The 56501-nt window shown below is 34.7% G+C and carries 71 protein-coding genes (2 of these 71 cut by a window edge); 55 read left to right on the top strand and 16 right to left on the bottom strand.

Translation table 11 applies throughout. The features are described 5' to 3' along the window. Both ACRBBL_RS00960 and ACRBBL_RS00955 read right to left on the bottom strand, forming a co-directional pair. Positions 1-26 carry the 5' end (the start) of a glycoside hydrolase family 2 TIM barrel-domain containing protein gene (locus ACRBBL_RS00960; protein ID WP_431367155.1) on the bottom strand. The gene continues 1792 nt to the left of window position 1, outside the view, so 26 of the gene's 1818 nt are visible here — the first part of the coding sequence; it begins with the start codon at positions 24-26; its stop codon lies off the left edge, out of view. A gap of 253 nt (positions 27-279) precedes the next feature. Further along, the gene (locus tag ACRBBL_RS00955; RefSeq protein ID WP_431367154.1) at positions 280-738 is read right to left on the bottom strand and encodes a hypothetical protein; all 459 of its coding nucleotides are present in this window, start codon (positions 736-738) and stop codon (positions 280-282) included. Between the two features lie 240 nt (positions 739-978). Here ACRBBL_RS00955 and ACRBBL_RS00950 point away from each other — a divergent pair, with 240 nt between their 5' ends. The 3 genes from ACRBBL_RS00950 to ACRBBL_RS00940 all read left to right on the top strand — a co-directional run bounded on the left by ACRBBL_RS00950 (position 979) and on the right by ACRBBL_RS00940 (position 3918). After that, a complete protein-coding gene (locus ACRBBL_RS00950; protein ID WP_431367153.1) occupies positions 979-2334 on the top strand; it encodes a UDP-N-acetylmuramate--L-alanine ligase in 1356 nt (451 codons plus the stop codon). Positions 2335-2432: 98 nt separating this feature from the next. Continuing rightward, positions 2433-3077 (top strand): hypothetical protein, encoded by a 645-nt coding sequence (locus ACRBBL_RS00945; RefSeq protein ID WP_431367152.1) that lies wholly within the window; start codon positions 2433-2435, stop codon positions 3075-3077. Between the two features lie 199 nt (positions 3078-3276). Next, positions 3277-3918 carry a hypothetical protein gene (locus ACRBBL_RS00940; protein ID WP_431367151.1) on the top strand — a complete coding sequence of 214 codons (642 nt, stop codon included), beginning with the start codon at positions 3277-3279 and terminating at the stop codon, positions 3916-3918. A gap of 99 nt (positions 3919-4017) precedes the next feature. On the opposite strand, the gene ACRBBL_RS00935 is transcribed toward ACRBBL_RS00940, so the two are convergent. Both ACRBBL_RS00935 and ACRBBL_RS00930 read right to left on the bottom strand, forming a co-directional pair. Then, on the bottom strand, positions 4018-4692 hold the full coding sequence (locus ACRBBL_RS00935; RefSeq protein ID WP_431367150.1) for an FMN-binding negative transcriptional regulator: 675 nt from the start codon (positions 4690-4692) through the stop codon (positions 4018-4020). Then, positions 4635-5090, bottom strand: a complete 456-nt coding sequence (locus tag ACRBBL_RS00930; RefSeq protein WP_431367149.1) for a DUF1569 domain-containing protein — start codon at positions 5088-5090, stop codon at positions 4635-4637. Before ACRBBL_RS00930 ends, ACRBBL_RS00935 begins: the two co-directional genes overlap by 58 nt. Before the next feature lie 162 nt (positions 5091-5252). Between ACRBBL_RS00930 and radC the strand changes: the two genes are divergently transcribed. The 6 genes from radC (at position 5253) to ACRBBL_RS00900 (ending at position 11293) form a co-directional block, all read left to right on the top strand. Continuing rightward, positions 5253-5972, top strand: a complete 720-nt coding sequence (radC, locus tag ACRBBL_RS00925) for a RadC family protein (protein ID WP_431367148.1) — start codon at positions 5253-5255, stop codon at positions 5970-5972. A 220-nt stretch (positions 5973-6192) separates the two neighbouring features. Then, complete coding sequence (locus ACRBBL_RS00920) at positions 6193-7488, top strand: polysaccharide deacetylase family protein (protein WP_431367147.1); 1296 nt, start codon at positions 6193-6195, stop codon at positions 7486-7488. Beyond that, positions 7472-8155: a YjjG family noncanonical pyrimidine nucleotidase gene (locus ACRBBL_RS00915; protein WP_431367146.1), complete on the top strand. Its 684-nt coding sequence runs from the start codon at positions 7472-7474 to the stop codon at positions 8153-8155. Before ACRBBL_RS00920 ends, ACRBBL_RS00915 begins: the two co-directional genes overlap by 17 nt. A 193-nt stretch (positions 8156-8348) precedes the next feature. After that, a complete protein-coding gene (locus ACRBBL_RS00910) occupies positions 8349-8903 on the top strand; it encodes a hypothetical protein (RefSeq protein WP_431367145.1) in 555 nt (184 codons plus the stop codon). A 14-nt stretch (positions 8904-8917) separates the two neighbouring features. Continuing rightward, positions 8918-10345, top strand: coding sequence for a DUF5723 family protein (locus tag ACRBBL_RS00905; RefSeq protein ID WP_431367144.1), 1428 nt, complete (start codon positions 8918-8920; stop codon positions 10343-10345). A 141-nt stretch (positions 10346-10486) separates the two neighbouring features. Continuing rightward, positions 10487-11293 (top strand): hypothetical protein, encoded by an 807-nt coding sequence (locus ACRBBL_RS00900; RefSeq protein ID WP_431367143.1) that lies wholly within the window; start codon positions 10487-10489, stop codon positions 11291-11293. 266 nt (positions 11294-11559) lie between these two features. Here ACRBBL_RS00900 and ACRBBL_RS00895 read toward each other — a convergent pair whose 3' ends face one another. After that, complete coding sequence (locus tag ACRBBL_RS00895) at positions 11560-12837, bottom strand: replication-associated recombination protein A (RefSeq protein ID WP_431367142.1); 1278 nt, start codon at positions 12835-12837, stop codon at positions 11560-11562. Between the two features lie 91 nt (positions 12838-12928). Here ACRBBL_RS00895 and ACRBBL_RS00890 point away from each other — a divergent pair, with 91 nt between their 5' ends. Beyond that, positions 12929-13684: a rhomboid family intramembrane serine protease gene (locus ACRBBL_RS00890; RefSeq protein ID WP_431367141.1), complete on the top strand. Its 756-nt coding sequence runs from the start codon at positions 12929-12931 to the stop codon at positions 13682-13684. A 3-nt stretch (positions 13685-13687) separates the two neighbouring features. Here the strand turns inward: ACRBBL_RS00890 and rlmB are convergent, their stop codons facing one another. The 10 genes from rlmB to ACRBBL_RS00840 form a co-directional block, all read right to left on the bottom strand. Then, positions 13688-14425 (bottom strand): 23S rRNA (guanosine(2251)-2'-O)-methyltransferase RlmB, encoded by a 738-nt coding sequence (rlmB, locus tag ACRBBL_RS00885; RefSeq protein WP_431367140.1) that lies wholly within the window; start codon positions 14423-14425, stop codon positions 13688-13690. Positions 14426-14498: 73 nt separating this feature from the next. Continuing rightward, positions 14499-15344 (bottom strand): hypothetical protein, encoded by an 846-nt coding sequence (locus ACRBBL_RS00880; protein WP_431367139.1) that lies wholly within the window; start codon positions 15342-15344, stop codon positions 14499-14501. Between the two features lie 11 nt (positions 15345-15355). Then, on the bottom strand, positions 15356-16198 hold the full coding sequence (locus tag ACRBBL_RS00875) for a DUF1735 domain-containing protein (RefSeq protein ID WP_431367138.1): 843 nt from the start codon (positions 16196-16198) through the stop codon (positions 15356-15358). 18 nt (positions 16199-16216) lie between these two features. Next, complete coding sequence (locus tag ACRBBL_RS00870) at positions 16217-17638, bottom strand: RagB/SusD family nutrient uptake outer membrane protein (RefSeq protein ID WP_431367137.1); 1422 nt, start codon at positions 17636-17638, stop codon at positions 16217-16219. Between the two features lie 13 nt (positions 17639-17651). Then, complete coding sequence (locus ACRBBL_RS00865; protein ID WP_431367136.1) at positions 17652-20765, bottom strand: SusC/RagA family TonB-linked outer membrane protein; 3114 nt, start codon at positions 20763-20765, stop codon at positions 17652-17654. Positions 20766-21124: 359 nt separating this feature from the next. After that, positions 21125-22756 carry an aryl-sulfate sulfotransferase gene (locus ACRBBL_RS00860; RefSeq protein ID WP_431367135.1) on the bottom strand — a complete coding sequence of 544 codons (1632 nt, stop codon included), beginning with the start codon at positions 22754-22756 and terminating at the stop codon, positions 21125-21127. A 140-nt stretch (positions 22757-22896) separates the two neighbouring features. After that, on the bottom strand, positions 22897-23802 hold the full coding sequence (locus tag ACRBBL_RS00855; RefSeq protein WP_431367134.1) for a hypothetical protein: 906 nt from the start codon (positions 23800-23802) through the stop codon (positions 22897-22899). 10 nt (positions 23803-23812) lie between these two features. Further along, a complete protein-coding gene (locus ACRBBL_RS00850; protein ID WP_431367133.1) occupies positions 23813-25498 on the bottom strand; it encodes a SusD/RagB family nutrient-binding outer membrane lipoprotein in 1686 nt (561 codons plus the stop codon). Between the two features lie 11 nt (positions 25499-25509). Further along, positions 25510-28749, bottom strand: a complete 3240-nt coding sequence (locus tag ACRBBL_RS00845; RefSeq protein WP_431367132.1) for a SusC/RagA family TonB-linked outer membrane protein — start codon at positions 28747-28749, stop codon at positions 25510-25512. 113 nt (positions 28750-28862) lie between these two features. Continuing rightward, positions 28863-30548 (bottom strand): ShlB/FhaC/HecB family hemolysin secretion/activation protein, encoded by a 1686-nt coding sequence (locus ACRBBL_RS00840; RefSeq protein ID WP_431367131.1) that lies wholly within the window; start codon positions 30546-30548, stop codon positions 28863-28865. Positions 30549-30731: 183 nt separating this feature from the next. Between ACRBBL_RS00840 and rpsL the strand changes: the two genes are divergently transcribed. From rpsL to ACRBBL_RS00630, 42 genes are all read left to right on the top strand, one after another. After that, complete coding sequence (gene rpsL, locus ACRBBL_RS00835) at positions 30732-31106, top strand: 30S ribosomal protein S12 (RefSeq protein ID WP_007094992.1); 375 nt, start codon at positions 30732-30734, stop codon at positions 31104-31106. Positions 31107-31129: 23 nt separating this feature from the next. Continuing rightward, positions 31130-31606: a 30S ribosomal protein S7 gene (gene rpsG / locus ACRBBL_RS00830; RefSeq protein WP_431367130.1), complete on the top strand. Its 477-nt coding sequence runs from the start codon at positions 31130-31132 to the stop codon at positions 31604-31606. 21 nt (positions 31607-31627) lie between these two features. Next, positions 31628-33760 (top strand): elongation factor G, encoded by a 2133-nt coding sequence (fusA, locus tag ACRBBL_RS00825; protein ID WP_431367129.1) that lies wholly within the window; start codon positions 31628-31630, stop codon positions 33758-33760. A gap of 10 nt (positions 33761-33770) precedes the next feature. After that, positions 33771-34076 (top strand): 30S ribosomal protein S10, encoded by a 306-nt coding sequence (gene rpsJ / locus ACRBBL_RS00820; protein WP_007094989.1) that lies wholly within the window; start codon positions 33771-33773, stop codon positions 34074-34076. Positions 34077-34232: 156 nt separating this feature from the next. Beyond that, on the top strand, positions 34233-34850 hold the full coding sequence (gene rplC / locus ACRBBL_RS00815; RefSeq protein WP_431367128.1) for a 50S ribosomal protein L3: 618 nt from the start codon (positions 34233-34235) through the stop codon (positions 34848-34850). Beyond that, positions 34850-35479 carry a 50S ribosomal protein L4 gene (rplD, locus tag ACRBBL_RS00810; RefSeq protein ID WP_431367127.1) on the top strand — a complete coding sequence of 210 codons (630 nt, stop codon included), beginning with the start codon at positions 34850-34852 and terminating at the stop codon, positions 35477-35479. Before rplC ends, rplD begins: the two co-directional genes overlap by 1 nt. 8 nt (positions 35480-35487) lie before the next feature. Next, a complete protein-coding gene (rplW, locus tag ACRBBL_RS00805) occupies positions 35488-35778 on the top strand; it encodes a 50S ribosomal protein L23 (RefSeq protein WP_431367126.1) in 291 nt (96 codons plus the stop codon). 13 nt (positions 35779-35791) lie between these two features. Beyond that, the gene (rplB, locus tag ACRBBL_RS00800; protein ID WP_431367125.1) at positions 35792-36616 is read left to right on the top strand and encodes a 50S ribosomal protein L2; all 825 of its coding nucleotides are present in this window, start codon (positions 35792-35794) and stop codon (positions 36614-36616) included. Between the two features lie 3 nt (positions 36617-36619). After that, positions 36620-36898: a 30S ribosomal protein S19 gene (gene rpsS / locus ACRBBL_RS00795; RefSeq protein WP_072303192.1), complete on the top strand. Its 279-nt coding sequence runs from the start codon at positions 36620-36622 to the stop codon at positions 36896-36898. A 9-nt stretch (positions 36899-36907) separates the two neighbouring features. Then, complete coding sequence (gene rplV / locus ACRBBL_RS00790) at positions 36908-37315, top strand: 50S ribosomal protein L22 (RefSeq protein ID WP_431367124.1); 408 nt, start codon at positions 36908-36910, stop codon at positions 37313-37315. A 10-nt stretch (positions 37316-37325) separates the two neighbouring features. Continuing rightward, positions 37326-38048 carry a 30S ribosomal protein S3 gene (rpsC, locus tag ACRBBL_RS00785; protein ID WP_420574690.1) on the top strand — a complete coding sequence of 241 codons (723 nt, stop codon included), beginning with the start codon at positions 37326-37328 and terminating at the stop codon, positions 38046-38048. Positions 38049-38067: 19 nt separating this feature from the next. After that, on the top strand, positions 38068-38487 hold the full coding sequence (gene rplP, locus ACRBBL_RS00780) for a 50S ribosomal protein L16 (RefSeq protein WP_431367123.1): 420 nt from the start codon (positions 38068-38070) through the stop codon (positions 38485-38487). 13 nt (positions 38488-38500) lie between these two features. Next, positions 38501-38692 carry a 50S ribosomal protein L29 gene (gene rpmC / locus ACRBBL_RS00775; RefSeq protein WP_298514336.1) on the top strand — a complete coding sequence of 64 codons (192 nt, stop codon included), beginning with the start codon at positions 38501-38503 and terminating at the stop codon, positions 38690-38692. Positions 38693-38710: 18 nt separating this feature from the next. Then, a complete protein-coding gene (rpsQ, locus tag ACRBBL_RS00770; protein ID WP_007094979.1) occupies positions 38711-38968 on the top strand; it encodes a 30S ribosomal protein S17 in 258 nt (85 codons plus the stop codon). Between the two features lie 2 nt (positions 38969-38970). Further along, positions 38971-39339, top strand: coding sequence for a 50S ribosomal protein L14 (gene rplN, locus ACRBBL_RS00765; RefSeq protein WP_161416048.1), 369 nt, complete (start codon positions 38971-38973; stop codon positions 39337-39339). Between the two features lie 13 nt (positions 39340-39352). After that, positions 39353-39679 (top strand): 50S ribosomal protein L24, encoded by a 327-nt coding sequence (gene rplX, locus ACRBBL_RS00760; protein ID WP_431367122.1) that lies wholly within the window; start codon positions 39353-39355, stop codon positions 39677-39679. Between the two features lie 2 nt (positions 39680-39681). Further along, positions 39682-40233: a 50S ribosomal protein L5 gene (gene rplE / locus ACRBBL_RS00755; protein ID WP_431367121.1), complete on the top strand. Its 552-nt coding sequence runs from the start codon at positions 39682-39684 to the stop codon at positions 40231-40233. Positions 40234-40235: 2 nt separating this feature from the next. Then, positions 40236-40505: a 30S ribosomal protein S14 gene (rpsN, locus tag ACRBBL_RS00750; RefSeq protein WP_411129529.1), complete on the top strand. Its 270-nt coding sequence runs from the start codon at positions 40236-40238 to the stop codon at positions 40503-40505. Positions 40506-40565: 60 nt separating this feature from the next. Beyond that, complete coding sequence (gene rpsH, locus ACRBBL_RS00745) at positions 40566-40964, top strand: 30S ribosomal protein S8 (protein WP_431367120.1); 399 nt, start codon at positions 40566-40568, stop codon at positions 40962-40964. 18 nt (positions 40965-40982) lie between these two features. After that, positions 40983-41525, top strand: coding sequence for a 50S ribosomal protein L6 (rplF, locus tag ACRBBL_RS00740; RefSeq protein WP_431367119.1), 543 nt, complete (start codon positions 40983-40985; stop codon positions 41523-41525). 9 nt (positions 41526-41534) lie between these two features. Next, on the top strand, positions 41535-41888 hold the full coding sequence (gene rplR, locus ACRBBL_RS00735) for a 50S ribosomal protein L18 (protein ID WP_431367118.1): 354 nt from the start codon (positions 41535-41537) through the stop codon (positions 41886-41888). A 6-nt stretch (positions 41889-41894) separates the two neighbouring features. Beyond that, positions 41895-42419 carry a 30S ribosomal protein S5 gene (gene rpsE / locus ACRBBL_RS00730; protein WP_430412041.1) on the top strand — a complete coding sequence of 175 codons (525 nt, stop codon included), beginning with the start codon at positions 41895-41897 and terminating at the stop codon, positions 42417-42419. 12 nt (positions 42420-42431) lie between these two features. Beyond that, positions 42432-42611 (top strand): 50S ribosomal protein L30, encoded by a 180-nt coding sequence (gene rpmD, locus ACRBBL_RS00725; RefSeq protein WP_290683561.1) that lies wholly within the window; start codon positions 42432-42434, stop codon positions 42609-42611. 15 nt (positions 42612-42626) lie between these two features. Continuing rightward, a complete protein-coding gene (gene rplO, locus ACRBBL_RS00720; RefSeq protein WP_431367117.1) occupies positions 42627-43079 on the top strand; it encodes a 50S ribosomal protein L15 in 453 nt (150 codons plus the stop codon). A gap of 15 nt (positions 43080-43094) precedes the next feature. Continuing rightward, entirely contained in the window at positions 43095-44435 is a 1341-nt protein-coding gene (gene secY / locus ACRBBL_RS00715) for a preprotein translocase subunit SecY (protein WP_431367116.1), read from the top strand. 2 nt (positions 44436-44437) lie between these two features. Further along, positions 44438-44653, top strand: a complete 216-nt coding sequence (gene infA / locus ACRBBL_RS00710) for a translation initiation factor IF-1 (protein WP_007094967.1) — start codon at positions 44438-44440, stop codon at positions 44651-44653. 4 nt (positions 44654-44657) lie between these two features. Continuing rightward, the gene (ykgO, locus tag ACRBBL_RS00705) at positions 44658-44774 is read left to right on the top strand and encodes a type B 50S ribosomal protein L36 (protein ID WP_008992256.1); all 117 of its coding nucleotides are present in this window, start codon (positions 44658-44660) and stop codon (positions 44772-44774) included. 2 nt (positions 44775-44776) lie between these two features. After that, on the top strand, positions 44777-45151 hold the full coding sequence (gene rpsM / locus ACRBBL_RS00700; RefSeq protein WP_431367115.1) for a 30S ribosomal protein S13: 375 nt from the start codon (positions 44777-44779) through the stop codon (positions 45149-45151). A gap of 11 nt (positions 45152-45162) precedes the next feature. Further along, positions 45163-45552: a 30S ribosomal protein S11 gene (gene rpsK, locus ACRBBL_RS00695; protein ID WP_108115112.1), complete on the top strand. Its 390-nt coding sequence runs from the start codon at positions 45163-45165 to the stop codon at positions 45550-45552. Positions 45553-45634: 82 nt separating this feature from the next. Beyond that, complete coding sequence (gene rpsD / locus ACRBBL_RS00690) at positions 45635-46240, top strand: 30S ribosomal protein S4 (protein ID WP_431367114.1); 606 nt, start codon at positions 45635-45637, stop codon at positions 46238-46240. Between the two features lie 25 nt (positions 46241-46265). Beyond that, positions 46266-47258 carry a DNA-directed RNA polymerase subunit alpha gene (locus ACRBBL_RS00685; protein WP_007094962.1) on the top strand — a complete coding sequence of 331 codons (993 nt, stop codon included), beginning with the start codon at positions 46266-46268 and terminating at the stop codon, positions 47256-47258. 60 nt (positions 47259-47318) lie between these two features. After that, positions 47319-47789, top strand: coding sequence for a 50S ribosomal protein L17 (gene rplQ, locus ACRBBL_RS00680; RefSeq protein WP_405300125.1), 471 nt, complete (start codon positions 47319-47321; stop codon positions 47787-47789). A 169-nt stretch (positions 47790-47958) separates the two neighbouring features. Next, the gene (locus ACRBBL_RS00675) at positions 47959-48789 is read left to right on the top strand and encodes an FkbM family methyltransferase (RefSeq protein ID WP_431367113.1); all 831 of its coding nucleotides are present in this window, start codon (positions 47959-47961) and stop codon (positions 48787-48789) included. A gap of 4 nt (positions 48790-48793) precedes the next feature. After that, a complete protein-coding gene (gene carA / locus ACRBBL_RS00670; protein ID WP_431367112.1) occupies positions 48794-49906 on the top strand; it encodes a glutamine-hydrolyzing carbamoyl-phosphate synthase small subunit in 1113 nt (370 codons plus the stop codon). Positions 49907-49923: 17 nt separating this feature from the next. Continuing rightward, positions 49924-50526 (top strand): hypothetical protein, encoded by a 603-nt coding sequence (locus tag ACRBBL_RS00665; RefSeq protein WP_431367111.1) that lies wholly within the window; start codon positions 49924-49926, stop codon positions 50524-50526. Between the two features lie 155 nt (positions 50527-50681). After that, on the top strand, positions 50682-51971 hold the full coding sequence (gene eno / locus ACRBBL_RS00660; RefSeq protein WP_431367110.1) for a phosphopyruvate hydratase: 1290 nt from the start codon (positions 50682-50684) through the stop codon (positions 51969-51971). A 478-nt stretch (positions 51972-52449) separates the two neighbouring features. Beyond that, positions 52450-52614: a hypothetical protein gene (locus ACRBBL_RS00655; protein WP_431367109.1), complete on the top strand. Its 165-nt coding sequence runs from the start codon at positions 52450-52452 to the stop codon at positions 52612-52614. Between the two features lie 77 nt (positions 52615-52691). Beyond that, the gene (locus ACRBBL_RS00650; protein WP_431367108.1) at positions 52692-52856 is read left to right on the top strand and encodes a hypothetical protein; all 165 of its coding nucleotides are present in this window, start codon (positions 52692-52694) and stop codon (positions 52854-52856) included. A 61-nt stretch (positions 52857-52917) separates the two neighbouring features. After that, positions 52918-53094, top strand: a complete 177-nt coding sequence (locus ACRBBL_RS00645; RefSeq protein ID WP_431367107.1) for a hypothetical protein — start codon at positions 52918-52920, stop codon at positions 53092-53094. Between the two features lie 103 nt (positions 53095-53197). Beyond that, a complete protein-coding gene (locus ACRBBL_RS00640; RefSeq protein WP_431367106.1) occupies positions 53198-53383 on the top strand; it encodes a hypothetical protein in 186 nt (61 codons plus the stop codon). 27 nt (positions 53384-53410) lie between these two features. Then, a complete protein-coding gene (locus ACRBBL_RS00635; RefSeq protein ID WP_431367105.1) occupies positions 53411-53587 on the top strand; it encodes a hypothetical protein in 177 nt (58 codons plus the stop codon). Positions 53588-53690: 103 nt separating this feature from the next. Further along, a complete protein-coding gene (locus ACRBBL_RS00630) occupies positions 53691-53900 on the top strand; it encodes a hypothetical protein (RefSeq protein ID WP_431367104.1) in 210 nt (69 codons plus the stop codon). A gap of 86 nt (positions 53901-53986) precedes the next feature. Here ACRBBL_RS00630 and ACRBBL_RS00625 read toward each other — a convergent pair whose 3' ends face one another. Further along, positions 53987-54253, bottom strand: a complete 267-nt coding sequence (locus tag ACRBBL_RS00625; protein WP_431367103.1) for a hypothetical protein — start codon at positions 54251-54253, stop codon at positions 53987-53989. 189 nt (positions 54254-54442) lie between these two features. Between ACRBBL_RS00625 and ACRBBL_RS00620 the strand changes: the two genes are divergently transcribed. The 3 genes from ACRBBL_RS00620 to ACRBBL_RS00610 all read left to right on the top strand — a co-directional run. Further along, complete coding sequence (locus ACRBBL_RS00620; RefSeq protein ID WP_431367102.1) at positions 54443-55483, top strand: hypothetical protein; 1041 nt, start codon at positions 54443-54445, stop codon at positions 55481-55483. A 12-nt stretch (positions 55484-55495) separates the two neighbouring features. Next, a complete protein-coding gene (locus ACRBBL_RS00615; protein ID WP_431367101.1) occupies positions 55496-56017 on the top strand; it encodes a DUF350 domain-containing protein in 522 nt (173 codons plus the stop codon). A gap of 207 nt (positions 56018-56224) precedes the next feature. Then, positions 56225-56501 carry the 5' end (the start) of a leucine-rich repeat domain-containing protein gene (locus ACRBBL_RS00610; protein ID WP_431367100.1) on the top strand. It continues 3902 nt past the right edge of the window, so the window shows 277 of its 4179 coding nt (coding positions 1-277); its start codon is at positions 56225-56227; its stop codon lies beyond the right edge, outside the window.

Genomic DNA, 56501 nt, shown 5'->3' with positions numbered 1-56501 from the left:
AAACTAGAATAGTTTGTTGATTTCATAGGAAAGCTGGTATACGTTCGTTTTTATAAAGTTATGACTTTTTTTAGGATGTTTTTCAAATTCCAACTCGCGATACAGCGCTACAAAGAAAGTGATTATGATTTCAGAGACTTCAACCGTTTGTTCAGATACGAATTCAAAAAGAAACTTGTTCAGTGAATCTATAGGTTTTTAGAAGTAAAAATTCAGAAAAAGTATAGTTATGTAACCTAATACTCTTTCTGAATTTAATGTGTAATATACTATATTGTATTAGTCTTTTATTCTGCTTTTTAAGTAGTGTAAATACAAGAAAAGTCCACCTAAAACAAAGAGCACAAATTTTAGAATGATTAAGAAAACTCTTGTTCCGTTCATACTTCCTCTATAATCAAAATAACTTAAAACAGATTCTATATCAATCCAAAATAGACAGGCAATTAGAATACTGATTCCAACTTTACCAAATAATAAATTTAGATTTTCGTTTGATGTAAATGCTTTTCCTTCGCGTTTAGCCGTATACGCTTTTTTGAAAAAAATCATTTCTAATAAAATTCCCAAAACCCATGAAACTGAAGTTACTATTAAAAATATGGTCAGCCCTTGACCTGTAGAAATGCCAATAAATGTGCTGAGTACAAAGAATAATATGAGTCCAGGGATAAAGTTAAGTATGAATTTATCTAAGATAATTTCATCAAAAAAGACTTTGATTTTGTTGTTGTCCATGTTGGTTAGAGTTAATGGTTATTATTGGTTTTCCCTTTAAAAGTAAGAAATTACAATTTAACTATGGAGGTTAAGTAATAATAAAAGCGAAGAAGTAAGTGTTTTTAAGGTTCAATTGCGTTCAGTTTACTTGTAATTTTTGAATATGTCTTTCAGATTTTTTAAAATGGAGTTTCATTAATAAAATTCCCAAAAACCAAAAAAGCGGTTTATCTTTACACTTTTAGAACTCTACAAAACATGCGAATACATTTTATAGCAATTGGCGGAAGCGCAATGCACAACTTAGCACTAGCTTTACATGCCAAAGGATACCAAATTACAGGAAGTGATGATGTTATTTTTGAACCTTCAAAAGGTCGATTAGATGCAAAAGGATTGTTGCCAGAAACTTTTGGTTGGTTTCCTGAAAAAATCACGACCGATTTGGATGCTATTATTTTAGGAATGCACGCCAAACCTGACAATGCCGAATTGTTGAAAGCACAAGAATTAGGTTTGACTATTTATTCGTATCCTGAATTTTTATACGAGCAATCAAAATATAAAACACGTGTTGTAATTGGTGGAAGTCATGGAAAAACAACCATTACTTCGATGATTTTGCATGTGTTGAATTACCATGAAATCAAAGTTGATTATATGGTTGGTGCGCAATTGGAAGGTTTTGATACGATGGTGCATCTTACAGAAGAAAACGATTTTATTATTTTGGAAGGAGATGAATATTTATCTTCACCAATTGATCGTCGCCCAAAGTTTCACTTGTACAAACCTAATATTGCTTTGTTAAGCGGAATTGCGTGGGATCATATAAACGTATTTCCAACATACGAGAATTATGTAGAACAGTTTCAAATATTTGTAGATTCTATCACCAAAGGCGGAAGCATTAATTACAACGAAGAAGATGCAGAAGTAGTTCGTGTTGTAGAAGCTTCCGAAAATCCAATTCGTAAGTTAAGTTATAAAACACCAAATTACACTATTGAAAATGGAGAAACTTTGCTAGAAACTCCAGATGGTTTTATGCCAATTGAAGTATTTGGAAAGCATAACCTTAACAATCTTGCGGGAGCAAAATGGATTTGCCAACATATTGGTGTAGATGAGGAAGATTTTTATGAAGCCATTTCCACTTTTAAAGGAGCAAGCAAACGTTTGGAGAAAATAGCTGAGAAAAATTCTACAGTAGTATATAAAGACTTTGCACATTCACCAAGTAAAGTAAAAGCAACGACACAAGCAGTAAAAGAACAATATACAGACAGAACCGTTTTTGCTTGTTTGGAATTACATACCTATAGTAGTTTGAATGCCGAATTTTTAAAAGAATACAAAGGTGCTTTAGACGCAGCAGACAAAGCTGTTGTATTCTATTCGCCAAGCGCAGTAAAAATTAAACAGTTAGATGTAGTTTCGGAAGCGCAAATAGCGGAAGCTTTTCAACGTGATGATTTAATTATTTACACAGATCCAGCGGCATTTAAAGAATATTTATTCAATCAAAATTTAACTGAAACAGCAGTATTATTAATGAGTTCGGGGAATTATGGCGGATTGAATTTCGAAGAATTTAAACAACATATACACTAAAATAAAAAAAGCTTCGTTTAGGAATTAACCGAACCAATTAAAACCAACGCGCATACTTCATAATTACTTTTTACCAAAAACAATAAATCCGATTAATTATGAAAAATTACCTTTTATTGGCGGGTCTTGCGCTATGTTTTATTTCCTGTTCTTCAGACGATGACAATACTATTCCTGAACCAGAAGAAAATTTTTATGCCTTAACCGTTGGAAACTCTTGGGTGTACGAGCAATACCAGAGAGAAAACCAAGCGACAGCAGTATACAACCCAACTGGCGTTATTGACTCTGTAAAAATTGTAGCTACGGAAATGATCGATGGATACGAATTTTATAAATATCGAATTCGCAGATCTGGGAACGATAGTAACAATCCTATTCATGGACAAAATGGCGAACGTTTCAACTACTTTAGAGATTCTCTCGGATACTTAGTCTCTCATGACGGAAAAATGGTGTTTTCAAGAGAAGACGATCAAGAATTTTTCTTGTATGACGGTCCAGTGTATCCTGTATATACGAAGCGTGGCGAAAATACTGAAATCATCACAGCGGAAGCAGGCGAATTTGAATGCGGGTATATGGAGATATATGCACGTATGGAACCAGGAGGAGAATTGTTGCCAGCACTTGATAAAATACACTATGCTGAGGGTATTGGAGAAGTTAGGAGAACAATTTCGTTTGCCAGTAGTTCAATTCCTGTAATAGAAAGGCGTTTAATTTCCTATAGCATAGAATAATATAGAACCTTCTATTTTAAAAATTACATTCATTAAAGTCGTAATATTATTACGGCTTTTTTGTATATATAACTACATTAATTAAACAGCATATACACTAAAATGAAAAAAGTCTCGTTTAGTAATTAACCGAACCAACTAAAACCAACGCGCATACTTCATAATTACTTTTTTTACCAATCAAACAAATTAACTAATTATGAAAAAACCGTTTATACTAGCATGTCTAGTCTTATCTTTTATTTCCTGTTCTACCGACGATACTACAACTTCAGAAACAGAAGAAAATTTTTATGCCTTAACCGTTGGAAACTCTTGGGTGTATGAACATCAACGTAGATTAAATGGCGCATCCACTGAATTTGAAAATATCAATGTTATTGATTCTGTCAAAATTGTTGGCACAGAAGAAATCAATGGAGAAACCTTTTTTACATTTAGAACGCGAACTTCCGGAAACGAAGCCAATCAAGCCTTCTGTTCACCTAATGGCGAACATTTTAAACACTACAGAGATTCTTTGGGATATCTTATAAATGAATATGGAAAAGTCTTTTACTCGAGAGATGACAATCAAGAATTCTTAATAAAAAGTAACAATTCATTCTATTTATACACTGCATTGGCAGAAGGAAATGAAATGATATCAACTACTGTAGGCGATTTTGATTGTCAATGGATGGAAGTATATGCGAGAGAAGCGCCAGGTACAACGCCACACGATGGACGTGACCGTTATTATTTTGCTGGAGGTATCGGGTTTATATTTAATACATCATCTTATGCAAATAGCTCGTTGCACACTGTCGAAAGAAGTTTAGTGTCTTACGAAGTTCAATAAATCGTATAAATATCAGTTTAGTTTATAAGTCATTGCTAGGGTAAAGTACACTGTATTTTTTGCCATAAAATACAGTATGCTTTGCAATGATATATAGTGTTATTTTTTTAAAAGACCGTCAATAAAAGCCGTAATATCATTGCGGCTTTTTTGTATCAATTCTTCTTTAGCAAGATTGGTGTCTTTGGGCAACTTATCTTGCGAAAGCTTAAATTTTCCTTCCCAAGCAGTAATTTCCAACTTCACACCTACAATATAATCTGCCAGTGTTTGCGCTCTTGGATTTTTGGTGTCTAATACGTATGGATGCTCAGAAGATTCCAAAGTGGAAGTCATGTGTGCAATAGAAGTTAATACATCGTCATTATTAGGTATTCGTGTGGCTTTCGCCGAAATATGTACTTTGACGTAATTCCATGTGGGAAATTGTGTTGTGCTGTACACATTTGGAGAAATGTAGCAATTGGGTCCGTGAAATATCGTTTGCGCGGGAATGTTTTCTTGTAACAACTCAATATGCGGATTAAACTTGTCTATATGTCCAATCAACGAGCCAAATTCACCGTCAGAAGCATCATAAATTAATGGAACATGTGTGGTGAAAATTTTGCTGTCTTTTGCAGAAATCAATGTTGCCAACGGATACTTCTTGATCGTTTCAACAATATTACGAAACTTAGTTTCTTGGTGATGTTTTGGTGGATAGTTCATACTAATTAGACGCCAAACTGACTTAAATGATGATGTAAGTGTTTGTACTGCATTTTTCCCCATTGTTCGTGTGTAAATTTTCCAAACATTGGATGTGCCGGCCACTCAGTAGTATCTTTAAGTCCGTGAAACGAAGTAACCAATTCGGCTAACTTTGCTTTTTCGGTAATTACATCTTTTTCATCGCGAATAATAAAATCGCGTGCAGTTGGTAAATTTTGACTCCAAGCTTTATCGTTATACATTAACGGTTTGTAAATTTTAAAAACCAATCGTTTCATAAAACCAGGTCTCTTTCCGCTGAGGTTCATATTTCCCATGGCTAGTTCCAAAGGTTTTTGACAATGTGTACACATTTGTCCAACTGACATTTTTCCCCAAGATGCTTTAGATTCAGTAGTTAAATTCTCAATGCGATTCTGAATTTCTTCATGAGCATCTGCGTCAAATAATGATTTCATGTTTGGTGTTTTTTAATGATATAAATACAAAAATTAGATGTGATATAAAGGTACAGCAATCGTTATACATCTGAAAATAATTCAAAAAAAATAACGCTTATACATTTTTTTCAACGCTTACGAAGTCATTTCAAGGTTCAATCATAAAAAAAAGTAGCTTTAATGAAATTGAGATTCGTAATGAAAGAAAACTATGTACATCTACAATCTATAAAATATTGGTCAGAAGACGATCGACCGAGAGAAAAATTAGAACTTAAAGGAAAAAAAGCTTTAAGTGATGCTGAATTACTTGCCATTTTAATCCGATTAGGAAGTAAAGACGAAAGTGCAGTGTCGCTTTCCAAACGTATTTTGGCTTCCGTTGGCGGGAATTTGAACGAACTTGGAAAACTATCTTCAGAACAACTCAGAAAGTTCAAAGGAGTTGGTTTAGTCAAGGCAATCACTATAATTGCAGCTTTAGAATTGGGCAAACGCAGACAAATAGAAACCAAAGTAGAGTTAAAAAAAATTACGTCAAGCAGAATGGTTTTTGAAATAATGCAACCAATTATTGGCGAATTGCCACATGAAGAATTCTGGATCATCTATTTAAACAATTCAAACAAAGTCCTTAAAAAAATAAGATTAAGTAAAGGTGGTATTACAGGAACATTGGTTGATATTCGTTTGGTGCTTAAAACAGCGATAGAAGTTAGTGCGGTAGCTATTATTTTGGCGCACAATCATCCGTCAGGAACTTTAAAAGCGAGTGCGGCAGACAAAGCTATAACCAAGAAATTGAGCTTAGGTGCGGAAAATTTAGATATAAAAGTACTAGATCATTTAATTATCACAGAAAAAGAGTATTTTAGTTTCGCTGATGAAAACTTACTTTAATGTGGGTTTAATATAAGAAGTTACTAAGTGAATAAAATCATTACTTGTCACTTCGAGGATTATTGAGATTAAAATATTTTTTAATTGAAAATACTTAGCGAAGCTATCGAGAAGCTTAGGAAACTGACTGCTTTTATTTGATCTCGACTGCGCTCGATTTGACATTTAGATTAAAAAAACAATATCTCAGCAACTAAAAATAGTTTAAAAGAGTTCTATAATGCTGTTAGTATACACCCAAAAAATTACGCCAAGATTACGGTATACATTCAAACATGTACTAACACGTGTTTTAGGAATCCCTATTGATTTTACGACAAAAATTGAAACCTTTATTGCGCACAATGAAGTGAAAATGTCGTATGTAAAACAACCGCTTGGCGACGAGTTTTCTGTGAGAAGTCACGATTTGTTATTTGAACAAGGTATTGGAGAAGTAGACATTACTATTCAGCAATGGGATAGCACACCGTGTTTTTTCCCTGCGGGCGAAAAAAGTTCCGTGCCATACGATATTTTTGCAGCAAGCTTTTACATGTTAAGTCGTTACGAAGAATATTTGCCATATGTAAAAGATGAACATGGGCGCTATACAGCAGCAGAAAGTTTGGCGTTTAAAAATGATTTTCTCACCATTCCAGTTGTTGATATTTGGTGTCAGAAGTTTTTAAAAATTATTTTAGAACGATTTCCTGATGTTGTGCCTGAAAAACGTGAATTTCTATACAAACCAATCATCAATATTCCTGTAGCGTATGCATACAAAAAACGAGGAACTCTCCGAACACTTGGTGGATTTGCAACAGATATTGTACGACTTAAGTTTTCTCGTTTCATAGAGCGTTTTGCAGTATTACTAGGAATGCGAGACGATCCATTTGACAATTTTGAAACATTTATCGCACTGCATAAAAAATATAAAACCAAAGCGTATTATTTCTTTCAACTAGGCGATTATGCCACGAATGATCATAACATATCAATCTATAAAAATGTGTTTATTCGTTTAATAAAAAACGTATCCGATTATAGTAAAGTTGGGTTGTTAGCTTCGTACGCTTCGTTTACAGAAATTGAAAAACTCAAAATAGAGAAGAAGCGACTCAATTCAACAATTAACAAGCCTGTAAAACGTGTACGACAACATTGTAATATGCTCAATGTTCCACAATTTTATAGAGGTTTAATTGATTTGGAGTTTGCAGAAGATTATTCAATGGGTTATCGCGATACTATCGGATTTCGTGCAGGAACATGCAATCCGTTTTATTTCTATGACATCGGTATGGAAATTCAAACACCGTTAAAAGTCAATCCATTTTGTATGCAATATACTGGTGTGTTAGATGCTGAAGTTTTTACCAACGAAATCATGAAAATGGCAACCGAAGTCCAAAAAGTAAATGGTACTTTTGCGGCAGTATTTCACAATGTTGTTCTTTCAGAGCGCAACTTAGAATGGAAAGAATTGTATATCAATTTATTAAAAGCGTACAGCAATGCAGCACATCACTGATATTTTTTTTGATTTAGATCACACACTTTGGGATTTTGAAAAAAACTCCGCTTTAACCTTCAAAAAAATACTTTCCGAGAATGATGTTCCAGTAGAGTTTGAACGTTTCTTAGCGGTCTATGTGCCTGTGAATTTAGAATATTGGCGATTGTACCGAGAAGAAAAAATTTCTAAAAAAGAACTTCGCTATCAACGTTTGGCTAAAACATTTAAAGCAATCGAATTTGAAGCTTCAGACGAATTAATCAACCTTTTATCAGCACAATACATTCAGTATTTATCAAGTTTCAATCATCTTTTTGACTATACAGAAACGTTATTGAAAAACTTACATGGAAAATATAAGCTTCATATTATAACGAATGGTTTTCGGGAAGTGCAACGAAAAAAAATAAAAGCTTCTGGTATTTCGGAATATTTTGAACATATTATTGATTCGGAAAGTGTAGATGTAAAAAAGCCGAATCCAAAAATCTTTAATCATGCATTAAAATTGGCAAATGTAGCGCCTGAAAACGCAATGATGATAGGCGATAGCTTCGAAGCAGACATCTTAGGCGCACTGGAAGTAAAGATGAATGTTATTCAAGTTGATTTTGATAAAAAATACAAACATTTACTCTGTCCAATTGTACATCACTTGAATGAAATTGAAAGATTTCTGTAATAAAACCCAAAAAGCGTCGTTTTTTTAATAGAGAGTTGTTATAAAGAAGAAAAGTCTTAAAGCTTTTCAATTTGTTGAAATCATTTCAGCATCCAGTCATATTTGCATTGTTTTTTTAGTGAATGAATTCGATTGAAAATCCTTCAACGATTTGCAAAATTGACACATCCGTAAATTAAAATCTAGATCGTTAATGTTACAAAGAATTGTACCTATACTATTTTTATTCTTTCTCGCTTCCTGTGTAAAGGATGTCGATTTTGAACAAGCAGAAGATATTGCTATTTCGCCAGTGTTGGAATCAAGTTTGATCTTTTTTGATTTTCAAGCATCTCAATTTTCTGAACCTACAGGCACAGCCATTGTGACAGAAGGAGATGATTTAGAGTTAGATGTTTTTAACGATCAGTTTTTTCGTGATAATCTCATAAAAGCCGAATTCTTCTTTGAAGTAACAAACACAATTGATCGAAATTTTAGAGCAGATGTTATTATGTACGATGAAAATGATCTCGTATTACATGCTTTTGCTATTGACATTATGCCTGATGGAAATAATGAAGTTGTTGTAACGCATACAGAAGTATTTGAAGATGCATTGCTAGAACAATTTACAAACACGAAACGTCTTGAAGTAGTTTTAAGTATGTTTCCGAGTCCGACAGGAATTCCACTTGATGAAAACAGCATTGGAAATATAAAAATGCGCTCTAAAGCTACTTTGTACTTTTTAATAGATAACGAATAATTAATTACCGTTTTTTGAAAAAAATCACTTTCATATTTCTATTCTTAACTTGTTTTGCGTTTGCACAAAACAAGCAATTACTCTATAACTTTACCGACATTCCACAGTCGTTGTTATTGAATCCTGGAGCAGAAGTAAATTACAAATGGCATATGGGGATTCCGTTACTATCACATATCCATGCAAGTGCAGGTTCTTCTGGAGTTACAGCGTATGATCTATTTGCTGATAATGGTGTTGATTTTAATGAAAAATTGCGTCGTGTTGTGTATAATTTAGATCGAAATGACTACTTCACAATCAATCAACAATTAGAAATTTTTAGCGGTGGATTTGCGTTTGGAAATTCTTATGAACCCAATAAATATTTGTCTTTCGGACTGTATCAAGAATTAGATGTTCACTTTTATTATCCAAGAGATTATGCCATTCTTGCTTACGAAGGAAATCAGAATAATATAGGACGCGAATTTAATTTAGGAGATGTGAATGCAAAAGGAGAATTAATTTCAGTTTTTCATGTGGGTTTAACGACCAAAGTGAATAAAAAATTGACCTATGGTTTTCGTGGAAAAATCTATTCGAGTCTGCTTAATTTTAAATCGACTAATAATAAAGGAAGTTTCATCACGACAGAAGGCACCAATAACTTTTACAATCATACGTTTGATTTAGATTTGCAATTGCAAACTTCTGGCTATGCTTCGTTAATTGATTTAGATAATGACGGACAAAACGATTGGAATGAAAAGGCTGTCAAGGAATTGCGCAAACGTGTACTTTTTGGTGGAAATTTAGGATTAGGACTCGATTTCGGGTTTACATATCATCCAAAAGAACAATGGACAGTGACAGGAAGTGTACAAGATTTGGGTTTTATTTATCACACAAAAGACGTAGAAACTTATACACTCAAAGGAGAATATACATTTGAAGGTGTAAATCCACTATTTCCAAACAACGGTTCAGGACAAACTGCAGATGAATATTGGCAAGAGATTACAGATAATTTTGAAGATTTATTTGAACTGGACACAATTACAAATAATTATGTTTCTTGGCGTTCGCCGAAACTTAATGGTTCTGTTTCGTACAAATATGGAAAAAAGGTGTTGAAAGAATGTAATTGTACTGGAGAAGATGGCGATTATTTAAACGAAGCTGGATTGCAATTGTTTGCTATTGGACGATCGCGTCGACCACAATTATCGCTTACGGCATTTTATCGCAGACAATTGTTTAGTTTTTTAAGCGGAAAAGTTACGTATACCGCAGATGGTTTCTCAAAAACCAATATTGGCGTTGGTTTGTCTACTCATATTGGAAATGTAAATTTCTATATCATGGCAGATAATCTACTGGAATATCAAAATCTCGCCAAATCCAATTATGCTTCTGTGCAATTGGGCTTTAATTATATTTTTCCGATGCAGAAAAAGTAGTGGATTCCAATAAAATTCTTAATTTGGAGGCAAATAATAAAATTAGATGTCTATGTAAAGTGTCATTGTCGTTAGTTGCAGTCAACTAATGGTTATAGTGATAAATTTATCTGACAAAATTAACCTGATAAAAATAAGTAGATGAAACGTTTTTTAGCGAGTGTTGTTTTTCTTTTAATTGCATTTTCTTGTTTCTCACAAGAACTGAATAAATATAAGTATGTAGTCATTCCATATAAATTTGAATTTTCAAGTAAACATGATCTATATCGAGTGAACACATTGGTTCGTCATTTATTTAAAAAAGAAGGTTTTGAAGTATTATATGATAATGAACAATTACCAAAAGATTTGATCGCTGATAGATGCTTGGCATTGTTTGCAGATATCAATAATAAGTCGAATATTTTTACAATGAAAATGGCAATTGTTTTGCGCGATTGTTCGAATCAAATCATCATGGAAACTCCTTTTGGACGTTCAAAAATTAAGGCATACGAAAAAGGATACAATCAAGCTTTACGAAGAGCTTTTGCAGATATAGAAGCAAAAAATTATTCGTATCAACCAGAAGAAAAAGTTGTAGAAGTTCAACCACCGCCACCACCTGTGACTGTTGAGGAAATGCCTAAAAAGGTAATAGAGTCAAAAGTTGAAGAAGTTGTTGTAGTGGAAGAAACAGTAAAGGAAACCACTACTGAAAAACCGATGGTAAAAACTGTTACTAAAACTGCTACTACTGTTTTATATGCACAACCAATTGAAAACGGGTATCAGTTAGTTGATAGCTCGCCAAAAGTTGTGATGATTCTATTGAAAACAGGTGTTCCAAATGTCTATTTAGTAAAAGGGCAAGATGCTACTGTCTTTAAAGAAAACGGAAAGTGGGTTTTGTCTAAATCATCTGGAAACGGAAATAAAAAGTCTGCGTTGAATATTAAGTTTTAATTATTCTAGGTGCTTTTTCGATTAAATAGATTTCGAATCCAAAATCGTCCGATCGAGTGGAAACTCGTAGAGTTTTTGTATCGAGATCTAATGTGATAATCACAACATCTTTATTTAAAAGTACTTCTCGATACAATTTTTCTTCATTTTATTCGAAAAATCACTCGAAGTGACGTTTGGAATAAATGATTTTAAAAGCAAAATAGCGAAGTGGATCTTGTCTAATCGATATATGCAATATTATTTTGACCTAATACCTAAGCCCCTTAATACCCATACTTATCTTTCCAGCGATTTTTTAAGAAATCACGCAAACTTTTTTCACGAGGATTACTAGCTGGGTCATATATCTTTGTATTTGAAATTTCATCAGGAAGATATTCTTGTGCTACAAAGTTATGATTGTAATCGTGTGAATATTTATAATCTTCACCATAACCTAGATCTTTCATGAGTTTTGTTGGTGCATTTCGTAAATGCAAGGGAATGGATAAATCGCCAGTTTCACGAACAATTGCTTGCGCCTTTTTTATCGCCATATACGAGGCGTTACTTTTTGGAGATGTAGCTAAATAAACTGCACACTGACTTAAAATGATACGCGCTTCAGGATATCCAATAATTGAGACAGCTTGAAACGTATTGGTAGCAATTACAAGCGCTGTTGGATTCGCAATTCCGATATCTTCACTTGCAGAAATTAGCATTCTACGTGCAATAAACTTTACATCTTCGCCACCTTCAATCATTCGAGCTAACCAATACACTGCGGCATTAGGATCGCTTCCGCGGATAGATTTAATGAAAGCCGAAATGATGTCATAGTGTTGTTCGCCCGTTTTGTCATATAAAACGGTGTTTTTTTGAACGCGACTCAATACCAAATCGTTCGTAATGTTTACTTCTTCTGTGTCTTCTGAATTGATGAGTAATTCAAATATGTTCAATAATTTTCGTGCATCGCCACCAGAAAGCTTTAATAATGCTTCCGTTTCCTTGAGTGTTATTTTTTTCTTAGCAAGTTGCGTATCTTCTTTGATGGCACGTTGTAATAACTTTACCAAATCATCTTTCCCAAAAGAATTTAATACATATACTTGACAACGTGACAATAAAGCAGGAATGACTTCAAAACTTGGATTTTCAGTCGTTGCTCCAATAAGTGTAACCCAGCCTTTTTCGACAGCTCCTAATAATGAATCTTGTTGCGATTTGCTGAATCTGTGAATTTCATCAATAAAAAGAATCGGGTTTTTTGTTGTAAACAAACCTTTGTCTTGCTTTGCTTTTTGAATTACTTCGCGCACTTCTTTTACACCAGAACTAATCGCGCTAAGCGTATAAAAAGGTCTATCGGAAGTCGTTGCAATAATATTAGCCAAAGTAGTTTTTCCGGTTCCTGGCGGTCCCCAAAGTAGGAGAGAAGGAATAATACCTTGTTGTATTTGACGTGTAAGCACACCAGTTTCTCCAACCAAATGTTCTTGACTGATATAGGCTTCTAATGTTTTCGGTCGAATGCGTTCTGCTAAAGGTTCACTCATGGGGTAAAAATAGTACATTGTAAATAAAGTGACAATTTTTCATGTAAATGAATCTTGGCTAATTTTTTGACTATTTGATGTAAAATAATCTATGAATTCAAAACAGCATCCTTTTGTATTTACACCTGCCGTTATACTAATTCCGTTTCTATTTATCTTTTCGATTTGGTTGGTATATTGGAGTGAAGTTCGTTTTGGATTTCGTTTCAATGACTATGGTGTATACCCTAGGACATTGAAAGGATTGCGAGGTATTGTATTAAGTCCGTTTATTCATGGAAGTATGAAGCATCTTTGGAATAATACAGTTCCGTTGTTTTTACTCAGTGCAGCTATTATTTACTTTTATAGATCGCAACGTTGGACCATTTTTATTATTGGGCTATTTGGCTCAGGAATCATTACTTGGCTAATAGGAAGAGAAGCAAATCACATTGGTGCTAGTGGATTTATCTATGTGTTGATGAGTTTTATTTTTTTCAAAGGAATTATTACGGGATATTACCGATTTGTGGCTGTTTCACTCATCATTATGTTTTTATATGGAGGAATGTTGTGGTATTTATTTCCAATAGAATCACATATTTCTTGGGAAGGACATTTAGGAGGATTCGTCACAGGTTTTTTACTTGCTGTTTTTTTACCAGTAATTTATGCTAAGGAAACATATGAATGGGAAAAAAAGGAATTCATCCCGGAAGATGATCCCTTTATGCGTCATTTTGATGAAAATGGAAATTTTATTGAAACACTCCCCAACGAAGTAGAGGAGGAGTTACCAATAAAATCAACATTTAAAGTAAATTATATATATGTTGGGAATTCTAAAATCTCTGAAGAAGAATAGTTGTTACAAACGCTGTCGTACAATTTCATATAAAAAAGCACCACAAGCAACAGATACATTTAAAGAAGCAATTTCACCTAGCATAGGTAATTTTGCACGATGATCTACTATTTTTAAGATAGAAGGAGAAACACCTTTACCTTCAGAACCCATTACAATAGCTATTGGAATGGTAAAATCTACATCATACACATTATTCTCAGTTTTTTCTGTTGCGGCTACAATTTGTATTCCAGAACTCTGTAAATGATAAATAGCATCTTTGATATGATCTACTTTACAAATAGGCATTTTAAAAATAGCTCCTGCTGAAGTTTTTACTGCATCTGCATTTACAGGAGCGCCACCTTTCTTTTGAATGATAATTCCATCCACTCCGGTACATTCTGCTGTTCTAATGATTGCGCCAAAATTACGAACATCGCTTAACTGATCTAGAATTAAAAACTTTGGAACTCTTCCAGATTCAATTACATTCAAAACTAATGAATCTAGGTCGTAAAACTCAACTGGTGAAACCAAGGCAATTACACCTTGATGATTTTTTTTGGTGAGTCTATTTAATTTTTCTGGCGGAACAAATGAAGTACTGATTGCATTTGTACGTAAAAGTTGGTCTAATTCGTTGAATAAATCGCCTCTAAGCCCTTTTTGAATAAAAACCTTATCTATTGTACTTCCAGAATTTATAGCTTCTATAATGGCTCTTATACCAAAAATTTGTGTGTTATTATTTTGCATGGGGCAAATATAAAATAAAAAAACCACCCAGTTGGGTGGTTTTTAGTATGTATTACTAATGTGATATTAATTTCTACAATGGTGTATAAACAGATACTCCATTTTCTCCATATCCTTCACAGAACCAAGAAATAGTAACAACTCCTGTAGCGATATCAACTTCGTTAACACCTCCACTTAATGGAATACAAGGTCCCCATGGGTCACTTTGTCCTTCCCATTGGATTTTGTTACATGAGTTACTGAATGTTACATCAAAACTAGTTGGACCAGTTCCATATGCACCACTATAAGGACCTCCATTGTAAAGACCTCCTGAGAAATCTTGTACGAAGAAAGTACCGTCACCGTTATCAACGATTTCCATTACTTCAGTATTTGGGTTGAAGCTTGGTAAGAAATCATGGTATCCGTAGTTAGTAGTTACACTGTACATTCCACCTAAGTCTAATGTAAGGTCACATACTAAGTTTACTCTGTGAACTGTTGTAGCAGATCCATCAGATAATCCAATTCCAACACCTCTAGATGCACTTTGTAAAACGATATCAAAAGAGATATCAGAAGATACTAATGCAGTAGCAGCAGTTGGGATTACATTTAAGTCAATTGTAGCTGTATTTGTGTCAGTAACAATATCAACTGATCCACTAACAGTAATTGCATCACTTGATGCTCCTACTACGTCTTGGATAGTATATGTAACATTTACATTGCTCGGGTTAATAGGAGCTGTAAAGTTAACTGGAATTGAAATTGTCGTCAATGAATTATTTACTGACGTTGTAGTTGCGGATGAAGGAAATTCAATCCATCCAGATTCTGGATTTGCTTGAAACCTACTATCATCATCACTTACACAGCTATATGTAAGTACCAGTACTAATGGCAAGATGAATAATTTTACGATTTTTTTCATAACAGGGTTGATTATATTTTAGTTAATGTATATGAAGTTGTACCAGCAGCACCACAAATCTCAGCAGTATCTTCTGCGAAATTAAGAGTTATGTTAGTATCATCTCCAACAGTATATGTTCCTGGCGTAGCAGCAGGACCAAATGCTATAGATCCACCACAACCAACTCCTGATATTTGTCCTTCAACAATACCGTTAGATACAGTAGTACCACAAACTAAGTTGAATGAGAAATCAGCAGGTGTATTAGCAAATCCAAAACTTGGATAACATTTTACATTGAAGATTCTTTCAGTAGAAGCAGATCCAGCCATTAATTCAACAGTAATACCTGTTCCTAAAGCTGGAGCAAATCCTGCAGCTCCAATTCCTCCAGATACAAAGTTTAATGTATAATCACCAACTGCAAAAGTTGCAGCAATAGGGCAAATCTCTACAATTGATACAGTGTGTAAAATAGTACTACCTACACCACCATCATCAATTGAATCAATTTTCAATGATAATGTTTCTGGCTGAGTAGTTAATCCATTATCTACAGCAGTAACAGTTAAATTAGCAAAGTATGAACCCGCTGGAATTGTTACAGTAGAAGGGAAACTATAAATATCACTTGCAGCAGAAGTGTTGTCAGCATCAACAGAAATTGTAACAGTTCTGTCAGATGATGAAATTGTACTAGCTCCAATTTCAATATCAATGGAATTAGTATCGTTGATCTCAACTTCTAAACTAGAAGAAGTTCCATTAAAGTAAGCCAAAGTCTGGCTACCATCGTATATAGGCGATTCTGTTTCTTCACAGGATGTGAACATGAACAGTGCTCCTATAAAAAGTATTGCTATTTTTTTCATTACTTTCTTTTTTTTTAATTAGTATCCAGAGTTTTGAACCATATTTGAATTCGCATTGATCTCACCTTGAGGAATTGGGAAAACAAATTTCTCAGAAGAAACAGGTAAAGAACATGGTACAGTTGCACAGTCGATTGGAAGTCTTTCGATTCCAACGTTTAAGATGTTTCTGTATCTTTTAATGTCAATATATCTGAAACCTTCAAAACATAATTCGATTCTTCTTTCAGCTTTAATGTTTGTAATAGCTTCATTTAAAGAAGTGTATGTAGCCACAGTTTGAGCAGAACCAAATCTAGCAGTTCTAATTGAAGCAACATCAGCAGCAGCAGCAGCAAAATCTGGTGCAGCTTTTCTAGCGTGAGCTTCAGCTCTGATTAAATACATTTCAGAAAGTCTCATTGCTTTATAGTCATTGATATAGTTAGTATCCGAGTTTGGTGGATACTTTCCAATGATTAAAACTGATGGAGAAGCTCCTGGATCACTTGTAGGATCAACATTTACAGTACGACGAACGTCACCTGGAGCAAATTCTGCAAATAAACCATTTGACATATCCATAAAGCTACCACCTGTACCAGTAAATATCCAGTTAAATGCGATAGAAGCATTGTTTCCTAAAACATTATCGAATTTGAAAACTACCTCAGTTGTATCACCGTCACCAGCAAACATTGCAGCATACTGTGCTTGATTAGCTAAAGTATAGTTCGAAATGATTGTATTAGCATTTGAAATAGCAGTAGTGTAGTCACCAGTATATAAAGCTACTCTTGCTCTTAAGAACGTGATAAAGTCTTGTGTCGCATAGTTAACATCAGTTGAACTTGCAGGCATTAAACTTGCAGCTAATGTTAAATCATTTTCGATTTCAGTTAAGTTTTCACCAACTGTTTGTCTAGCTGGAAAACCTGAAGTAGCTACTACATTTTGATAGTATACACCTAATGAAGATGCATTATTTAAATCTTCTCCATAGTATGTTAATAAATCAAAGTGTAAATATGCTCTGAACGCATAAGCTTGCGCTAAAACGTTGTCATAAGTATCTTCTTCTCCAGATGCTGGTGTAATAGTTCCAGCAGCAGCTAAAAGACGGTTAAAGTTATTAATTGCATTATATCTATCAGTCCATGTTCCTTGATCACCACCTTGCGAGTTAAGAATTTGGTTGATTAATGCGATTTGCTGACCACCAGTGTCACCACCAATTTTACAGTTATCAGTAAAGATAGAGTTAAAAGCAATTAAACTTGCCTGTCCACCTCCACGGTTGATACTGTTAATAGCTCCACGAAGTCCATTTTCTAAATCGGATACTTGTTGAAAGGCGGTTTCCTCAACTAATGTGTCCACTGGAAAACGTTCTAATTGATCATCACAACTTACTGTAAAGAGTAAGGTAATAATAATTGGTATTAGAAAATATTTTTTCATTTTTATTTTTTATTTAAAAGTTTAAGTCAAATCCTAAAGTGAATGTTCTTGGCACAGGATAATCGAAGAACCCTCCAGATTGGTTACCTTCAGGATCAAATCCTCTCCACTTAGTCCAAGTAGCAACGTTTGTACCTTGAACAAAAATTCTCATTCCAGAAATGATATTTGTTTTCTCTAAAATCTTAGGATCTACTGTATAAGAAAGCGAAATGTTTCTTAAACGTAAATAAGATGCATCTTCGATATAACGATCTCCAATTTCTGCACGACCTTGGAATGATAATCTAGGAATATCAGTTACTTGACCTGGAGTTGTCCAAGCGTTTAACATAGTAACAGATTGGTTTGCGAAACCAGCTAAAGAAGCATCTTCAATAATCGCTAAAGATCCATTACGTCTGTATCTATCAGCAGCAAACGAGAATAACGCGTTTAATGTGAAACCTTTATAAGAAATATCAGTTCCAAAACCTCCCGTGTATGTTGGGTCAAAGTTTTTGTCTAGATATACAGCATCATTTGGATCGTATTCATTGGTAATGTTTCCATTAACATCATAGTATAGTGGTTGACCGTTAGAAGGATCTACTCCAGCCCATCTTACATCATGCCATGTGAATGCTTGACGACCTTCAGTTACACGAAGTGTGTTTCCTGTAAATCCAACAGGCAATTCTTCAACTCTGTTTTTGTTGTAGTTACCATTAGCACGTACAGTAATAGCCCAAGGGTTAGTTTGAGACTTTCTTAATACGTCATAAGCAATTTGTAAATCGAAACCAGTGTTTCTCATACTACCTATGTTAGTAATTACAGTATTGTATCCAGTTTGTGCAACAGATAATGGAGCATTGTTTGAGAATAATTCATCTGTTAAGAAGTTATAGTAATCAAACTCTCCAGATAATCTATTATTCCAAAGTCCAAAACTTAAACCAATGTTTAACTGATTAGTAGTTTCCCACTTGATATCTTCATCAATTAATCCATTAATTCCATATCCAGTACCTAATTGGTAACTAGTTGGGTTTGCAGCAACAGTTTGTAAACCTTGATAACGTCCACCAACTCCTTGGTTACCTACAACTCCATAACTAGCTCTTAATTTTAAAGCATTGATGAAATCAACATCACTCATGAAGTCTTCATTGTCAATATTCCAACGACCTGCAACAGACCAGAATGTACCTGTTGAGTTCTTAGGGAAACGAGATGTTTTATCACGTCTAACTGTAGCAGCTAAACCGTACTTTCCATCATAGTCTAAATCTAAAGTAGCGAATAAAGAAGCTAATGCTAGTTCACTTTCAGTAGAGAAAACATTAGGAACATAGTTTAATGCTAGTTCAGTTTCAGCATCTAAAATTCCGTCACCGTTAGTATCATCTCCTTCTTGAGTGTTACCACTAGTAAAACCGGCAGATGAACCTGGTAAAGCAGGATTTAAACCAAAAGCAGTAAATCCAGCTTGCTGTGTGTTAGAATAGTTATACTCACCGTATACAGAAGCAGATAAGTTTAATTTATCAGTGATATCATTTTGATATCTTAAGAAAGCATTCACAATAAAGTTAGAATCTCTAAAGAATGATTCACCTTGTGATCCTTTAATCTCCGAACCTTGGTTAGGAGTAATTAAACCTCTAATACTTCCTGGAGTTGTAATCTGTAAAAATTCAATATTAGTATAATCCATACCAAAAGAACCTCCAGCAGTTAAGTTTTTAGCAAAATTGTAATCTGCATTTATACTACCTACTGCTTTAATTTCAGTTTCTTGATCTGTATTAAATCTAGCTGTGTTTAAAGCTAAGAATGGAGTGTTTAAGAATCCATTAGCATTCACTTGATCTCCAGCAGCATTAATTGCTCCACTTCGTACAGTTCCAAAAGTATTTAAACTTCCATCAGGATTAAATCTGTTTAAGTAAGGAAGACCAATATATGGTACTAAGAACGGGTTGTCTAATTGACCACCTGTGTTTCCACCTCTGGCAGCATCAACAATAAAGTTACTCACCGAGTAGTTTAATGTTAAAGTAGTTCCATAGTTAAACTTTTTGTTTGCAGAACTTCCATTGAAGTTATTTCTGAAAGAAAAACGTTTTAAATCACTACCTAAAGTGATACCTTCTTGCTTATAGTATTGAGCAGATGTATATGAACTAGTAGTTTCACTACCTGTAGAAATACTTAATTCGTGAGATAATGTTGTTCCTTGTTGGAAAAACACATCTGACCAGTTAGTATTTGTTTGTCCTGCAATAGCTGCAATCTGTACATCAGATAAACCATCACCAAACTGAGTTCCTGGTAAAAGGTCTCTTTGGAATGTTAAGAATTGGCTTGCATTCATAACCTCAAATCTAGTTTTAGGTTTAACAGCAACTCCATAAAGAGTTCTGTACTGAATGTTTACTCCAGATCCTTTCTTACCTTTCTTAGTAGTTACGATTACTACACCACCGGCACCTCTGTTACCGTAAATAGCTGTAGCAGCCGCATCTTTTAATACAGATAAAGATTCGATGTCATTTTGGTTTAAACTTCTAAAGTTATCTTGATCTACTGGTACACCATCAATTACGAATAATGGCTCAATATCACCTTGTAAAGATCCACGTCCTCTAATGATAATTGTTGCAGATTGACCTGGTTGTCCAGAGCCTGTGTTCACACTAACCCCAGCAGCAGCACCTTGAAGTACTTGATCTAAAGAGGCAATTGGAACTTGCTCAATTGTTGAACCATCTACTGTAGCAATAGAAGAAGCTACTTTTGCACTGTTCTTAGCACCACCATAAGCGACTACTGTTACAGATTCTAAAGCTTCACCTTCTTTTAATTGTACATTGATAGTAGCAGACGAAACCTTAATTTCTTGATTAGCATATCCTACATAACTAAATACAAGCGTTTGCCCGTTGTTAGCTTTAATAGAATAATTTCCGTCGAAATCAGTAGTCTTACCTGTAGTAGTACCTTTAACCAAAACAGTTGCTCCTGGCAGCGGCATACCTGTGTCATCGGTAACCGTACCTGAGACAGTCTGTTGTTGTGCAAACAGAATTTGCACAAATAACGCTAGGAATAGCGTTAGAATTCCACTAAACTTTGTTCTCATTTTTTTAATTTATTTGAATTAGCTATCGCCAAAAATCCTAATTATATGTTAATAATCCAATTTTTTTTTCTTAAAAATGCTCAGATACACTAAGTTTTTTTTAAAAAATAGGATTATTTTGTTTTGATATAGTAGGGTATAGGTGTAGTAATGAGGGCGATGCGACGGAATAAATGTTGAAATTATCGGTGGAAGATAGTTATGTTAAATAATTTAACGGATTGATAAAATTCTGAACGACAAGTGACTACTTTTGCCTCTTTTTGATGGAATATTAAAAAAACTCAGTAATTCAAGTGCTCTTGAACTACTGAGTTTTTTATAATTAAAAGAAATAAAAAATGAAGTGAATTATTCTTTTATTCTTTTATGATTTTAGAGGTCGATATTTTGTCATTTGCATATACCTTCAATATGTATATACCTGAATTTTGTTCGCTAAGATCAATATTGTTTTTTTGAGTTGAATGTATTAATTGACCAAGCATGGAATAAATTTCAATTTTATCAATAGAAACACTGCTTGTTACTGATATTGAATTTTTTACAGGATTTGGTATAATTTTAAAATCAACAATTTTTGTTTCAGCTGTACTTAAAATGGTGCATCCGTTTAAATCAGGATTTTGTTCTACAGGTGTACCTGGAGTAAGTGTGCGTCCATCAAATGCTGGGTAGTCTGCTGCATATCGTAAAACTCTAAAAGTTAAATTTGGAGAGGCTGTAGAGTCATCTCCTTGCGATAAAATTCCAGTAGGAGTAACGGGATTTATATATTCCCATACAATTTCTTCATCAGGTGTTATTTCAAAAAAGTAACCATCGTCTCCATCGCAAATTAATGTATTTCCATTGGGTAATCGTTGTGCGCTTGATAGGATTCTAGAGTAAAAATCTGTTTCAATAGCTGCCTTGTATGTGTAATCAGTGTTATTTGGACCATACGCTGTTCCAGGAGTATAGCTATAAACTCCTTCAGAATCTTCTGGAGGAGCAATAATATCTATCTGTGATACGCTTGGAGTGCGGATAAAACCATTATTAAATAGTATGATTTTACGTGCGTCTTCTAATCCGTCAGCAATGAAATGTGGGTAATGTTGTCCGAATAATTTTTGATCACTAGCAGTTCCTCTTTTGTATGCCTGTGGATTTCCCCAGCGATATAAAAAATCTCCACCCTTACCGCGATTACCGCCAGAATTGCTTGCAGCTTCGGCTGTTGTAGTGCTATGATCAATAATATATAATTCACTAAGTAGTCTAGAACTAATTACAATCTGATCTAACCTTTCGTCATATTGTATAGAGTTGAAGTGTAGCCAGTTTGCATTTCCAGCAGAGTTGCCTAAAAAGTTTATATCTAGTAATTGAGGGTTGTCTTCAACAGTGCCAAAATTATCTTTAGTTGGGTCTAAATCTTGAATTAAGTGATCTTTTACATTCCATTCCCAAACTACATTTGCGCTATTAGAACCAACTGGTTCTAGCTCTAATATTTGTTCATTGAATAATTTTCCTTGTGCAAGATTACCTGAGGCTCTACCAGCCTGAATTGCTTCAGCTTCAGTCATTGTAGTCACTGCTAACATAAGTATATTGCCATTAGGCATAGGGAAAACGTCATGATGTTGAGATACAGTAGTTGTAGAGTAGGTGTATTCCCAAAGTAAATTACTATCCCAATCAAACAATTCAACTTTGCCACCAACTCCTCCAAAATTTATGTCAGGATTTGATATTCTCCCAGCACGAAGTAAATTTCCGTTTTCTAAAAGATATACGGCATTTCCTGGAGCAACCGTACTCGTCCATTGATTTACAACTTCACCACAGTTATTGATGAGATATGTTTCTGTATGTCCAGCCGGTGCATAAAGAGTATACCCGTTAAAAGTCCCTTGATTGTTGGTAATTGTTCCAACTGTGTTTTGGGCTTTTACGGTGATAAAGCACAGCAGTAAAGTGTATAAAAAGAGTTTACTTTTCATTTGATTTTTCATAGCATTTAATCTTATTTAAATCTAATTCCTAGATTTTAGTCGCGAAAAGTAAAGAATATTAACTTAAAAAAAAACTGCCTTTGAATAAATTTCAAAGGCAGTTTATATTATTTTAAAATCTAATGATTTTACTCATTACATAAGTTTAATGCAATTGGTCCAGCTCCTGAGCCAGCAGTTCCTGTAGCTACAGTACTTCCGCTTGGTCCGTAAACTTGGAAAGACATTTCTCCCCAAAAATCACCATTAAAAGTCCAGTCACCACTTACTCCCGCAGGAATAGTAATAGTTGTAGAACCAGCACTAAGTCCAGTTGTACATGGATATCCAGGTGCTTCGTATGGAGTACAAAGTCCAAGTTCGAATACAGTTCCGTTACTTAATGTAACAGTAATTCCTGCACCACCACCATTACCAGTAGTTGGTTGCCATCCGTCACCATACGAGTCTTGCATGTCAATTACCCAGTCACCAGCAGGTAACGTAGGTGAATCACAAACTACTGTAGATGAGAATGTGTGATCTGCCGATTGGTTATCGAAGTTAGCACTTACATCGGAAAATGTTCCTTGCGGATTAGTTAATGCTAATCTATAATCGAAAGTGTCACCACCTTCTAAATCTGCAGCGTTAATTCCTAAAGCAGCAATGATAGATGCTCCATCATAACTAATGTTTACTTCTGGGTATCCTCCAGTAGCTGAAGCTGTAAAGCTAGAAGCGTCTACTGTTGATAATAAAGCTTCTGGGGCAGTAACATTTTGCCCTGCAATACTAACATATACATCTACTTTAGAGATATCAGTTCCTCCAGCAGGAGAAATTAATTGGTAGTCTTTTGAAAAACTTGAACTACTTGGATCTAATTTGTTAACGTTTGTAGAGCCATTTGTTGTAATTTCTGTAGCAAAAGGCACTCCTGTATTGATTAAATCATCAAAATCAACAGGTAACGTATCGTCATCTTTACAGCTATAAAATGCTAAGCAAATAGCACTTAAAGCTACGATTGTTTTTAAAAATTTATTTTTCATAATTTATTTTTTATTGAATAAATCCAGCAGGATTATTATCCCAAAATACTTGTACAGCAAGTCCAGGTTTTTGAGATATGTTTATGTTTCTATCAACTGTAACATTTGGATACAGGAATGATCTTGGGAATGTACCTGTTCCTAATAATGTAGGTTGTAAGTTTCCTGGTGCACCAGTTCTTCTGTATAAGTTATAACCTTCAACTCCGTTACCGTACATTGCGATCCAGTATTCCTTACCAATAATATTCATTCTTTCAGCATCACTAGTAGCCGCTGCGTATGAAGCCATTACTCCATTTACATAAGTATCTATATCAGCTGCTGTGGCAACGTTTGTAAAATCTCCTGGGTTAGGTAAAAATGAAGTTACTGTAGCCATAGATGATCTGATTCCTTGTTCTAACATTGCAGTATCGCTATCAGCAGTACCTAAGAATAATGCAGCTTCAGCTCTCATAAAATATACGAAAGAATCCATCATAATTGGCCAAATACCAGCACCTTGTAATCCATCATTGTCGTCAATACCATCAGCGTCATTGTCGTCAAAACGACCACCTACAGGATATACTCCGAATGTAGTTCTTTTTGCGTTATCTGGTGGAATTCCTTCTGAGTTAGCATGATCTCTACCCCAATATCCATCTCCTCGTCCAAATAAAGAACAGAAAGGAAGTGGTACTGGTTGCATTGCATCAATTGCTGCATATGTTCCAGGTCTTGGATCATTCCAACAGCTAATTTCATTATCTAATGTTGCTTCATCAGTTGGGAATGCACCTACTTGTCTGTAAGTGTAGTATCTTAATCTTGGATCTTCAGCGCCCTTTTCTTCAGCTAGAGCCCACATTAAGTAATTAGGAATGTATTCACCTGTATTTGCAGCTGAATATTCTTCAACATAGTATGGGTGTCTACTTTGTGGGTTTATTGACGTTCCTGAAGTCCATTTAAAATCTTCTGAACTTGCAGTGATGATATTTCCACCTGTAAGTAGTGCATTGATTCCAGCAGCAGCTCCTGTTGGGTCAATAAGTCTTCTGTTTAAGTGGTATTTTAATTTTAATGAATTAGCAAATTTTGACCAATTAGGCATAGTATTGCTGTTGCCTTCACTGTAATATAAGTCATTAAAACTAGGAGTGTTTCCATCAATACTAGCGAAATCAACTAATGCTTGGTCTAGTTCTGCTAAAGCAGCAGTATATACATCAGCACCAGTGTCTACAGCAGGGAAAACAATTCCATTATTTCCTTGTAATGCTTCTGTATAAGGAACATCACCAAAATAATCAACCAAAGTCATCATTGTGTATGCTTTAATGATTCTAGCAACACCAATATGTCTAAAACTACTAGAATTTGTAGCTACTGGGATTAATAATTCAATCTCATTAAGAATATTAGCATATGCAGTAGTCCACATTCCGCTATTACTAGCATTTGTGTTATTGAAGTTTACGGCATACGTGTCAAACTGATACTCTAAACGTACAGCTTCTGCTCCAGATTCAGTAGCGTCTTCAAAGAATTCGGCAAGCTGAAATTGGATATAATTCAAGTTCGTATTTGCATCCAGTGCATCCGGACTTGGTACGTTTGGATCTACTAGTAAATCTAATTCTGTTGTTTCACAAGAGAAGACAAGTATTAGACCTAGCAACCAAAATAATTTATTACTTTTTATTTTCATTGTTAATTTTTTTAGAAAGTTACTTTTACGCTCATACCGTATCTTCTAGAATTCCAAGAAGTTAAATAGTCAAATCCTTGAGAGTTACCAACACCTAAACTGTTTAATTCAGGATCGTAGTTTACACTCTTAGGAGTGTTGAATGCTCTTACAAATAAGTTTTGACCAGAAACAGTGAACGAAATATTTCCGAATGGTGTTTTGTCTAACCATTTCTTTGGAAGTCTGTAGCTAAGAGAAGCTTCTCTTAATCTAATATGTGTAGCGTCGTAAATTAATACTTCGTCTACTCCAAAACCAATATTGTTAAAGTATGCTTCCGTAGCAGTTGTTTGAATATCGTTTGGTTGTCCTGTAGATTGACGTACACCTGGTAATACAATACTTTGTGTTCTGTCGAAATCTGTATCTTCAACAAGTCCTCTACCTACTAAGGCGCCAACTGTTGTAGCATAAATATCTCCACCTTGTTGGTATTCCCATTGCATGTTAACAGACCAGTTTTTCCATGTGATTCCTGTGTTTACTGTTGAGAACCAATCTGGGTTAGGATCTCCAATAATACCATTTGCAGGATCTTGAATCCAATATCCATTTTCATCAACTAAACGATTTCCATTTGCATCTCTAGCAATTTGTCCACCAACAATAACACCTAAAGGTTGATCATTAATAGCTGCATTCGCTGGAGTAGAGAAGATACCTCCGTAAAGGATTTGCTCTCCATCATCAAGACCTCTTACAACACTTTCGTTTTGTGTGAAACTTCCAGAAAGTTTAAGTTCAAAGTCTTCTGTTCTAATAGGAGTTGCGTCAAATGAAATTTCAAAACCTTCGTTAATTACATTACCAATGTTTGTAAATGTACTAGTGTATCCTGTTTCAGGAGCCAAAGGTCTTTGAATAATTTGATCTTCTGTATCTCTGTTATAATATGTAAAATCAATTCCTAATCTATTATCTAAGAATCTTGCTTCAAGCCCAACCTCAAACTCTTTAGAAAGTTCTGGTTTTAAATCTGGGTTTGGTAAGAAGTTAGGAATACTTGTTGTAGTTGTTGAGTTTCCTCCAGCAGTTTGGAAAATGTTTGGTACTAAAGAAATAACTCCTCTAGTGTTATATGGACCAGGGAAACCAGGTGATGTACCGTAACCAGCTCTTAATTTTAAGAAGTTTAATCCATTAGTTGAACGTAATCCTTCAAAAGCAGATGTTGGAACAAATGATACACTTACCCCAGGAGAGAATTGTGATCTGTTCTCTTGCTCTAATGTAGAATTCCACTCATTTCTTAAAGAAGTATTTAAGTATAAATAGTTTTTGTAAGAAAGTGTACCAGAAACATATGCAGCTACGTTATTTTGTTCGCTAAATGTTTGGTATGTTTGATTGTTATCAGCGAAAACTGTTCCTTCAATAATAGTACTTGAATTACTAAAGTTTAAGTGATTCCAAAGACCATAAATAATTTGATCTCTACTTTCAGAACCATCACGTTCAAAAACTTGACGCTTAGTTGTAGCACCAACAGTTGCTTGGATAGCAAAGTCTTCAGAAAGCTCTTTGTCGAAAGAAGCTAATAAAGATTGATCCCAAATAGTAAATCTCTCAGAAGTTGTCTGTAAATATCCATTTGGATGTAAACCATCATTAGATCCTTTGTTAATTACACGTCTAGATCTAGAGTTTTGACTGTCAATACCTAAACGGTAGCTAAGATTTAACCAATCTGCTGCTTCATAAGAAGCTACAAAGTTAGTAAATACACGGTCAGTACTTTGCTTGTCTTGTGTATTGTTTAATACCCAAACCGGGTTTGTACGGTCATTACCACCTCTATACCAAATACTTTCTCCTGTAATTGGGTGTTGATTAGGTAAAGTAATATCTACACTTCGTGGTAAATAAAGAATGTTCCATACAGAAGCAATACCTCCAGTACCTGCAGTAGATGATGTTACATCACTACCAGTAGAGGCATCTGTAAATGGGCTTCTAATATCTGTTTTTGCTAAACTAATTTTACCTGATAAAGTAAATTTGTTTGACATTTTGTAAGTTCCACCAACAGAGAAGTTATCTCTTCGTAAACTGTTGTTAGGAATAAATGATTCGTCATCAACATGTGCATAAGAGGAATTAAAACTTCCTTTGTCTCCAAAAGAACCAGAAACATTCACAGAAGTACTAGCAATAGTACCAGTTCTAAAATATGCTTCCTGGCTATCGTAAGCTCTATAAGTTACATTTGGATTGTCTAACTCAGGTCTGTTAGGAAATAAAACTGATGGTTCAACACCAAAGTTATTTCTAATAGATGTTCTAAATGCATTGTCAATAGTTGCTTGACTGTCAAAACGTGCTCCCCAGTTACTGAAGAATGCTCCGTATACATTTTGGAAACCATTACCCCAAGTATTTTGGTAATCTGGTAAAATAATACTGTTGAAGAAAATAGACTGGTTTACAGTAACTTCCATTTTCTTGTTAGCGTCTTTTCCACTTTTTGTAGTAATTAAGATTACACCATTACGTCCTTCACCACCATATAATGCAGTTGCACTTAAACCTTTTAAGATACTTACACTTTCAATGTTGTTAGGATCGATATCAGCAAATCTACTTGCTACGTTACCAGATTGGAAAGCTCCTGAGCTTGCAGATTGGTTTGCTCCACCTGAAGATCCATCAAATGGTACACCATCCACAATGAATAACGGTTGGTTTCCACCTGTAATAGAAGACTGCCCTCTAATAATGATGTTAGAACCACTACCAGAAACACCTCCAGAACCAGTAATTCTTACACCGGATGCTTTACCACGTAATATCTTACCGATGTCAGTGTCTGCTTTTTGCTCTAAGTCTTTACTTTCAACCGTAGTTACGGCATAACCTAAAGCTTTCTTTTCTTTTTTAATACCCTGTGCGGTAATAATTACTTCTTCTAGTTGGTTGTCAGGTTCTAAAGAAGCGTTGATTGTGCTAGCTGCACCAACTTTAACTTCTTTTAGTTTATAACCAACATAACTAAATACAAGTGTTTGTCCCTGATTTGCTTTGATGCTATAGTTACCATCAAAATCAGTAGTTGTACCTGAATTAGTTTCTTTAACGACTACGCTGGCCGCGGGTAGCGGGATTCCAGATTCGTCGGAAACAGTACCTTTGACTGTTTTTTCTTGTGCAAGCGCAAGCTGCACCATTAACGCCAGCAAAAGCGTCAACATTCCATTAAACTTTGTTCTCATTGTGTTAATTATTTGAATTAGCTATTCCAAAAATCCTAATAATATGTTAATATTCCTATTTTTTTAAGGAAAAAAGTGACTGGTTCTTTGGAAAAGCACCGCAAAGAGTGATGTTAAAAGGAGGTTGATAAGCTTATATGCACCTTAGATTCAGATAGTTTAATGGTAGAATTGTTAGTTTTTCCGACAGCATAATTAATTTTTAAAAGCCCTGATTTTGATCGTATTCCAAGTCCGAAGCCAAAACCGTATAATTTTACATCAGTTTGAGTTAGGTCGTCCTGTAGGTAGGTGAAGTCTATTATAGAATGGACATAGGAGTTTCGTGAAAGAATATATCTATACTCAGTATTAATTGTACTATATAATGTAGCTTCTAAGCTATTTTCGTTAAACCCTCTGATGGATTGAATTCCTCCTAAACGAAATTTTTCATTAGTTAGGTACTGATCGGATATCAATGCTTCAGAAGTGTTGTTTATGTAAATGAAGTTTCTGTCATTCAATTCCCATAAATAATTTCCAGTGAACGAAAATTTTGTTTGCTCGTTCTTTTCTGCATTATTTTTTCGAGTCCCAATTTGTGCTTCAAAATTTGCAAAAACTTTGTTAGGGAAAATACTGTAGTTGTTATTTCTTTTAGAGAAAGTATAACCTGCGGTAGTAAAAAAACTTTTGTAATCGTCAATATTGGTGTTTGTGTTGTCTTCTAAAAGGTTGTTTGATTCTGTTTGTAAAATTCCTGCGTGGACTTGGTTGTTTTGATTAATTTGGTAAAATGCGTTCAGTTTTGTGTTGACGATGTTGAAAAGAGAGTCACGTCGAAAAATATCCAGTCCAGCATTTATGCCAACTGGTGAATTGAATATATAGGGAATCTTTAAATCTGCTAAAAATTTAGTTTGCCCGTTTCCATCATTTTTCCATAAAATAGTAAACTGTTCGCCTGCATTTAAGTTGTTTGTTAGTTTTAAGTCGAGATAACCATTTAATTTTAAATTTCCTGTGTCTTCATCTGTGTTAAAACCTAAAAAACCATCAAAAAAATTACTCTTTACTTTTTCAATGTATATATATAAGGTTGTGGAGTCTTTTGTGAATAGTAATTCGGGATCTTTTATTTGACGAGCAAAAGAGAGTTGATCAATTTGTTTGGTCTTCGTGGTAATCTCTTCTTTGTTGAAAATTTTAGAGGTGAGTTGTAAATAGTGCTTTGTGTATGATTTAGGGAATTTTTCATATCCTTTAATAATGATTTTATCTAAACGCCTCTTTTCGGTTACTTTAATGTCAAGATCAGCTGTAATTGTAGGTTTGTTCTTTTTGATGTTTGTGAGTTGAACTTCTGCGAAAGGATTTCCGTTGTTTTGAAAATTTTCTACAACAGCTTCTAGAAAAGGTGTTAAATCTTCGGGAGTAATGATGAATGTAGTTTCAGTAAATTTTAAATTAAAACCTTTTAAGAGACTTTCGTCTAATTTCTCTCTGTTATAATTAATATGTAGGGAAGTGTATTTTGTATTAAGCTTGAAAGTGCTCTGATAAATAGAATCGTTTACTTTTTCAAGTTTAGAATAAGAAGCGTCAAAATAGCCAATCCTAAAAAAAGCTTTTTGTAGTGAGGTTAGTTCATCTATAATAGATTTTATATTTTCGTGCGATTTTTTATAGTTCGTAGCATTGATAATTTGCTCCTCATTACTGGTGTTGCTATTAATTTGTAATGTTTGTCCATTGACAAAAAGAGAACAAAGAAAAGCAAGGGAGAAAAAGAAAATATGTAGTGTTGTTTTTTTCAATCTAAAAAATGAATTCGATCATGTGTCAAAATAACGTAAAAAAACAGGAATTAATATGCGGAAACACTTGAAAAAATTAATCTTATTGAAAATTAAGTTATTAAGATTTGAATTATAAGAAAAAAAACATACCTTTGCCGCCCTCAAAAGAGGGTTTTTAATATAAAATTATATCTATAATAGATGCCAACAATTTCACAATTAGTAAGAAAAGGAAGAGCCAAAATAACTAAGAAGAGTAAATCGGCTGCTTTAGATTCTTGTCCTCAGAGACGTGGAGTTTGTACGCGTGTATACACGACAACACCGAAAAAACCGAATTCAGCAATGCGTAAAGTTGCAAGGGTTCGTTTGACAAACGGTAATGAAGTGAATGCTTACATTCCAGGAGAAGGGCACAATCTGCAAGAGCACTCGATAGTATTAGTTAGAGGTGGAAGGGTAAAAGATTTACCAGGAGTTAGATATCACATTGTTCGTGGAGCTTTAGACACCGCTGGTGTAGAAGGAAGAACACAACGTAGATCTAAGTACGGTGCTAAACGCCCAAAGAAGTAATTAAAAACTTTTAATGTAAAGACATGAGAAAAAGAAAGGCGAAAAAAAGACCTCTTTTACCGGATCCAAGATTTAATGATCAATTGGTAACACGTTTTGTGAACAACTTAATGTGGGACGGTAAGAAGTCAGTAGCATTCAAAATTTTCTATGATGCAATGGATATTGTAGAAAGTAAGAAAACAGATGACGAAAAAACAGCTTTAGAATTATGGAAAGACGCATTATCTAATGTAATGCCGCATGTAGAAGTTCGCTCTCGTAGAGTAGGTGGAGCTACATTTCAAATTCCAATGCAAATTAGACCAGATAGAAAAGTATCTATGGCTATGAAGTGGTTGATTAGTTATTCTCGTAAGAGAAATGAGAAGTCAATGGCTTTAAAATTAGCTTCTGAAGTATTAGCAGCTGCAAAAGAAGAAGGTGCAGCAGTTAAGAAAAGAGTGGATACGCACAAGATGGCTGAGGCAAATAAAGCATTCTCACATTTTAGATTTTAATCATACACAACTATTATAAAAATGGCTAGAGATTTAAAATATACTAGAAATATTGGTATTGCTGCGCATATTGATGCTGGTAAAACTACTACGACTGAACGTGTATTATATTATACAGGTGTAAGTCATAAAATTGGAGAAGTGCATGATGGTGCTGCTACAATGGACTGGATGGAGCAAGAACAAGAGCGTGGTATTACAATTACGTCTGCTGCAACTACATGTACATGGCAGTTTCCAACTGAAAACGGAAAGCCAACTGATGATGCAAAAGGATATCACTTTAATATTATTGATACTCCAGGTCACGTTGATTTTACAGTAGAGGTAAACCGTTCATTACGTGTATTAGATGGTTTAGTATTCTTGTTTAGTGCGGTTGATGGTGTTGAGCCACAATCTGAAACTAACTGGAGGCTTGCTGATAACTACAAAGTGCCAAGAATTGGGTTTGTAAACAAAATGGACCGTCAAGGATCTAATTTTGCAATGGTTTGTACTCAGGTAAAGGAAATGTTAGGTTCTAATGCCGTTCAAATCGTTTTACCAATTGGAGATGAAATGGACTTTAAAGGTATTGTTGACTTAGTGAAAAACCGTGCTATCGTATGGCATGATGAAACACAAGGAGCTACTTTTGATGTTATTGATATTCCAGAAGAATTACAAGAAGAGGCTGCTGAAGCACGTGCGCATTTAATTGAGGAAGTTGCAAGTTATGACGAGAACTTACTAGAGAAGTTCATGGAAGATGAAAACTCAATTACTGAAGAAGAAATTCACGCTGCATTAAGAGCTGCTGTAATGGACATGGCAATCATTCCTATGATTTGTGGTTCTGCATTTAAAAACAAAGGAGTACAATTCTTGTTAGATGCAGTTTGTCGTTACTTACCTTCTCCGTTAGATAAAGAAGATATTAAAGGAACTGATCCTGATACAGGTGATGTGATTACACGTAAGCCAGATGTAAAAGATCCTTTCTCTGCATTAGCATTTAAGATTGCTACTGATCCTTTTGTAGGTCGTTTAGCATTCTTCCGTGCATATTCAGGAAGATTAGACGCAGGTTCTTATGTGTTGAATAATCGTTCTGGTAAAAAAGAACGTATTTCTCGTATCTATCAAATGCATTCTAATAAGCAAAATGCAATCGAATATATCGAGGCTGGAGATATTGGAGCCGCTGTAGGTTTTAAAAGTATTAAAACTGGAGATACGCTTTCAGATGAAAAAAATCCTATCGTTTTAGAGTCTATGGACTTCCCTGATCCAGTAATTGGTATCGCGGTTGAGCCTAAGACAAAAGCGGATGTTGATAAATTAGGTATCGCTTTAGGTAAATTAGCTGAGGAAGATCCTACATTTACAGTAAAAACAGACGAAGCTTCAGGACAAACTATTATCTCAGGAATGGGAGAGCTTCACTTAGATATTATTGTTGACCGTTTAAGACGTGAGTTTAAGGTTGAAGTAAATCAAGGTGAGCCACAAGTAGAATACAAAGAAGCATTAACGAAATTAGCACAGCACAGAGAAACTTACAAAAAGCAATCTGGTGGACGTGGTAAGTTTGGAGATATCGTTTTTGAAATGAGTCCAGTGGATGAAGATTTCGAAGGAACAGGATTGCAATTTGTTGATCAAATTAAAGGTGGTCGTATTCCGAAAGAATTTATTCCTTCAGTTGAAAAAGGATTTGCAACAGCAATGTTAAATGGACCTTTAGCAGGATTCGAAATGGATTCTATGAAGATCGTTTTAAAGGATGGATCTTTCCACCCTGTAGATTCGGATGCATTATCATTTGAATTGGCAGCAAAAATGGGTTACAAGTCAGCGGCGAAAGCAGCAGGAGCTAAAATCCTTGAGCCAATCATGAAATTAGAAGTATTAACTCCAGAAGAAAACATGGGAGATATTGTAGGTGACTTAAACCGTCGTCGTGGACAAGTATCTGACATGTCTGATAGAGCTGGTTCTAAAGTTGTAAAAGCTACAGTTCCATTATCTGAAATGTTTGGTTATGTTACTTCATTAAGAACATTATCATCTGGTAGAGCAACTTCTACAATGGAATTCTCTCATTATGCAGAAACTCCTTCTAATATTTCTGAAGAAGTAATTGCGAAATCTAAAGGTGTAACTGCTTAAAACTAAGAAAATGAGTCAAAAAATCAGAATAAAATTAAAATCATACGATCATAACTTAGTTGACAAGTCAGCTGAGAAAATCGTAAAAACAGTAAAAACTACAGGTGCTGTTGTAACTGGACCAATTCCATTACCAACACACAAAAAAATCTTTACTGTATTACGTTCTCCACACGTAAACAAGAAGTCAAGAGAGCAGTTTCAATTAAGTTCTTACAAGAGACTATTAGATATCTATAGTTCTTCTTCAAAGACAATTGATGCGCTTATGAAACTTGAATTGCCTAGTGGTGTTGAAGTAGAGATCAAAGTGTGATCATAAAAAAACTAAAAGGGAATCTTTTGGTAACATGTCCGGAGCGTTTCGCAAAGGAAAAATGGAAAAATACATCAAACAGGGTTGAAGTATTTGACCCTGTTTTTTTTAAAGCTCTAAAAATAGAGCAAATAATAATTAATTAAATTAATAAATATGTCTGGGTTAATCGGAAAAAAAATCGGCATGACTAGCATCTTTGACGAGAATGGAAAAAATATTCCATGTACAGTTATTGAAGCAGGTCCATGTGTCGTTACCCAAGTCAGAACCAATGAGGTTGACGGGTATGAAGCTCTTCAACTTGGTTTCGATGACAAGGCAGAAAAACGTGCTTCTAAAGCGGCTAATGGTCACTTTAAAAAAGCAGGGACTTCGCCTAAATATAAAGTTGTTGAATTCCAGGGATTTGAAGGAGAGTATAATTTAGGAGACAGTATCACTGTAGATCACTTTGAAGAAGGTGAATTTGTAGATGTTGCTGGAACTTCTAAAGGTAAAGGTTTTCAAGGTGTTGTTAAGCGTCACGGTTTTGCCGGGGTTGGACAAGCAACGCATGGTCAACACAACCGTCTTAGAGCACCAGGTTCTATTGGAGCTGCATCTTACCCTGCGCGTGTATTCAAAGGAATGCGTATGGCAGGAAGAATGGGTGGAGAAAAAGTGAAAGTTCAAAATTTAAGAGTTTTAAAAGTTGTTCCTGAGAAGAACTTGATAGTTGTCAAAGGATGCGTTCCTGGACACAAAAACGCTTATGTAATCGTTCAGAAGTAATGGAAGTAGCAGTTTTAGATATAAACGGAAAAGAAACAGGTAGAAAGGCAAACCTTTCTGATGCTGTTTTTGCTATTGAGCCTAATGATCATGCAGTATACTTAGATGTGAAGCAATATCTTGCTAATCAAAGACAAGGAACGCATAAGGCTAAAGAAAGAGCTGAAATCGTTGGTAGTACTCGTAAGATTAAAAAACAAAAGGGTACAGGTACCGCGAGAGCAGGTAGTATTAAAAATCCATTGTTTAAAGGTGGAGGTAGAGTTTTTGGTCCTAGACCGAGAAGTTATTCTCAAAAATTAAACAAAAATGTAAAGAGATTGGCTAGAAAATCAGCTCTTACATTGAAGGCAAAAAGCGAGTCAATTATCGTAATTGAGGACTTTAATTTTGACGCTCCTAAGACTAAAAATTTCATCAATGTATTGAAGGCTTTAGGGTTAGATAGTAAAAAATCGCTATTTGTGTTGGGTGATTCAAATAATAATGTATATTTGTCGTCACGTAATTTGAAAACCTCTGAGGTTCTAAATAGTTCAGAATTAAGCACTTACAAAATTGTTAATGCAAATAGCATAGTTCTATTTGAAGGTGCATTAGAGGGAATTGAGTCAAACTTAAGTAAATAAGAAACCAAATGAGCATCTTAATTAAACCAGTTGTAACTGAAAAAGCTACTGCTGATAGTGAATTAAATAATCGTTACACTTTCTTAGTGAATGTAAAAGCTAACAAAGTAGAGATTAAGAAAGTTATAGAGGCTACTTATGGGGTTTCTGTAGAGAAGGTTCGTACAATGAATTACGGACCAGATAGAAAAGTACGTTACACCAAGACTGGTATGCAGCATGGTAAAACTAACGCAACAAAGAAAGCGGTAGTTGATGTAGCGGAAGGAGATATTATTGATTTTTATAGCAATATATAAGTAAAGACAAAAAATGTCAGTAAGAAAATTAAAACCAATTACACCAGCTCAGCGTTTTAGAGTAGTTAATGGATTCGATGCCATTACTACTGATAAGCCGGAAAAGAGTTTACTTGCACCGAAAAAGAGGTCTGGTGGTAGAAACAATCAAGGTAAAATGACCATGCGTTACATCGGAGGTGGTCATAAGAGAAGATACCGTATTATCGATTTTAAAAGAGATAGAAAAGATGTTTCTGCAGAAGTGAAAACTATTGAGTACGATCCAAATAGAACTGCTTTTATCGCATTAGTTCAGTATACTGATGGGGAAAAGCGTTATATCATCGCTCAAAATGGATTAAAAGTAGGTCAAACTGTTGTTTCAGGAGAGAAAGTTGCTCCAGAAATCGGTAACACTATGCCTTTAAGTAATATTCCTTTAGGAACTATTGTTTCTTGTGTAGAATTGCGTCCAGGTCAAGGAGCTGTTATGGCTCGTAGTGCTGGTGCTTTTGCTCAGCTAATGGCTCGTGATGGAAAATACGCTACTATCAAATTGCCTTCTGGTGAAACAAGAATGGTAATGGCAAATTGTTTAGCGACAATCGGTGCTATTTCTAATTCAGATCATCAGTTACTAGTATCTGGTAAAGCAGGTAGAGGTAGATGGTTAGGTAGAAGACCAAGAACTAGACCAGTAGTAATGAACCCTGTTGATCACCCAATGGGTGGTGGAGAAGGTAAATCTTCTGGAGGACATCCAAGATCAAGAAATGGAATTCCAGCTAAAGGATACCGTACAAGATCTAAGACGAAAGCGAGTAATAAATATATCATAGAACGTAGAAAGAAATAAGACATGGCTAGATCATTAAAAAAAGGACCTTACGTTCACTATAGTTTAGATAAAAAAGTTCAACAAAATGTTGAGTCAGGAAAGAAAGCTGTGATCAAAACTTGGTCAAGAGCATCTATGATTACTCCAGATTTCGTTGGACAGACTATCGCTGTTCATAACGGTCGTCAGTTTGTTCCTGTATATGTTACAGAAAACATGGTAGGGCATAAGTTAGGAGAATTTTCACCAACAAGATCATTTAGAGGTCATGCCGGTGCTAAAAATAAAGGAAAAAAATAATAAGAAGCTATGGGAGTTCGTAAAAAAGAAAGAGCAGAGCAAATCAAAGAGGCTAAGAAAAGCATAGCCTTTGCAAAGTTGAATAACTGCCCTACTTCGCCAAGAAAAATGCGCTTAGTGGCGGATTTAGTAAGAGGTAAGAAAGTAGAAATAGCGCTTCATATATTAAAATTTAGCCAAAAAGAAGCTTCTCGTCGTTTAGAAAAATTGTTATTGTCTGCAATCGCAAACTGGCAAGCTAAAAACGAAGATGCAAGTGTAGAAGAAGCTGAATTATTTGTAAAAGAAATCCGAGTGGATAGTGGAAGTATGTTAAAAAGACTTCGTCCAGCGCCACAGGGTCGTGCACACAGAATTAGAAAACGTTCCAACCATGTTACATTGGTTTTAGGAGCTAATAATAATACACAAAGTTAAGATAGATAGTATGGGACAAAAGACAAATCCAATCGGAAATCGCCTTGGTATTATCAGAGGATGGGAATCTAACTGGTACGGAGGTAATGACTATGGAGATAAACTTGCTGAGGACGATAAAATCAGAAAGTATATCCATGCTCGTTTATCTAAAGCTAGTGTTTCTAGAGTAATTATTGAGCGTACGCTTAAACTTGTAACCGTTACTATCACTACGGCTCGTCCAGGTATCATTATTGGTAAAGGAGGTCAAGAGGTAGACAAGTTAAAAGAAGAGCTTAAGAAAATTACTGGTAAGGAAGTACAGATTAATATTTTTGAGATTAAGAGACCTGAACTTGATGCAAATCTAGTTGCTGCTAGTATTGCGCGTCAAATTGAAAACAGAATTTCATACAGAAGAGCTATTAAAATGGCAATTGCGGCTGCAATGCGTATGAATGCTGAAGGGATCAAAGTGCAAATTTCTGGACGTTTAAACGGAGCAGAAATGGCACGATCTGAATCTTATAAAGATGGTCGTATTCCTTTATCAACTTTCAGAGCAGATATTGATTATGCATTACATGAAGCTCACACTACTTACGGTAGATTAGGAGTGAAAGTATGGGTAATGAAAGGTGAGGTTTATGGAAAGAGAGAATTATCTCCATTAGTTGGAATGGCTAAAAAACAGTCAGGAAAAGGTGGAAACAATTCAGGTGGAAAAGGAAAATCTCGTCGTAGAAAGTAATTTTTTAAAGTAAAGAAAAATGTTACAGCCAAAAAGAACAAAATATCGTAAAGTACAGAAAGGGCGTATGAAAGGGAACTCAGGAAGAGGTCACTTACTTTCTAACGGTATGTTTGGTATTAAATCATTAGATGCAAATTTTTTGACATCTCGTCAAATCGAAGCAGCACGTGTTGCAGCAACTCGTTATATGAAAAGAGAAGGTCAATTATGGATCAAGATTTTTCCAGACAAGCCAATTACAAAAAAGCCGCTTGAGGTACGTATGGGTAAAGGTAAAGGTGCTCCAGAATATTGGGCAGCTGTTGTAAAACCTGGAAGAATAATTTTTGAAGTAGGAGGAGTTCCTATCGAAGTAGCTAAAGAAGCATTGCGCTTAGCTGCTCAAAAATTACCAGTTAAAACTAAGTTTATTGTAGCTCGAGATTTCGAAGCTTAATTTTTAATAAGTTATGAAACAATCAGAAATTAAAGAATTATCTGTAGCTGAGTTACAAGAAAAACTAAAGGAGCTCAAAAAAAATCATTCAGATTTGAAAGTAGCACATGCTATCTCTCCTTTAGATAATCCAATTCAGTTGCGTTCGGTAAGAAGAACAGTTGCGAGAGTAGCTACCGAACTAACTAAAAGAGAATTACAATAAATTGAATTCTACTGACAGATGGAAAAAAGAAATTTAAGAAAAGAGAGAATAGGTGTTGTTACCAGTAATAAAATGACGAAATCAATTGTGGTTTCTGAAGTTAAGCGAGTAAAGCACCCTATGTACGGTAAGTTCGTGTTAAAAACAAAGAAATATGTTGCACACGACGAAAAGAACGATTGTAACATTGGTGATACTGTGAAAATAATGGAAACACGTCCATTAAGTAAAACCAAGTGTTGGAGATTAGTTGAAATCATTGAAAGAGCTAAATAATTATGTTACAACAAGAATCAAGATTAAAAGTAGCTGATAACACGGGAGCTAAAGAAGTTTTAACGATCCGTGTATTAGGAGGAACTAAAAGACGTTATGCTTCTGTTGGAGACAAAATTGTTGTTACTGTAAAAGACGCTACTCCTAACGGAAGTGTCAAGAAAGGACAAGTTTCTACAGCAGTGGTTGTACGTACTAAGAAAGAAGTAAGGAGACCAGACGGATCTTATATTAGATTCGATGATAATGCATGTGTTCTTTTAAACCCAACAGGGGAAATGAGAGGAACTCGTGTTTTTGGACCGGTTGCCAGAGAACTTCGTGATAAACAATTCATGAAAATTGTATCATTAGCACCAGAGGTGCTTTAATACGTAGTTTAAGATGACAAAACTAAAGATAAAAACAGGAGATACAGTTAAGGTAATTGCTGGTGCTAATAAAGGTACTAAAGACAATCCAGTAACTGGTAAAGTGTTAAAAGTTCTGCGTGAAGATAATAAAGCAATTGTAGAAGGTGTGAATATCGTAAAGAAACACACTAAACCAAGTGCTCAAAGTCCTCAAGGTGGAATTATAGAAAAAGAAGCTCCAATTCATATTTCAAACCTTGCGTTGATGACTTCTAAAGGAGAAGCAACAAGAGTTGGATATAGAATGGAAGGAGATAAGAAAGTAAGGTTTTCTAAAAAATCTAATGAAGTACTATAGTTATGGGGTATGTTCCAAGATTAAAGCAAGAGTATAAGGATCGAGTTATCCAATCTCTTACAGAAGAGTTCAGTTATGCAAACGTAATGCAAGTTCCAAAACTTGAAAAAATTGTTTTAAGTAGAGGAGTTGGTGGAGCAGTAGCTGATAAGAAACTAATTGACCATGCTATTGAAGAGTTTGGGAAAATTACAGGACAAAAAGCGATAGCTACCATATCTAAAAAGGATGTTGCAACTTTCAAATTACGTAAAGGAATGCCAATTGGTGCGAAGGTTACGTTAAGAGGAGAGAAAATGTATGAGTTCCTTGATAGATTGGTTACTTCAGCCTTACCACGAGTAAGAGATTTTAATGGAATCAAAGCAAATGGTTTTGATGGAAGAGGTAATTATAACTTAGGAATTACTGAGCAAATTATCTTTCCAGAAATAAATATCGATAAAGTAAATAGAATTGCTGGAATGGATATTACATTTGTAACTTCTGCGTCAACAGATAAAGAAGCTAAATCATTATTAACTGAACTAGGATTACCTTTTAAAAAGAATTAATTATGGCTAAAGAATCAATGAAAGCCCGTGAGGTAAAAAGAGCAAAAACGGTTGCAAAATATGCTGAGAAAAGAAAAGCTTTGAAAGAAGCTGGAGATTACGAAGCATTACAAAAGTTGCCAAAAAATGCTTCTCCAATTCGTATGCACAATCGTTGCAAACTTACTGGAAGACCAAAAGGGTACATGCGTCAGTTTGGTGTTTCTCGTGTTATGTTCAGAGAAATGGCAAATAAAGGATTAATTCCAGGAGTTAAAAAGGCAAGTTGGTAAAATTATAAATTGGTTTCAGGTTCGATATAGTTCGAAAACCAAAACCGTAAATTCATACATATGTATACAGATCCAATAGCGGATTACTTAACAAGAGTCAGAAACGCCAGTAGAGCGGGACACAGAGTTGTCGAAATTCCGGCTTCAAAACTTAAAAAAGAGATCACAAAGATCTTATTCGATCAAGGATATATTTTAAGTTACAAGTTTGAAGACTCTACAGTACAGGGAAGCATCAAAATCGCTTTAAAATACGATAAGATGACTAAAGATCCTGTAATCAAGAAAATTCAAAGAATCAGTACGCCAGGTTTACGTCAGTACGCTGGAGCTAACGAACTTCCACGAGTATTAAACGGATTGGGAATTGCTATCGTATCTACTTCTCACGGAGTAATGACAGGAAAGCAAGCTCAACGTGAAAATGTTGGTGGAGAAGTTTTATGTTACGTTTACTAATTAAAAAGACTAGCAGAAATGTCAAGAATAGGTAAAAACCCAGTAAGTATTCCAGCAGGAGTTACTGTAGATATAAAAGATGGTCAGGTAACCGTAAAAGGTAAGTTAGGAGAATTGACACAAGAAATTGACAGTATTACTGTCAAAGAAGAAAATGGTCAAATCGTACTAGAACGCCCATCAGAAAGCAAAGATCATAGAGCAAAACACGGTCTATATAGAGCACTAATCAATAACATGATGGAAGGTGTCTCTAAAGGATTTACAAAAGAGTTACAATTAGTTGGAGTTGGATACAGAGCAAGTAACCAAGGACAAAGACTAGAGTTAGCTTTAGGATTCTCACATAATATTGTTTTAAACTTAGCTCCAGAAGTAAAAGTTGAAACAATATCTGAGAAAGGTAAAGATCCAATCATAAAATTAACTTCACACGACAAACAATTAGTAGGACAAGTTGCTGCTAAAATCCGTGGATTCCGTAAGCCAGAGCCTTACAAAGGAAAAGGAGTTAAGTTCGTTGGAGAAGTATTAAGAAGAAAAGCAGGTAAATCAGCTTAATAATTAATTATGGGATTATCAAAGACTGAAAGAAGACAGAGAATTAAAAGCAGAATTAGAAAAATCGTTGGCGGTACAGAAGCTAGACCACGATTGGCTGTTTTTAGAAGTAATAAAGAAATTTATGCTCAAATTATCAATGATGTAGACGGTAAAACAATTGCCGCAGCTTCATCAAGAGATAAGGATATCAAAGCTGAAGGAACTAAATCAGAAGTTGCTGCCTTAGTAGGTAAGTCAATCGCTGAAAAAGCACTAAAAGCTGGAATTGAAACAATTTCATTTGATAGAGGTGGATATTTATACCACGGAAGAGTAAAATCATTAGCAGAAGGTGCTAGAGAAGGAGGACTTAAATTCTAAGAAACTATGTATCAGAAATACAAAAACGCAGAATTAGTAAAGCCAGGTGGACTAGAATTAAAAGATCGTTTGGTAGGAGTACAACGTGTAACTAAAGTAACCAAAGGTGGTAGAGCTTTTGGATTCTCAGCTATCGTAGTTGTTGGAGATGAAAACGGTGTTGTAGGACACGGTTTAGGAAAATCTAAAGACGTAGCTACAGCAATTGCAAAAGCAATTGAAGATGCTAAGAAGAACTTAGTGCGTATTCCTTTGCAAAAAGGTACATTGCCTCATGAGCAAAAAGGTAAATACGGTGGAGCAAGAGTATATATTCAACCAGCATCTTCAGGTACTGGAGTTATTGCAGGTGGAGCTGTACGTGCAGTATTAGAAGCTGTAGGAGTTCATAACGTATTATCTAAATCTCAAGGATCATCTAACCCGCACAACGTAGTAAAAGCAACATTTGATGCTTTATTACAATTAAGAGATGCAGGTATCGTTGCAAAACAAAGAGGGATTTCTTTAGAGAAAGTATTTAAAGGATAAATCAAGGATAAAATGGCAAAAATTAAAGTAACACAAGTAAGAAGCAAAATTAGTCGTCCTCAAAATCAAAAGAGAACACTGGAAGCGCTTGGTCTTAAAAAGATCGGTCAGGTTGTAGAACATGAAGCTACACCAAACATCCTTGGAATGGTAAATAAAGTTAAACACTTAGTTTCTGTTGAAGAAGCTTAAAAATAACAATTGGTTATGGATTTAAGTAACTTAAAACCAGCTGAAGGTTCAGTTCAAAGTAATAACAAACGAGTAGGTAGAGGACAAGGTTCTGGAAAAGGTGGCACTGCAACAAGAGGTCACAAAGGAGCTAAGTCTCGCTCGGGTTATTCAAAGAAAATTGGATTTGAAGGTGGACAAATGCCGCTTCAGAGACGTGTTCCTAAGTTTGGTTTCACAAATATCAATCGTAAAGAATATCAAGGTGTAAATCTTGATAGACTTCAGGAATTAGTTGACGAAGGTAAAATCACAGATACTGTTGATTTAAATATATTAATAGCTAACAGAGTAGCTAGAAAAACTGATTTAGTGAAAATCCTTGGAAGAGGTGAACTTAAATCAAAATTAAAAGTTACCGCTCACAAATTTACAGCTTCAGCTAAAGCAGCTATCGAAGCAGCAGGAGGAGAAGCAGTAACTTTATAATTTCTACATAGAAGCATGAAAAAAATTATTGACACAATAAAAAGTATTTGGGGAATTGAGGAACTGAAAAATAAAATTTTAGTTACTCTAGGACTATTACTAGTGTATCGTTTTGGTGCACAAGTAAGTCTTCCAGGTATGGACTATACAAAACTTGGTGATGCATTTACTGGTAATTTTGATGATGGACTTGGAGGTCTATTAAATATGTTTACTGGTGGAGCCTTTGCTAAGGCTTCTGTATTTGCACTAGGAATTATGCCATATATATCTGCTTCTATTGTAGTTCAGTTGATGGGAATTGCAATTCCTTACCTACAAAAACTTCAAAAAGAAGGAGAAAGTGGTCGTAAAAAAATCACGCAAATCACACGATGGTTAACCATCCTTATCTGTTTGGTACAAGCACCATTCTATTTATGGGGGTTAGGCGCATTAGGAGTTCCTAATGAAGCATTTACAGTTGGAAAAGGATTAGATTTCATTATCCCATCTGTAATTATTCTTGTAACAGGAACTATCTTTGCAATGTGGCTTGGTGAAAAAATTACAGACAAAGGAATTGGTAATGGTATCTCATTATTAATTATGGTTGGAATTATTGCACAAATGCCTGTTGCGTTTGTACAAGAATTCGCTTCCAACTCAGGTAAACCAATGCTTATTCTTATAGAAATTGTAATATGGCTAGTAATTATATTAGCTAGTGTTATGCTGGTAATGGCTGTACGCCAAATACCAGTGCAATATGCTAGAAGAACAGCAACTGGTGGATATGAAAAGAATATGTTTGGAGCAAGACAATTTATCCCATTAAAGTTAAATGCATCTGGTGTAATGCCAATTATCTTTGCACAAGCTTTAATGTTTGTCCCTACAGCAATAGGACAAGGTTTAGGAACCGATTCTACAGTAGGACAATGGATGCAAGCCAATTTCCAAGATGTATTTGGATTATGGTACAATGTCTTATTTGCATTCCTTATCATCATATTTACATACTTCTACACAGCTATCACAGTGCCTACAAATAAAATGGCAGATGACTTAAAAAGAAGTGGAGGATTCATTCCAGGAATTCGCCCTGGTGGAGAAACTGGAGAATACTTAGACAAAATAATGTCTCAAATTACATTGCCTGGATCAATCTTCTTGGCATTGGTTGCAATATTCCCTTCAATTGTTGGAAACATCATGGGAATTCAGCCAAGTTGGGCATTATTCTTTGGAGGAACATCGTTGCTAATTATGGTAGGAGTTGCCATAGATACCATGCAACAAATAAACTCATACTTGTTGAATAGACATTATGATGGTTTAATGAAAACTGGTAAAAACCGTAAAGTAGTTGCATAATTATGGCTAAACAAGCTGCAATAGAACAAGATGGAACAATTATAGAAGCATTGTCAAATGCAATGTTCCGTGTAGAATTAGAAAATGGTCACATTGTAACGGCACATATCTCAGGAAAAATGCGTATGCATTATATCAAATTATTACCTGGTGATAAAGTGAAGTTGGAAATGAGTCCGTATGATTTAACAAAAGCAAGAATTACTTATAGATACTAAAATCATGAAAGTAAGAGCATCAGTAAAAAAGAGAAGTCCCGAGTGCAAAATTGTGCGTCGTAAGGGGAGATTATACGTAATCAATAAAAAGAATCCTAGATTTAAACAAAGACAAGGATAGTTATGGCAAGAATCGCAGGAGTAGACATTCCAAAACACAAAAGAGGTGTTATCTCATTAACATACATCTTTGGAGTAGGTAGAAGCAGAGCTAAACAAGTTTTAGCAACTGCAAACGTAAGTGAAGATACTAAAGTATCAGATTGGACCGATGAAGAAATTGGGAAAATCCGTGAAGCAGTAGGAACTTACACAATTGAAGGTGAATTACGTACCGAAGTTCAATTAAACATCAAACGTTTAATGGATATCGGTTGTTACAGAGGAATTCGTCACAGATCTGGACTTCCATTAAGAGGTCAGAGAACGAAGAACAACTCTAGAACAAGAAAAGGTAGAAGAAAAACTGTTGCTAACAAGAAAAAAGCAACTAAATAATATTTTGTAGTATGGCAAAGTCTAGCAAGAGTACAAAAAAACGTAAAGTAATAGTGGAGTCAGTTGGAGAAGCACACGTAACAGCATCTTTCAATAACATCATTATATCACTTACAAACAAAAAAGGAGATGTGATTTCTTGGTCATCTGCTGGTAAAATGGGCTTTAGAGGTTCTAAAAAGAACACACCTTATGCTGCACAAACTGCAGCAGAAGATGCATCTAAAGTAGCTCATGAAGCTGGTTTACGTAAAGTAAAAGTTTATGTAAAAGGTCCTGGAAATGGTAGAGAATCTGCTATCAGAACAATCCACAATGCAGGAATTGAAGTAACAGAAATTATCGATGTTACTCCATTACCACACAATGGATGTAGACCTCCAAAAAGAAGAAGAGTATAATTAATTTATTTTCACATTGAGAGATTAACGATTATCGAAGGACAGCCTTAATTCATAATCACTCTCATAATAACTATTAGAAATGGCAAGATATACTGGTCCAAAAACTAAAATTGCTCGTAAATTCGGAGAAGCAATTTTCGGAGATGATAAATCTTTTGATAAAAGAAATTATCCTCCAGGTCAACACGGAAATAACAGACGTAGAGGAAAAAAATCTGAATACGCTATCCAGTTGATGGAAAAACAAAAAGCAAAATATACTTACGGAATTCTTGAGCGTCAGTTCAGAAACTTGTTCGAAAGAGCTAACAGTAGTAAAGGAATTACTGGTGAAGTATTATTACAATTATGTGAATCTCGTTTAGACAACGTTGTTTACAGAATGGGAATTTCTCCAACAAGAAGTGGTGCAAGACAATTAGTATCTCACCGTCACATTACTGTAAATGGAGAAAAGGTAAATATTCCTTCTTATACACTAAAAGCTGGTGATGTAGTTGGAGTAAGAGAGAAATCAAAATCTCTTGATGTAATTGATAGAGCATTAGCAAATGCGAACCACGTATACGAGTGGATCACATGGAACGGAGACAAGAAAGAAGGTACGTATGTATCAATTCCGGAAAGACTTCAAATTCCTGAAAACATCAAAGAGCAATTAATCGTAGAATTATATTCTAAATAATAATAAATCAGAAAGTATTCTTAATATGGCATTATTAAACTTCCAAAAGCCCGACAAAGTTATCATGATTGACTCATCTGAGTTCGATGGCAAATTTGAATTTCGTCCTTTAGAACCTGGTTATGGGCTAACTATAGGGAACGCATTAAGAAGAGTACTTCTATCATCATTGGAAGGTTTTGCGATTACTTCTGTACGAATAGACAAAGTAGATCACGAATTTTCAACGATTTCTGGTGTTGTAGAAGATGTAACGGAGATTATTTTGAACTTAAAGCAAGTACGCTTTAAAAGACAAATAGACGATATCGATAACGAATCTGTATCTATTTCTGTTTCAGGAAAAGAACAACTTACTGCTGGTGATTTCCAAAAATTCATCTCTGGTTTCCAAGTGTTAAATCCAGATTTAGTTATCTGTAACATGGACGCTAGTGTGAACATTAACATGGAAATTACTATCGAAAAAGGTAGAGGGTATGTTCCAGCTGAAGAAAACAAAAAATCAAATGCTCCATTAGGAACAATTTTTACAGATTCTATTTATACACCTGTAAAGAATGTAAAATATAGCATAGAAAACTATCGTGTTGAACAAAAAACTGATTATGAAAAATTAGTTTTCGAAATCATCACTGATGGATCTATTCATCCTAAAGAAGCTTTAACTGAAGCTGCAAAAACGTTAATTCACCATTTCATGTTATTCTCTGATGAGCGTATCACTCTTGAAGCGGATGAAATTGCACAAACAGAAACGTATGATGAAGAATCATTACACATGCGTCAACTACTAAAAACAAAATTAGTAGATATGGACCTTTCTGTAAGAGCATTAAACTGTTTAAAAGCAGCAGAAGTAGATACATTAGGAGACTTAGTATCTTACAATAAAAATGATTTAATGAAGTTTAGAAACTTTGGTAAAAAATCTTTAACTGAGCTAGAAGAGCTAGTAAATGTAAAAGGTTTAAGTTTCGGAATGGACTTATCAAAATACAAATTAGATAAAGATTAATTCCTTTGTAATTTGCTCCTCAAACGAGTTGAAGCAAGATAAAGGTAAAAAACAAATGTCATGAGACACGGAAAGAAAGTAAACCACTTAGGTAGAAAAACTGCTCATAGAAAAGCAATGTTAGCAAACATGGCTTGTTCTTTAATCGAGCACAAGCGCATCAACACAACTGTTGCAAAAGCGAAAGCATTAAAACAATTTGTTGAGCCATTAGTAACTAAGTCTAAAGAAGACACAACGCACAATCGTCGTTTAGTATTCAGTAAGCTTAGAAACAAGTATGCAGTAACTGAGTTATTTAGAGATGTAGCTGTAAAAGTTGCTGACAGACCAGGTGGATACACAAGAATAATCAAGTTAGGAAATCGTCTTGGAGATAATGCTCAAATGGCATTAATCGAATTAGTGGACTACAACGAAACGTACAACACTGAGAAGAAAGCGAAAACAACTAGACGTAGTAGAAGAGGTGGTAAAAAATCTGCAACTCCTGCACCAGTTGAAACTCAAGCTTCTAACGAAGAAGAATAATGGAAATCAATTCATTACATATAAAAGGATAAACTTTATGAGTTTATCCTTTTTTTTATATTTGAGAAACTCAGATTTGAAAAGCTTAAAAGGTAAACTTAAAAGAAGAGTCTCAAAAATTGTACTAGAGAATTAAATTGATTTTTAAATTCAAAAACGAATCACAAAAATGATCAAACTTGTAAAGTCATTATTTCCAAAAAAACTAAAGAAGTTTATAAAACGGAAAGTTCTTAAAAAAGGATATGTTACTAAACCTGTCCATATAACTTCTTTAATTAAGGATGAATTTACATTAGATTGTACAATAGCGTATAACAAATACGGAGGATACTGCACACCTTTTTCTGTGCAAAAAGAATCAGTAGTGCAGGCAATTCTCAAAGGAAATGTATACGAGCCTGAAACAATTCAATACATTATCGATCATTGTAAAAATGGAGATGTAGTACAAGCAGGTGCTTTTTTTGGAGACTTCCTTCCTGGAATCGCTAAAAACATTTCCAAGAATGCGAAAGTATGGACATTTGAGCCTAGCTCAGAATACTACAGATGTGCAGAAATTACTTGTCTAATCAACAACTTACATAACGTAAAACTCTTTCAAGTTGGCTTGGGAGCCGAAAAATCTGAACAACGATTACAAATTGCAACAGAAGATGGAAGACAATTAGGTGGCGCTAGTAGAATAATTGATTCAGAAAATGGTAAATTTGTACCGATTAAAATCGAAACGTTAGATAGTATCATTCCCGAAGACAGAGATATTTCAATACTTCAATTTGATTTAGAAGGTTTTGAAATTCCTGCACTTAAAGGAGCTATCAAAACAATACAGCGATGCAAACCAATATTAATATTAGAAATATTATCACATAACGACATTTTAACCAATGATTGGTTTAAGGAAAACATTCTTTCTTTAGGTTATCAAATCACTGGAAAAGTACACAACAATACAATAATTACAACAGAACACAATACAACTAAATTAGCATAGCGATATGAAATACCAAAATCGACAAAAAGCACTATTACTTTTGGAAGATGGAACTATCTTCTACGGGAAAGCAATTGGACAACCAGGAACCGCTTTCGGGGAAGTATGTTTCAACACAGGAATGACAGGGTACCAAGAAATCTTTACAGATCCATCGTATTATGGACAACTAATGGTTACAGCAAATGTACACATTGGAAACTACGGAACAGCCGAAGACGAAATGGAATCTGATAGTGTAAAAATTGCAGGTTTAATATGTAAAAACTTTAGTTACGAATTCTCTAGAGATGCTGCCGACAGTTCTTTAAAAGAATTCTTAGACAAAAACAACTTATTCGCAATTTCGGATGTAGACACAAGAGCATTGGTAAGCTACATAAGAGATAATGGAGCAATGAATGCCGTAATCTCTACTGATGTGGACGATGTAGAAGGATTGAAAGCAAAACTTGCTGAAGTGCCAAGTATGGCAGGATTGGAATTGGCTTCAAAAGTATCTACGAAAGAACCATACATCTACGGAGACGAAAACGCAACACACAAAATTGCAGCTTTAGACATTGGTGTAAAGAAAAACATCTTAAGAAACTTAGCAAAACGTGATGCATGTATCAAAGTGTTTCCATACAATGCAACATTCGAAGAAATGAACGCATGGAATCCAGATGGATACTTCTTATCTAACGGACCTGGAGATCCAGAACCTTTAAGTGATGCTATTACATTTGCAAAAGAAGTCATCAAACGTGATTTACCATTATTTGGAATCTGTTTAGGACACCAAGTAATCGCATTAGCAAATGGAATTTCAACGTATAAAATGCACAACGGACACAGAGGAATCAATCATCCTGTAAAAAACATGCTAACTGGAAAAGGTGAGATCACTTCACAAAATCATGGTTTTGCAATCAACAGAGAAGAAACGGAAGCAAATGCAAATGTAGAAATCACACATGTACATTTAAATGACAATACAGTAGCGGGAATTCGCATCAAAGACAAAAACTGTTTCTCTGTACAATACCATCCAGAAGCAAGTCCAGGACCACATGATGGAGAATATCTATTTGATCAATTCATAGAAAACATTCAAAAAGTAAAAACAGTTTAATTACAATCTAAAATAAAATGCAAAGAATCATCACGTTCGTATGTGCAATAGTATTGGTAGTTTCCTGTAAAAACGATCCAAAATCTGAAAAAGGAAAAGTATCAAATGATACTACAACCAAAGTTGAAGAAGTAAAACTTTCATCAAGTCAAGATCAATTATTATCTACAACTATTGCCTATTTTAAAAAGTGTAAAGCCGAATCGACAAACAGAAATGATTGTAGAAACAGCATTACAAAAATGATCACAGAATTCTATAATATTGGTGATTTTCGAGCAAAAGATGGTGGTTTTGTAATCTATGACAGTATTCAACCTATAGTAAAAAGATCGAGTGCTTGGACAAAATTAGGAAACGCAAGCGATCAAGAAGCATTAAAGAAAGCACAACAAGCAGCTAATAATGGAAAAGCAACCATTGCAATAGATGTATCACAAACATACGGACAAGTAGCAATGATTATTCCTGGGAAACTGACAAAATCAGGTTCATGGAAAAGCAATGTGCCAAATACGGCTGCGTTGGTAAACTATAGTGCAGACAAGTCGTTTATGAACAAATCCTTATCGTACGCGTTCAAATCTGCAGAAAATATCATGCTATTTACTAAGGAGTAGTTGCATTATTTTTTGAAGAAAACGTTTTCGCATTTTATAAAAAGAGATAAAAAAGCAACATTGCTAACATATCCATAAAAGCAAAGCTAAAGCCTATAAAACACGGGAGAGTTTTGTAAATTAGCCAGTAAAGACAACAAAAGATACAAAGAAAAATGAGCAGAATTATCAACATTCACGCAAGACAAATATTAGATTCAAGAGGAAATCCAACTGTAGAAGTAGATGTAGTAACGGAAAATGGAGTATTGGGAAGAGCAGCAGTACCATCAGGAGCATCGACAGGTGAACATGAAGCTGTAGAATTGAGAGATGGCGGAAACGCTTACATGGGAAAAGGAGTGAGTAAGGCTGTTCAAAATGTAAATACAACCATTGCAGAAGAATTAATGGGAGTTTCTGTATTTGAACAAAATCATATCGACAAAGCAATGATCGATTTGGATGGAACGCCAAACAAAGGAAACTTAGGAGCAAATGCAATCTTAGGAGTTTCATTAGCAGCAGCAAAAGCAGCAGCAAACGAACTAGGAATGCCTTTATACAGATATGTTGGTGGAGTTTCTGCAAATACATTACCTGTACCAATGATGAACATCATCAATGGAGGTTCGCATTCAGATGCACCAATCGCGTTTCAAGAATTTATGGTAATGCCTGTAAAAGCTAAAAACTTTACACATGCAATGCAAATTGGAACGGAAATTTTTCACAACCTTAAAAAAGTATTACACGACAGAGGTTTAAGTACAGCTGTTGGTGATGAAGGTGGTTTTGCACCAACTTTAGATGGAACAGAAGATGCGTTAGATACAATCTCATTAGCAGTTGCAAATGCAGGATATAAACTAGGTGATGAAGTAATGATTGCTTTAGATTGCGCTGCGGCGGAATTTTACGTAAACGGAAAATACGACTATGCTAAATTTGAAGGAGAAACAGGAAAAGTAAGAACGTCTAAAGAACAAGCAGATTACTTAGCTGAATTAGCAGCAAACTATCCTATCATTTCTATTGAAGATGGAATGGACGAAAACGATTGGGAAGGTTGGAAATACCTAACTGAAATTATCGGAGACAAAGTACAACTAGTTGGAGACGATTTATTTGTGACGAATGTAGAGCGTTTATCACGAGGAATTGAAAACAACACTGCAAACTCAATCTTAATCAAAGTAAATCAAATTGGAACGTTGACAGAAACAATTGCGGCTGTAAACATGGCGCACAATGCTGGATACACATCAGTAATGTCACACAGATCTGGAGAAACAGAAGATAATACAATTGCAGATTTAGCAGTTGCGTTAAACACAGGACAAATCAAAACAGGTTCGGCTTCACGTTCAGATAGAATGGCAAAATACAATCAATTATTACGTATCGAAGAAGAACTAGGAGCAGTAGCTTACTATCCGCAAGACAAAGCTTTTAAAATAAGCTAGTATTTCATACAAATACACACATTAAAAAACGAGTTTCTGCAAAGGAGCTCGTTTTTTTGTTTATGACAATTCACGGAATTATAGTAAACTTTTTTTAGTTGTATTTAACAGACTTTTTTTGCCAAAAACTGAATAAATCTCACATTCTTCAGGTTTCCGATAATTCGCGGAATCGTCGTTGGCTTTACTGTTTTCGCATAGTTCTACTAATTACTTTTACCTCAACAAAATTAATTATAGAAGTCTAACTTAAAACTATGTAGCATGAAAAAAAGAGAATTAAAGACATTAAATCTTAATAGAAAATCTGTTTCCAATCTAAATCTTACGGGAGGATCTTCTCCTGTTCCACCAAGATCTTATGGTCGTACAGATTGTGTGAGTTGTTATCCATGTCAAACATCTGTACCAAGATAATATATCCATGAAAAGGCAGCTTAAAAGCGAATAATATTAAAATTAATTAAAACTATGCATTATGAAAAAAAAAGCATTAAAAATATTAGGACTCAACAAAAAATCGGTTTCCAATCTCAATCTTTTGGGAGGAGCTGCTCCAGCTTCAGGTAACACTCATATTACTTGTCCGAGTTGCAGACGTTCTTGTCTTCCTTGTTCGATAACTCTAGCAGATGAAGACTGATGTAAAAAAGGAGCTTAAGCACTTTTAAAGTAAAATGCTGAAAAGCAAATTATAATAATAAATCAAAACTATGCATTATGAGAAAAAGAACATTAAAAACATTAAATCTTAACAGAAAATCTGTTTCTAATCTAAATCTAACAGGAGGATCTTCTCCAGCTCCACCTAGATCTGATGCTAAGACAGGTTGCATGAGTTGTGCACGTCCTTGTGATAACTATCGAACGACTGTAGCAAACTAATATACTTGTGGAAAGGTAGCTTAAAAGCGAATAATATTAAAATTAATTAAAACTACACATTATGAAAAAACAATCATTAAAAACATTAGGACTCAATAAAAAATCGGTTTCCAATCTCAATCTTTTGGGAGGAGCTGCTCCAGCTTCAAGTAACACAAATGCACGTACAGCTTGCATAAGTTGTACACGCTCTTGCCTTCCTTGTAAAATAACACTCAAGGTGGAAGGATGTGATTAAGAAAAAATCAAATTCTGTTTGAGCATGATGCGCATAACAGAATCTGTTTAAAAAAGTAAAATGCTGAAAAGCAAATTATAATAATTAATTAAAACTACACATTATGAAAAAAAGATCATTAAAAACATTGGGTCTAAACAAAAAATCCATCTCTAGCTTAAACCTTACAGGAGGAGCAGTAGGAGCTTCAAGTCATCCTAGTCTTCGTACAGCTTGTTTGAGTTGTACACGTTCTTGCGATCCTTGTGATATATCATTGGATGAAAACAAATGTAAAAAAGAAGCTTAAAAACAAATCATATTAAAACTACACATTATGAAAAAAAGATCATTAAAAACATTAGGACTCAACAAAAATTCTATTTCTAGTTTAAACCTTACAGGAGGAGCAGCAGGAGCTTCAAGTCATCCTAGCGCTCGTACTGCCTGTATGAGTTGTACACGTTCTTGTCTTCCTTGCAAAATAACGCTCAAGGTGGAAGGATGTGATTAAGAAAAAATCAAATTCTGTTTGAGCATGATGCGCATAACAGAATCTGTTTAAAAAGTAAAATTGCTGAAAGGCAACTATTAATAATTAATTAAAACTATATATTATGAAAAAAAGATCATTAAAAACATTAGGTCTAAACAAAAAATCTATCTCTAGTTTAAATGTAATGGGAGGAGCAGTAGGAGCTTCTAGTCATCCTAGCGCTCGTACAGCTTGTATGAGTTGTACACGTTCTTGCGACCCTAAATGTCCAATCACTTTAGCAGATGAAGATGGTTGTAAAGCAGACGGACAACAGCAACAACAAGGATAAACAATCTTTGGGGGAAAATTCACGTACATAAAAATGTGAAAAAGGAAACCGCTTACAGATATGTAAGCGGTTTTTTGTTTTTGACGTTATGCGCAATTTACGCATGTTAAACCTTCACAAGCAGTTTGTCTACAAGTCAATATACCTTCAGTGAATGGTGGTATTGTCGGATCTGGACAACCACAACTTACATGCGGACAATACGAAAACACTTTTGTGTACTTCTCTGTAAAGTCGATAATAGTATCAATAATTGATCCCACATCGACAGAAGCATTTCCTCCTAAGGTCTTATTTAAATTACTAACCGATTGTTTACGGAGCGCTAAACTCTTCAAATTCTTTTTCTTCATAATCTTAAATGTGTTGATTTATAGAAAGTTATAAAAAAACAAGATCATTTAATTACGGTTTTGCCGTAATAAGCTACTTAAAACAACAAGGTAAATCAACAAAAAAACTAAAACTCAAAAGCGAAGCAGCCCAAGACCAAAAACCGAAATCCCATGATCAAAAACCAAAAAAAATACTATCTTTAACACATGACCAAACACCAAAAACCAAATGGATGCTTCGTAGGCTTTCAAAGACTCTTCTCAGGGCTTATGGCAGTTTTGGCGACTATTTTTTTAATTATCGTACTAGTTCACTTAACGTATACGGTCAAAATAAAAGGAATGTCACTCCTAGTGGTCGCAGTAAGTAGTTTATTTGTGTTGCGATATGTTTGGAAAAAAGTAAAACGAAAATCATCTTCCAACAAGGAAGTAATAAAAGGTATCTTTTCAGATTTTTTGAGAACCATTTCTGTATTTGTTGTTTTCTCTATAGTGATGACGATTTTAATCAACAATACACAACACAACACCCAAATAGAGCCTAAAAAAGAGGATGACAACAAAACAGAAGTCGTAACAACTACAGAAAACGGAAATCAAATTCGATACATCGTAAACAAACAATATTGGAAAGACTTTGATCGAAACTGGCATAAAATGGATTTCAAAATTGCAGAAAGTAGTGTTGCGAAATCAAAAAAGAACCGCCGTAATTATCGATATACGCGAAACTTTTCTTGGGGAAGTTTTTACAAACACATGGCAGATCATGATCGTACATTATTAGAACATTTATATAAATCGTTTGACAAACTGCAAAAAGAAAAAAAACTAAATCGCAGAAAGTTTGCGGAATTAATCATAACAAGCATTCAAGACATTGAATACAATTACATAAAATCAACACCATGCGATGGAACTGAAGAGTATCCATGTGTCGGAAATGTTCGACTTGGAATCTTTGCTCCTGCTGAATTTAGTGCAAACTTACAAGGTGATTGCGATTCACGAACAGTATTATTATTTGTGCTTTTAAGAAAATTCAACTATAAAGTTGCTATCTTAAACAGTGATGAGTATAGACATTCTGTGTTAGGAATCAGTCTGCCAGCACAAGGAAAATATAAAGTATATAACAGAAGAAAATATTATTTCGTAGAAACTACAGCAAAAGGTTGCCCAATCGGATACTTGCCACCAAAAGTATCAAACACTCGTTATTGGGACTTTGTTTTAGTCAATTAAAAAAGAAAACTCATGAACACAGACGTATTCTATCTAGCATTAAGTCAACTAGTACTATCCATTGTATTAGCGATCATCATATTCTTTATTTCGTATAAAGTATTAATCAAAATATTTAAACTAAAAGAAGAGAATCTAAACGATTCCAACTTGGCATTAAGTATCTTCTTTTCAGGAATCATTTTCAGTACAGGATATCTGTTAAGCGGAATTATTCCATCAATTATTGGCGCAATAGAAATGCTGAAAATTCATGCAAAAGAAAATTTATTTGTAGAAGTCTTAAAATACTCTTCTATATCTTTATTCGTAGGATTCTTATTAGCAGGAGTCATTCACTTTAGTGCTTTTATGCTTACAAAATCATTGACAAAACATGTAGATGAAGTGAGCGAATTGCGAAAAAATAATTTAGCTGTCGCAATTTTACTTGCAACTATCATTATCTCCATCACAATTATAGCAAAAGACAGTCTCGTATTCTTGATCGAACTTTTCTTGCCACAACCAGTTGTTACAGAATATACAGGCTGAAAAATAATCATGATTTTATGACATAAATGGACGAAAAATAAAATTCATTTAAGTACATTAGCTAAAGTAAGTTTTTCCCCATAGTTCGTATTCATTTAATACGTTTTATTACACAAGAAAAACAATGATCATTATTTTTTTCAAGGTATATTTATATATCGTCTTTTGTTCTATTTACGATTTAAAAAAATAACTAAATCTGTTTACATGGGATTAAAACTACTATTTGTATTCTTAACTGTTACTAACATTCTATGTGCAGCTTCAGAAGTTGTGCCACTTTCAAACGATAATTTTACCAATACACTTCCACTAATTAATGAAGATAGCGATACTTCAAATACAGTAGAAGCAAGCACTGATGAAGTCAATGTGCCAGATACGCCCGAATTAGCCATACCAATTACGCCTTTACCAGAAGGAACAGGTTGTCAAAACGATAACCTAATTGAACTTGATTTTGGAATATCTGGTATAACAGATA

This window comes from Kordia sp. (assembly GCF_050633145.1).
Lineage (GTDB): Bacteria > Bacteroidota > Bacteroidia > Flavobacteriales > Flavobacteriaceae > Kordia.
The sequence above is the reverse complement of the archived record's forward strand: the minus strand, read 5'-3'. Positions and strand labels throughout refer to the sequence as shown.

Coding starts and splice junctions, on each gene's coding strand:
- ACRBBL_RS00955 (WP_431367154.1), bottom strand. CDS start 738: ATGGACAACAACAAAATCAAAGTCTTTTTTGATGAAATTATCTTAGAT.
- ACRBBL_RS00950 (WP_431367153.1), top strand. CDS start 979: ATGCGAATACATTTTATAGCAATTGGCGGAAGCGCAATGCACAACTTA.
- ACRBBL_RS00945 (WP_431367152.1), top strand. CDS start 2,433: ATGAAAAATTACCTTTTATTGGCGGGTCTTGCGCTATGTTTTATTTCC.
- ACRBBL_RS00940 (WP_431367151.1), top strand. CDS start 3,277: ATGAAAAAACCGTTTATACTAGCATGTCTAGTCTTATCTTTTATTTCC.
- ACRBBL_RS00935 (WP_431367150.1), bottom strand. CDS start 4,692: ATGGGGAAAAATGCAGTACAAACACTTACATCATCATTTAAGTCAGTT.
- ACRBBL_RS00930 (WP_431367149.1), bottom strand. CDS start 5,090: ATGAAATCATTATTTGACGCAGATGCTCATGAAGAAATTCAGAATCGC.
- radC (WP_431367148.1), top strand. CDS start 5,253: ATGAAATTGAGATTCGTAATGAAAGAAAACTATGTACATCTACAATCT.
- ACRBBL_RS00920 (WP_431367147.1), top strand. CDS start 6,193: ATGCTGTTAGTATACACCCAAAAAATTACGCCAAGATTACGGTATACA.
- ACRBBL_RS00915 (WP_431367146.1), top strand. CDS start 7,472: ATGCAGCACATCACTGATATTTTTTTTGATTTAGATCACACACTTTGG.
- ACRBBL_RS00910 (WP_431367145.1), top strand. CDS start 8,349: ATGTTACAAAGAATTGTACCTATACTATTTTTATTCTTTCTCGCTTCC.
- ACRBBL_RS00900 (WP_431367143.1), top strand. CDS start 10,487: ATGAAACGTTTTTTAGCGAGTGTTGTTTTTCTTTTAATTGCATTTTCT.
- ACRBBL_RS00895 (WP_431367142.1), bottom strand. CDS start 12,837: ATGAGTGAACCTTTAGCAGAACGCATTCGACCGAAAACATTAGAAGCC.
- ACRBBL_RS00890 (WP_431367141.1), top strand. CDS start 12,929: ATGAATTCAAAACAGCATCCTTTTGTATTTACACCTGCCGTTATACTA.
- rlmB (WP_431367140.1), bottom strand. CDS start 14,425: ATGCAAAATAATAACACACAAATTTTTGGTATAAGAGCCATTATAGAA.
- ACRBBL_RS00880 (WP_431367139.1), bottom strand. CDS start 15,344: ATGAAAAAAATCGTAAAATTATTCATCTTGCCATTAGTACTGGTACTT.
- ACRBBL_RS00875 (WP_431367138.1), bottom strand. CDS start 16,198: ATGAAAAAAATAGCAATACTTTTTATAGGAGCACTGTTCATGTTCACA.
- ACRBBL_RS00870 (WP_431367137.1), bottom strand. CDS start 17,638: ATGAAAAAATATTTTCTAATACCAATTATTATTACCTTACTCTTTACA.
- ACRBBL_RS00865 (WP_431367136.1), bottom strand. CDS start 20,765: ATGAGAACAAAGTTTAGTGGAATTCTAACGCTATTCCTAGCGTTATTT.
- ACRBBL_RS00860 (WP_431367135.1), bottom strand. CDS start 22,756: ATGAAAAGTAAACTCTTTTTATACACTTTACTGCTGTGCTTTATCACC.
- ACRBBL_RS00855 (WP_431367134.1), bottom strand. CDS start 23,802: ATGAAAAATAAATTTTTAAAAACAATCGTAGCTTTAAGTGCTATTTGC.
- ACRBBL_RS00850 (WP_431367133.1), bottom strand. CDS start 25,498: ATGAAAATAAAAAGTAATAAATTATTTTGGTTGCTAGGTCTAATACTT.
- ACRBBL_RS00845 (WP_431367132.1), bottom strand. CDS start 28,749: ATGAGAACAAAGTTTAATGGAATGTTGACGCTTTTGCTGGCGTTAATG.
- rpsL (WP_007094992.1), top strand. CDS start 30,732: ATGCCAACAATTTCACAATTAGTAAGAAAAGGAAGAGCCAAAATAACT.
- rpsG (WP_431367130.1), top strand. CDS start 31,130: ATGAGAAAAAGAAAGGCGAAAAAAAGACCTCTTTTACCGGATCCAAGA.
- fusA (WP_431367129.1), top strand. CDS start 31,628: ATGGCTAGAGATTTAAAATATACTAGAAATATTGGTATTGCTGCGCAT.
- rpsJ (WP_007094989.1), top strand. CDS start 33,771: ATGAGTCAAAAAATCAGAATAAAATTAAAATCATACGATCATAACTTA.
- rplC (WP_431367128.1), top strand. CDS start 34,233: ATGTCTGGGTTAATCGGAAAAAAAATCGGCATGACTAGCATCTTTGAC.
- rplD (WP_431367127.1), top strand. CDS start 34,850: ATGGAAGTAGCAGTTTTAGATATAAACGGAAAAGAAACAGGTAGAAAG.
- rplW (WP_431367126.1), top strand. CDS start 35,488: ATGAGCATCTTAATTAAACCAGTTGTAACTGAAAAAGCTACTGCTGAT.
- rplB (WP_431367125.1), top strand. CDS start 35,792: ATGTCAGTAAGAAAATTAAAACCAATTACACCAGCTCAGCGTTTTAGA.
- rpsS (WP_072303192.1), top strand. CDS start 36,620: ATGGCTAGATCATTAAAAAAAGGACCTTACGTTCACTATAGTTTAGAT.
- rplV (WP_431367124.1), top strand. CDS start 36,908: ATGGGAGTTCGTAAAAAAGAAAGAGCAGAGCAAATCAAAGAGGCTAAG.
- rpsC (WP_420574690.1), top strand. CDS start 37,326: ATGGGACAAAAGACAAATCCAATCGGAAATCGCCTTGGTATTATCAGA.
- rplP (WP_431367123.1), top strand. CDS start 38,068: ATGTTACAGCCAAAAAGAACAAAATATCGTAAAGTACAGAAAGGGCGT.
- rpmC (WP_298514336.1), top strand. CDS start 38,501: ATGAAACAATCAGAAATTAAAGAATTATCTGTAGCTGAGTTACAAGAA.
- rpsQ (WP_007094979.1), top strand. CDS start 38,711: ATGGAAAAAAGAAATTTAAGAAAAGAGAGAATAGGTGTTGTTACCAGT.
- rplN (WP_161416048.1), top strand. CDS start 38,971: ATGTTACAACAAGAATCAAGATTAAAAGTAGCTGATAACACGGGAGCT.
- rplX (WP_431367122.1), top strand. CDS start 39,353: ATGACAAAACTAAAGATAAAAACAGGAGATACAGTTAAGGTAATTGCT.
- rplE (WP_431367121.1), top strand. CDS start 39,682: ATGGGGTATGTTCCAAGATTAAAGCAAGAGTATAAGGATCGAGTTATC.
- rpsN (WP_411129529.1), top strand. CDS start 40,236: ATGGCTAAAGAATCAATGAAAGCCCGTGAGGTAAAAAGAGCAAAAACG.
- rpsH (WP_431367120.1), top strand. CDS start 40,566: ATGTATACAGATCCAATAGCGGATTACTTAACAAGAGTCAGAAACGCC.
- rplF (WP_431367119.1), top strand. CDS start 40,983: ATGTCAAGAATAGGTAAAAACCCAGTAAGTATTCCAGCAGGAGTTACT.
- rplR (WP_431367118.1), top strand. CDS start 41,535: ATGGGATTATCAAAGACTGAAAGAAGACAGAGAATTAAAAGCAGAATT.
- rpsE (WP_430412041.1), top strand. CDS start 41,895: ATGTATCAGAAATACAAAAACGCAGAATTAGTAAAGCCAGGTGGACTA.
- rpmD (WP_290683561.1), top strand. CDS start 42,432: ATGGCAAAAATTAAAGTAACACAAGTAAGAAGCAAAATTAGTCGTCCT.
- rplO (WP_431367117.1), top strand. CDS start 42,627: ATGGATTTAAGTAACTTAAAACCAGCTGAAGGTTCAGTTCAAAGTAAT.
- secY (WP_431367116.1), top strand. CDS start 43,095: ATGAAAAAAATTATTGACACAATAAAAAGTATTTGGGGAATTGAGGAA.
- infA (WP_007094967.1), top strand. CDS start 44,438: ATGGCTAAACAAGCTGCAATAGAACAAGATGGAACAATTATAGAAGCA.
- ykgO (WP_008992256.1), top strand. CDS start 44,658: ATGAAAGTAAGAGCATCAGTAAAAAAGAGAAGTCCCGAGTGCAAAATT.
- rpsM (WP_431367115.1), top strand. CDS start 44,777: ATGGCAAGAATCGCAGGAGTAGACATTCCAAAACACAAAAGAGGTGTT.
- rpsK (WP_108115112.1), top strand. CDS start 45,163: ATGGCAAAGTCTAGCAAGAGTACAAAAAAACGTAAAGTAATAGTGGAG.
- rpsD (WP_431367114.1), top strand. CDS start 45,635: ATGGCAAGATATACTGGTCCAAAAACTAAAATTGCTCGTAAATTCGGA.
- ACRBBL_RS00685 (WP_007094962.1), top strand. CDS start 46,266: ATGGCATTATTAAACTTCCAAAAGCCCGACAAAGTTATCATGATTGAC.
- rplQ (WP_405300125.1), top strand. CDS start 47,319: ATGAGACACGGAAAGAAAGTAAACCACTTAGGTAGAAAAACTGCTCAT.
- ACRBBL_RS00675 (WP_431367113.1), top strand. CDS start 47,959: ATGATCAAACTTGTAAAGTCATTATTTCCAAAAAAACTAAAGAAGTTT.
- carA (WP_431367112.1), top strand. CDS start 48,794: ATGAAATACCAAAATCGACAAAAAGCACTATTACTTTTGGAAGATGGA.
- ACRBBL_RS00665 (WP_431367111.1), top strand. CDS start 49,924: ATGCAAAGAATCATCACGTTCGTATGTGCAATAGTATTGGTAGTTTCC.
- eno (WP_431367110.1), top strand. CDS start 50,682: ATGAGCAGAATTATCAACATTCACGCAAGACAAATATTAGATTCAAGA.
- ACRBBL_RS00655 (WP_431367109.1), top strand. CDS start 52,450: ATGAAAAAAAAAGCATTAAAAATATTAGGACTCAACAAAAAATCGGTT.
- ACRBBL_RS00650 (WP_431367108.1), top strand. CDS start 52,692: ATGAGAAAAAGAACATTAAAAACATTAAATCTTAACAGAAAATCTGTT.
- ACRBBL_RS00645 (WP_431367107.1), top strand. CDS start 52,918: ATGAAAAAACAATCATTAAAAACATTAGGACTCAATAAAAAATCGGTT.
- ACRBBL_RS00640 (WP_431367106.1), top strand. CDS start 53,198: ATGAAAAAAAGATCATTAAAAACATTGGGTCTAAACAAAAAATCCATC.
- ACRBBL_RS00635 (WP_431367105.1), top strand. CDS start 53,411: ATGAAAAAAAGATCATTAAAAACATTAGGACTCAACAAAAATTCTATT.
- ACRBBL_RS00630 (WP_431367104.1), top strand. CDS start 53,691: ATGAAAAAAAGATCATTAAAAACATTAGGTCTAAACAAAAAATCTATC.
- ACRBBL_RS00625 (WP_431367103.1), bottom strand. CDS start 54,253: ATGAAGAAAAAGAATTTGAAGAGTTTAGCGCTCCGTAAACAATCGGTT.
- ACRBBL_RS00620 (WP_431367102.1), top strand. CDS start 54,443: ATGACCAAACACCAAAAACCAAATGGATGCTTCGTAGGCTTTCAAAGA.
- ACRBBL_RS00615 (WP_431367101.1), top strand. CDS start 55,496: ATGAACACAGACGTATTCTATCTAGCATTAAGTCAACTAGTACTATCC.